Here is a 53,518-nt window from a genome sequence, read left to right on the forward strand (position 1 = left end):
GGACTACAAACCTTCGTCATCCGTTGCAGGAGTGCGCAACTTTTGAATAACCGTCCTTTAAATGTTCCTTGCGGTTCGGTGAGGTGAGTTGGCAGCGTCGAATCCTTTTCCGTTGAGCCGTCCCGGCGCGTTGCTTGGGACTACAAACCTTCGTCATCCGTTGCAGGAGTGCGCAACTTTTGAATAACCGTCTCCGGTTGCTGACTGCGGAAGATAGCGGTTCCTGCGACGAGGACGGTTGCGCCGTGATGAATCGCGAGAGGCGCGATTTCTGTCGTTACACCACCATCAACGGAAATGTCAAGAAGCAACGTCATTTCTTGAACTATTCGATGTAATGTTGCTATTTTTTTGAGTGTATCCCGCTGAAAAGGTTGGCCTCCGAACCCAGGTTCAACACTCATTGGTAGGACCAAGTCAATGTCCGACAGGTAAGGTGTAACCGATGAGACGGGTGTCTTCGGACAAAGTGCTAAACCGGGTTTAAGCCCGTGTGCTTTGATCTCCGAAATTACTTCGTTGGGTTTATCGGCACTTTCGATGTGAAAGGTAACCAGATCTGCACCAGCTGCTGCAAGGGCATCGATATAGCACAGCGGGTGTGTCACCATAAGATGGACATCAAAAGGCACATCGGTGATCTCGCGAACAGCCGCGATAAAGGGTGGACTGATAGCGAAATTTGGCACAAATTCACCGTCCATCACGTCGAAGTGGAGCATATCTGCCCCAGCCGTGACGATCCGCTTGACCTCTTCGCCAAGACGACTGAAATCTGCAGCGAGTAATGAAGGCGCAATTTTAGGCGTAAAAATCTGTAATCTCCTTTAGCGGCGTTCTATCTATAAACCACTTCAGGTAATTTTTCATCATCCTCGTAGACGATCACCCGTGCTTTGCCAAAGACGCGAATCCCCTTCTGTTCCAAATCAATCACTGTCCCGGGGGCGTAGCGTTGATCGACCTCAATGCGCTCACTGTAGGCATCAATTATAACAATCCTGATGTGACGTGAAAGTTTCCCTTCTTCACTCACCGTATACGTGAAGGGTAAGGGTCTGCTAATGTTTGCAGTAGTTCCTTGTACACCACTAATTTCGAGTAGAATGCGGTCTCCAGTTCTCACCATCACGCCACCTACAGGTTCGTGCGTGATAATTGCACCTTGGGGAATTTTAGGGTGTGAACTGTATTCAGTCTCAATCTTGAGTCCTACTGCTTCCAGGGCAGCAACCACATTGGCAGCCAGCTGACCTTGGAAATTCGGAAGTTGGACCACTTGTGGTCTCGGTCCACGACTCACTAAAAGATTCACAGGATTGCCGCGGCGTTGTCCGCCTCCTTCTGGCGGTGTTTGTGCGATAACCGTATCCTGCAGATAATCTTCAGAATGGACGAAGGCAACTCGATTTGGACGAAAACCCGCGCTCGTCAGGGTATCAAAAGCGGCATCTCGCGATTTCCCAATGACGGAGGGAACGGGGACTAACTCCGCTCCTATGCTCACTGTGATTTCAACGGGCTGATATGATTTTATTCTAAAGTTTGCCTCTGGATTTTGTGAGACGATTTCACCTTTCGGTGCATCGCTGCTCGCTTCTTGAATGGTTTTTGCGGGCTGTAACCCCGCCTCACCCAGAATTCGCACGGCTTCATAGTAGCTTTCGCCGGTAATGTTGGGAACAAGGACCTCTTCGGTTCTGATCCAATTCGGAATAATGAAGAAAATGGCTAAGACCCCAATTATACCGAAGACAATCAAGAAATATAGGAGAACCTTGAATGATGCAAATAGGGTGTTGTTTAGACTATTCATTTTTTAATTCTACCTCAATAATTAAAAAACTCGCCTGTTTGCAACTGGTACCCGTTAATAAAATCGTGGGCTTCCATAGATTTTTTGGTTGCAGGTTGAATTTCCAACAATTGGAGCGTGCCTTCTGCCGTGGCAACGAGGAGTTTTTGTCTTTCGGCTATTTCAAGGGTCCCGGGCCGTCGATCAAGTTTCTGTGGCAGGGGTTGACAACGCACAATTTTCAGCCGAAGTTTCTCGCGGAAGAAAGTATAAGCACCGGGCCAGACTGCTGTCCCTCTGACCAAATTGTGAATTGTGATCGCCGGTTGATTCCAATCAATTCGCCCGATTTCCTTCGTCAATCGCGGGGCATGCGTTGCTTCTGCGTCGTTCTGTGGGATTGCCGATGGTGGTTCTCCAACCGGCATATTGGATAAACATCGGACAAGCTGATTTGCCCCGAGTTGCGCCAACTGTCTCGTCAATGTGAAAGCAGTATCTTCGTCTCGGATCGGGACTCGGTCTGCGGAAATAATATCACCTGTATCCTCCCCGGCATCGAGTAACATCAGTGTCACACCTGTCTCGGTTTCACCATTAATGAGTGCCCACTGAATTGGGGCGGCACCGCGATACTTTGGAAGAAGAGAGGGATGCACATTGATGGTGCCACAGGACGGAATATCCAAAATAGTTTGGGGAAGGATTTGCCCAAAGGCAGCAACAACAATCACATCTGGAGTGAGACGTTTAAGCGTCCGCACAAAACCTGGATTTCTCGCCTTCTCAGGTTGATAGACCGGTATCGTATGCGCTGTAGCGACTCCTTTGACAGGTGACGGAGTGAGCCGTTTTCCGCGTCCGCTGGGTCGGTCGGGTTGTGTGACGACACCGATGAGTTCAAATGTGTGGGCGATGAGTTCTTTGAGCGCTGGAACGGCAAACTCACTGGTCCCCATAAACAGAATACGCACTTTTAATTATTCCTTGCGGAGAAACAACCCAAGTTTGGACTTTGACGTGCTCTTCTCAAGAGTCGCCTGCGCCGTTGTTGCAGGCGACGCGTCTGGTAGAAAGTTGCAAAGTGTTCTAAAATCTATAAACGGACTTCGTTTAAACCTACGAGTTAGAAACGAATTTGAATGAGTGGCACCGCAAAACCGACAGCCTGGTCATTTGCCCATCCGTTGAGTCCTTTATTCATCGAGTCCTGTAGCGACTTATTTCTATATCTCGCTACATACGGGTCGGCATCGGACAACCGTGTAAGAGGACCGTCCACGGGATCCTCATCCTCAGGCGGTGGCGGTGTTTTTGGTTCAGGTACACGCGGTGCCGATCGGTCAACGTTACGGGTATGCCACCAATCCCATACCCCAATAAACAGAGAAAATGAAACAGCCCCGATGCCAATTATGCGATAGTCTTGTGTGGATAGCTCAGGTGCGAATTGGTTTTCACGCAACATTTTCACCAATCGCATTACGCCGTAACTGTGAATCGCGGTAAATGGGAGGGAACTCAAAGTAATGATCTCAAAGCGTCGCAAAGCACTTTCGCTATATTCCTCTGAATGCGTATGTCCTGCCTCCGATTCGTGATCGTCGGAATGAAGTTGCGCTTTTGCGTGTGGGATCCCTAAGGAAAGAAAGATTAGGCTAAACAAGAATAATCGAACACTCAATTTACACATGGATTATTTTCCCTGACGATTGGAACAAGCCAGAACCCTGATTATCGGAGATTTCATCATAGTGAATCACATCAATCATAAAAATCCTGGTCAAGTTTCCTGGTGTTGATCGCGGTTTTGAAAAAGGTAAACAATTAACATCCCGGCTCCAATACAGACGGAAACATCCGCAACGTTAAAAGTCGGCCAAAAGAGCCCCTTATCAGCTATACCGAATTGCAGGAAATCGACAACCTCACCCAAATAGAGGCGATCAATGAAATTTCCAACGGCACCGCCGAGCAGAAAACCGAGAGCGACTTGCATCCAACGGCTCTCTCTGAATCGAAGATAATAAGCAAAAATGAAGGCTAAAGCGACAATAGTAATGAGAATCAGTAAGACCCTGTGTCCAGCAAGCACCCCAAAAGCCGCGCCTGTATTTCTATCGTGCCGAAGGTTGAAAAATCCCGGAATAATCGGAATAACCTCTGTAACCTGCGCGATATGGTTCTGCACCAGCCATTTACTGACCCAATCTAGTATCAACACTGGAATCGCCACACCGATTAAGGGTAGAAGCGTCTGCCATGTATTTTTTTTAGGATCCTGCATCGTGGGCATTCTTAAGCGCCTCCCATTCCGCTTTTGCATCATCCGTCTCTATATCGGAAACCTGTAGCGTTTTCTCAATAATCGGTGAGAGTAGGTGCCAATTATTCTGAAAAATGCTCTGTTTATTCGTTATATCCTCTGTAGGAATGAGATGATAGAAATGTTCTGCCAAAAAAGGTGTCAAGGGTGCCAACCGTTGCAGGAGCACAGTCGCGATGTGTACCAAGGTAGCTTGTGCCACGGGTCCAGTTTTAGCGGGACGCGACTCTATGGTGCGGAGATAAAAATGCAGATCGTCTTCGCAGAAATTGGTTAACAGTGTCCACATTTCATGAAAATTCCCGTCTTGGTAAGCCTGCTGGACCTCCTGTAAAAGCTGATAGGTAACGATTATCGCCAACGCATCGATCGGAAGAAGTTTGGAGGGGTGGAAGGATAGAAGGGTGGGGGGACCATTCTTCCAATCTTCCACCCTTTCCTCTGCTTTCCGTTTTTTCAATCTTTCACCTTGAGGACCTTTCCCAAAATGGTAGACGGAATTACTGATATTCTCCAATAGTTCGTGTAATTGCTCGTATTGACCGAGGTAGCTCTCTGCAAGTTTATCCAGGGACTTGGGACTGACGCGCTCTGTTCCGACCTTAGGCGTTATTGCAACCAAGCGTGCCACATCCGCTGGATATTCGTTGAGAAATCCGTCTTGTATCTGTATTTCCTCACCAACTTTTGGCATTGTGTTAAGCTTTAGTTGCTTAAAGGGCTGGCTTTCTTTAATTGGACGGCTTCTACTAAGTGATGCGGAGATAACACTGATTTCAGCCAACCATTTTGTCCATTTTGAATCCGCTGTATCGTTTTGCGGTACAAACATGACACTGGTGTGCCCACCGAGCGGTCTCTTGAAATCAGAGTTGTCAATGATCTGCAGTAGATTGGCGAAATGGCTATCAATGAGCGTCGCTTCTTTGCGAAAATCGCTCGAATTACAGTTTAGACACCGTGTATCAACAGGCAAAAGTTCCTCAACGCTCAAACGGAACCAGAATTCAAACCCGCGTTGTATAGAATTCCGGATTGCGTTGAGGGTATTTTTATCGGTCAGCGGCTCATCACACTGGTCGCAGAGGAGAATTGGCAGGGGCATTCCCCATTGGCGTTGTGCTGAAACCTGCAAATCCTCAAAATCAAGGACGGCTTTTTGGACCTCGCGAATACCTTTATGCTCCGTGTCACCGTAATTATCCCAATATTCTGGGGCGTTGAGGAGCTGGGTAGTGGCGTGGTTTTTGGAGAGAGAGAACACCCATTTTGAACAGGGGCGGGACACAGCCACTTCTTCACAGCGCGGACAATGCGGCTCAGGCATTTCGCTTCTTTGGGTCTCAAGGAGATAACCGCACTTCTCCAATTGTGGCACAATAAATTTCTCAGCATCAAACAGATACAAACCGCACAACTGCCCAGCCTCTTCGGTGAACCTTCCGGTTTCATCAAAAACAGGCATAGTATTCATGTTTAATGCCTGGGCGATGTTGTAACTCGGCAGATGATGTGCTGGGTTTAAGGGCATAACCCCGGATTTTAGGGAAGATATTGATTCATCATCAACGGCATCCGTTGCTAAGGCTTCAGGAATGAGTGTAATTTCCAAGTCTTTTGACGCAAACAGTGGATGCGCCACAGCGCATTGTGCGAGTTCAGAGGCTTTGATTTTTGTAATAGGTTTCGGTTTGGATTGTCCTTTTGGAAGGTGTTTCGTAAAGTGTTTGAGCTGCGGTTCCGCAAAAAGTAGGTATTCGTCTTGCCATTGGGTGAGCCAATAGGTCGTATCCTCGGTAATTCCGAGTTTAACGATTCCCGCTATTTCCCAGAGGTGCGGTATTTGGAGACAGAAGAAGACATCTACGCCAAATTCCTCTAACCCGACAGTGAAAGGAAACTTTACGTAGCCCTTCAAGGTGCGTGTCGGTATTTGGACGAGATTCGTTTGACTGATCGGGACAGTGCAGTTGGGACACCACGGACTTAGCTGCGGCAAGTCGTGCAGATAGTCAGAATCGCGGAGTCGACTAATAAGCGCAATAAGCCTTGCTTCCTGTCGCGATTCGAGGGTTTTCTGTGCAGCATCCCAATCCGCGAAGATACCGAGTTGATGGAATTTCTGTTTTTGGACTTCCAATTCCTGTTTATGTCGTGCGCGACATCGCTTTCGGAGGACAGATAACTTGATTGGCGTTTTGGATTTTGCAGCCTCAGTAACGTCTTCCTCAATCCAAAGGGGATAGGTCTCCCATGCAGGCACGTATGTGACCTGATGTCCTTGCATTAATTCTGCTTTAAGGAAGATGTCTTGACAAACTTTTCTACAAAGGGTGCTAAGAGTGAGTGCATCGACGGAGGTGGGTATCTCGCGAAGGACATAGGTGTCTGTCTGGGAGGAGTGGGGGTGCTGTGTAGCACTTGCCTTGACGGCACTGTGGTCTACAGCCCCAGATTTTTTGCTCGCGAGTGGGTATACATTCGCGGTCTGCCAAATTTCCAGAACGGCGTTTTCCCTTTCGCGGTCTGTCAACTGCGGTGGCTCTTTCGGTTTCGTGGATTTGCCGCGTTTACGCGTCGTGCTTTTTGTGGTGGAATTTCGTTTTCTCATATTTTTCGTATGACACAAACTAAAAGTTTATGCTACAAACGCGCAGTTTGTGTAAGTCCTAATTAACTGTTTGGCATTGCTGCCATCTATCACCAGATCACACCTGCCAGAAACTGTAACAGAAGGATCAGCACAAAAGGTGAAATGTCAATACCAAAATTCCGAGTTACCGGTCCGAGTGCGTTCCGAATGGGATTTAAAACTGGATCTACGAGGCGACTTGTCCACCAATAGAGTTGCCTAACGACTGAGTTCTGAGTGCCAAAAACAAACCAAGAAAGTACGGCATTCGCGAAAACCACTATTGTATAAATTTCAAGCAGTTCACTGATGAACCAAGCGAACATATCCATTATTTCCTAAAATCCCTCGTAAACTGATTACGTACTCCCAAGTTGCTTTGCTCGCTCCGTCGCAGCGAGGATAGCTTCTGTAAGCGTTGCTCGTAAACCGCCGCGTTCTAAGGCGTGTAGTCCGGCAGCGGTTGTTCCACCTGGTGTGGTAACACGGTTCTTGAGCGCAGCGGGGTGTTCCTGCGTCTCAATTAACATAGTCGCTGCCCCTAAGACTGTATGGGTAGCAAGTTTCTGTGCATCCGCACGTGGTAAACCAACATGAACGCCGGCATCCGCTAACGCTTCAATGAAGAGTGCGACATAGGCGGGTCCACTCCCACTTACCCCCGTGACAGCATCAAGATGGCGTTCATCCATCACTAAAGAGGTACCACACGCGTCGAAAATTTTCTGTGCTATTTCGAGATGTTCCTGATTCGCTGCCCTGCCAGCCGTGAGTACGGAGATTGCCGCACCCACGGATGCTGAAATATTCGGCATCACCCGAACGACGGGTGGTGCGTTGTCAAAGTAGGATTCAAGCGTTGTCGTTGTAACACCCGCTGCGATGCTAATGAGCCATTGCGATGCTGACAAGGTGCGTGCAACCTGTGGTAAAACGTGTGGGACTGCTGGAGGCGTAACAGCACAAAGAATAACTTCGGTGTTTTCTACCAAAGCAGCGATATCGCTTGCCCTGTTAGTTCCCTTTTCATCACACAGCTGCTGGACAAGGGTATTATCAAGGTCGGTAACCCAGATTTGTTTCGCGGGAAAGACCGTGTCAGCGATACTTCGGACGATAATGCCGCCCATCTTTCCAACGCCTATTACACCTAACTCCATATTTTAATTATTCCTTGCGGTTCGGTCAGAACTCTCTTTAACTACTGGCTGTTTTCTGAAACCTCAAAAATCGCCCTGCCGATTCTAACGAGGTTCGCGCCTTCTTGAACGGCTACCTCAAAGTCGTTTGTCATCCCCATAGAGAGATACTCCAGGGTAACTCCGGGAAATTTTTGGGCTTCTATTTTTTCAGCAATCGATCTCAGCAAGGCGAATGCGGGACGGTTTGCGTCCGGTGAAGGTGTTAACTGCCCCATTGTCATCAACCCAACAATGTGCGCGGCCGGATATACCTGTGCGTCTTCCATGAACTGAAGGACATCCTCCGCTGCCACCCCGTATTTACTTGCCTCGCGCGTGGTATTTACTTGAATTAAAACATCTGTTCGTTGTGAGCGTTGTTCAGACCGACGTGCTATTTCTGCTAAAAGCCGCAAACTGTCAACTGAATGAATCAGTGAAAACATCTCCACTGCGGTTTTAACCTTATTTCTTTGCAGATGTCCAATCAGGTGCCATCGGCATGCGTTACGAGTGGCATCAGCCCCTGTAGCATCCACAAAGGCATTGACCGGCGTGTACTTCTGTTGCGCTTCCTGCACACGGTTTTCACCTATATCCGTTGCCCCTGCAGCGAGAGCTGTCTGAATTTCTGCCACCGCACGCCCTTTCGTAACAGCAACGAGCGTTATTGAATCGCGTGTGCGTTTACTCCGTTCTGCAGCGTTGGCAATCCGTTCATTGACCCTGGAAAGATTCTCAACAATCGAGTTCAATTTTTCAATTCCACAATTAAAAGGGTTTGTCAACTTTCAAGATTGTCTGTTGATGGCGGATCTGGATTTAAAGGCTTGCTTGTGTGAAAGAGTATACCAATGACAGCGACCAAGACGGCTATACTAACAATCCCAATACCAACGGTTATCTTATGTGTTGCCTCCGTATAAACCTGCGTGACTTGCACGGCACTCACATTTTCGGACAAAACTTCCTGATACTTGGAAGGGTGGTTGCCGCCTTGTATAATAAAAACAAGTCCGATCAAACCTGTAACGATTGATAACGTCGCGAAGAGCACGCGCATCTTCAATTCTTTCCGGCGTATGCCAAATTATTACCTAACAACGAATTTAAGAAATCATTGCCCTAAACAGGTTGGAACATCTAAGAAAAATAACGTTACAAATTGTAGTGAGGTTTCGACTGGGGACGCCGCTGATACTGATATTCATTTATGGCATCTACAATATATATTAATAATGATACTATATTTTTACGAGAAAAGCAAATTTTCCATCTGAGGATGCCCGTCTCTATTCAGTATCAAGTTGGATATATGAGAGCATCCTACCTGTTTGTCCGTTCTCAGCCCGATGTGAATAAAAAAGGTCTGTGCGACAAGCGGTGCAAAGTGGAGATATTGAGATGGAAGTGGAGGGTAAACCTGCTTCAACTAATTGGTTAACATTGGCAGCCTGTAGATTCAAGTGTGTTCCATCGTGGACGCTGCAGCCGAAGCGTTCAGCAAATTGTGTCAGCAATTCTGTGCTGACGGTATAGCAGCATTTCTGGATAGCGGGTCCCAAATGAACCCGGCAGTTTTCAATCACAGTTCCGAAACAGGCTTTCATTTGTGCCAGCGTGTTCACCGCAACTCGTGCGAAGGTGCCACGCCACCCTGCATGCGCGAGACCGATTGCTGGCGTTTCAATATCAAGAATGAAAATAGGGACACAATCCGCTGTAAAAATTCCCAATGCCACATCGCGACACGCGGAGACCAGGGCGTCTGCCTCTGGGGGATTTTCAAGAGAGGCTCCCGTTGTGTCATCAACAGCAATCACACAGTTCCCATGCACTTGACGACAATACCGCCAATTCTTTAAACCCGTTCGCTGAAAAAGGATTTTTCTGTTGGTTGCGACTGCCCTCGGATCGTCGCCGACATGTTCAGCGAGATTCAAGGAGGCGTAAGGTGTGTGGCTAATGCCGCCAGTGCGCAGACTAATGCCAGCAGTGACAATGCCGGTCGTTTGAAGTTCTTGAATCGCGCGATACGTTTTCATGACTTGTAATCTTCTCGTGGTGGACTAAAGATGTCGAGAGCAACAGCGGGCTCTTCAAACGCCTTGGCACTGTGCTTCACATTGGAAGGGATAAGGTAAGCGTCTCCTTTTTTGAGTATCCGAGATTCTCCGTCAATGGAGAGTTCAAATGTTCCTTCGAGGACCATCCCCATCTGTTCATGTGGATGACTGTGCTCTGCAACAACACTATACGGTTGCAGATTGACGAAGGACATCATTATTTTTTCACCGTGAAGTGTCCGAAGACGTGCGCCATCGAAGACCTGCTTTTCGGGTTGCTCATCAATAACGAAAAAGGGCATCGGTTGTGGGTATCTCCTTTCTATGGAAATGGCACATCGGGTGTAGCAGGCTCGACGTAAAGCAGCCTTTTACAACTTGAACAGTAGACTTGTTTCTGATACTTTTGAGCTTCCTTGAGGGTCTGCGGTTGAATAGCGATGCGGCAACTGTCGCAGATACCGCTTTTGCTGAGTGCGACAAAACCGGTTTTCGCTCGCGCTGCGCCGGACCGGTTTGCAAACTGGGCTTTCATCCAGCGGTGATATTCGTCTCTGAGTCCTTTTTCAATTTTAGGAAGAAACGCCTTCCGACGTTTCAACTTTTCATCTCGCTCTGTCTTTAAATTCTGGAGTTCTTGCTGGAGTTGTGCGGTTTCAGTATCAGTTTTCTGCCTTTCTTGGTTTACTTCAACTTCCACTTGTGCCAATTCTTCTTTGAGTTGATCGCTTTTCTCCATAAGAACTAAGATCGTATCCTCCGCTTCTCCGTCCTCTTTATCAAGATATTCAATTTGTCGCTCAAGCGCATTATAAGCCTCGTTTGTCTTAACAACGCGTTGTTCATCTCGATATTTCTCGCGTTGGACAGCATTCATTTCAATTTCGGCGTTTTTGGAGCGTTGTTCTCTCTCTGTCTCTGCGAGCTCTGCCGATTTCGCCGCCATATCTGCTTCAGACTCTATAACGTCCGACTCTAACTGTTTAATACTACGCGGGATCTCTTGAAGTTTTCGCTGGATGGATAACAGTTCTTGGTCGCGCTCCTGTAATTGGTATAACAAAGCAAGTTGTTGCTGTAAAGGCTCGTTAGCCATTATACTTCTGCCTCCTTTTCGACAAGGTATGCGAAGAAAATACCGAGTTGATACAAAACGAAGAGTGGTATTGCCATCAATAACATTGAACCCGGATCGGCAGGTGTCAAGAGAGCCGACATGACACAGATACCCAATAACGCGTAACTTTGCTTCTCACGGAAGCCCTGTGCGTCAATGATGCCGATACGGGACAGAAACGCCATAACTATCGGTAACTCAAAAGCGATACCGAATCCTAAAATTAAGCGCGTTATAAAGTTGATATATTTTTCCAGGTCCCACATGTTGGGTAACTCTGGCAGCAGCTGCGCGGAGAATTGCAGGACGACCGGTGTGACAATAAAGTAGGCGAAAGCCGCACCGAAGATGAAAAATACGACGATAATCAAAAACAGCGGTACTGCGAATTGCCGCTCCTCGCGATTGAGTGCCGGAAAAACGAACGCCCAGACCTGATAAATGATTATCGGCAGTGCCAGCAAAATGCCGGTGGTTATCCCTAATTTCAGGTATGCCATGATACCTTCCAAGGGACCCACCTTCATCAGTATTGCGTTGACACTCGAAGTTCCGGATCGCAAAGCGAGTGCGAAAAATCCGAGTATTGAGCCCTCAGTCCCGCCTACGACATCAATAGCATTCGCGATGAGCGTGTTCATCGAAGTTCCCAATGGAAACTTAATTACCTTTTCAATGGGCTTGCTGAAAGACAAACTTAGGACCGTAAAAACGGCGATCGCGATAGCAGAAATAATAATGCGACGCCGGAGTTCCTCCAGGTGTTCCCAGAAAGTCATTGCAACTTCGTTAGCTTCCGTAGATTCCATAGTGCCTGCCGCTCGCAATCCGAGTCATCAAGAAGGTTTCGGAGGTTTAATGTTCGGATCCGGTTCTTTATCAATCTCATCTGCTGCTTTTGTCAGTTCATCTTGGAGATCACTACCCGCGCTCTTAAATTCTCGGATCGCTTTACCGAGGGAACGCCCCATTTCGGGCAACTTTTTCGGTCCAAAAATGACGAGTGCGACGACCAGGATTATAAAGATCTCCATTCCGCCTATTCCACCCATATCTGCATTCCTCCTCGAATGAAATGTGGTAGTTTGCTGCTATTTATAGTGTAGCACACAATCAATCTATTCTCAATTATTTTTTCGATGTATTCAGTTTAGGACTTACGCAAATTGAGCAAATATCAGACATTTGGACGCAAAAAGTGGGTATTTCGGTGCTTTATAGTAAGCACGCGATGCATTGCCCGATGATCCGGACGCCCATTTGGTCAACAGAAGTATGGAGTTTTGGATTTTTGTTGCGATGGAAAGGTAACTTTATGTTCAGATTTGCGTCAGAAAAATAGGGCAATTCACGGAGGCTTCACGGAGGATTTTCCGGTGGTAGGCGGTCCCTGAGTTCCCAGCGTTGCAAATAGACACTCTCCGTGAAAGTGGATTTTAGGATTGACAGGATAATAGCAGACGATGGTCGGAAATTGGGATTTGGGGATCCTTCTTGTAATAAGAATATCACTCAGTATTCAAACGAGCTGATATTTCCAGAAATTCCTGTTCGCTGAATACCAACTGGAAGATGCCTTGCCGTCTGGGACTGTCGTAGACGACCATTCTACCGGCGGTGTTGAATGCGCCTTCAAGTGTTTCCAATACCTTTCGCTTATATTCGGTGTCAAGATTGCCTTCGAGGTGCTCACCCTTTGTGTCAAAAATCAAGACGCGCGTTACGCCCGCGATGTCATTCGTCATGGCGACAAAGTCAGGGTAAATGCGTCCGCGTTTCCAGCCTTGCAAGTAGTACTCACCCCGTTGACGCGCCGCGACTCGATGCCACCATTGCAGTGCTCTTTCTTCATCAAGGTAATACGCGAATTTCTTTTCCAATTCGCTATCGAATTGCCGCTCAAAAACGGATTCAAAGAGGCTTAACTGCAGAGGCTCATAATCTCTTCTTAAGAGAGGTCTGTCCTCTCGAACCTGTATGTTGTAACTATCCACCATCCGATAGTTCGGTTCTCGTGTCTCCAAGTCAAAGCGGATCTCATCTTGGTCCAATTTCCTGCGGAAGACCTGTTCTGCTTGCCTCTCGACTTCGCTTTTTACATGTTCCCGCAGCATATATGCGAGGTAAGAACGCCGGTCATAGATGTCTGCTTCGGTGTTCCCTTCTGCGCTAAGGCGTTCGTGCAGCTGCTGTGCGATACGAGCCGCTTGCCAGAGATTTGGCATAAGGTCGGACAGACGGCGTGCGAAATCGGAAATGTTGACAGTTTTATCAATATAGGGTTCTTGCTCGGGACGGAAAACAGGAGCGACCTCACCCATATCAACTGTTGCGGATTGCCGTTGGACACGCTGCGGGGCAGATGATCGTGGATCGGGAGGTTCGATTGCTGACCAATCTATATGCGGTAGGATGTGTGCTTGGTAATTAAGCTGAATCCATCTATTACCATCTCTATGGCGGACAACGGGCAGGTAAATCTCCGAATTTTGGAACGGGCTCCGACGTTGGACTGTCTGCTGTTGGACCTCTTGCGGTGCGCTCTCTTGTCGTGAATCCGACGCGCCCATCACTTCATCGCCTAAACCTGTCAATCCCTCCGATTCCAAGCCATTCTTCACCTGCGTGACGACGGCACCGACATCGACATTATTGCAATAGACGTAGCACTGATCCAGTGATTCTCTACCGGTGAGTTGGGCATGCGGTTGCCGCATCACGCGCCCGACGAGTTGTGTAATTGCCCGTTGTGCTTGGGTATTGTCGAGCATCACCAAGAGATAAGCGAAAGGACAATCCCAACCTTCCATCAGTGCGGATTTTGTGATGATCCAACGCACCTGCGAAAATTCGGAGAGTAGATTTTCCCTGCCGAGTTCATCGTTCTCAGCGGATTTGACGCGGACTGCATCCGAAGGCACACTAAGGTTCTGTGTGAGATACTCCCGGACATCCTCAGCGTGGATGCGCTCATTGTCTCGTTGATCCCTGCCAGTTCGCTCCACCCGGACAACAGCGATCGGGCGGACATACCGTCCCGTGCTGTTCTCATACGATTTCGCCTCGGTATCAAGGCGTTCCAGTTCGTCAGCGGCTTGGCTGAGGGTTAATTGCCACTCAGCATTCGGAAACGATGTCACTTGCACCGGTAGCTTAATCATCTCCTCTTTTTTCAGGTCGGGTCCCTCAATATCGACAAGTAGATTGCTGATGCCGCGGTTGGGGGTGGCAGAGAGTTCAATTACTATGCGTGGATCGAGGCGGTTGATGGATTTGGCGAATTCTTCGTTCGCTTGCCGATTTCTCGCGCCGTAAGCCTTGTGTGCCTCGTCCAGAACAACAATGGGACGGAGCATCTTGAAGACGTTAAATAGGCTCTGTTTGACGAGTCCACCTTCCGTGTGGCACTCCAGATCGGGGTATTCATTTAGCAGACGGGTGTTGCCGAAGATATCGTCGCTGTCGGGGTAAAAACTGGGGTAGCGTCCGCTATCCCGGAACATACGGAGGAACTCCCTGCCTTTCTGTCGGTTGGTTGCTGGGAGCATGAGCAGCATGACACAGAGATAATTGGCGATGTCGTCTCTGTTGAAGGTATCCTCCTTTTCCAGCATCTTGACACGACCTGCGCTCGCCCGATTCAACATCTTACGGTAGGGGTGTCGTTTGTCCCATAAGGCGACTTTGGTTTGATTATAGATCGCCTTGCTTGGCACAACCCAGAGGACCAGACCTCGTTGCCACGGGAGGCGTTCCAGTGCTGCAGCGGCGAGCAAGGTTTTACCGCCACCTGTTGGCACTTTAAAACAGATATGTGGGACAGGACGGTTTGCCTCGTCGGTGCGGTCAACGTATTCGCCTGCGGTTGCTGCGACACCGCCGTTGCCTTTTAATTTTTGCCATGCAGCTTTCGGGTAATTGCGCAGTTCATCGGGGATCGGAATGTCGGTCGGTGCCTGTCTGAACATTTCGATCATCATTTCTAACTCACGTTGTGTATCTTCAAGTGCTTCTAACCAACGAGCCAAAGCGTCAAGTGCACCGCGTTGATATTCCTTTAATTCCAGCATTGTATTATTTTGTCAGGGGGAACCTACAATCTTCTGTTGTTTGAGAGTTTCGATTTCCTGCCTGAGTTCTTCGATTTTTCGCTCTTGGTCGCGATCCTTTTTTCCGAGCCAAGTGGGGATACCAATAGCGGCGACAATAAGGGCGATGAGTCCATACGTTAGATTTGTAGCATGTGCGACCTGTTTTTCAACACCGTCCATCCGTCCATCTAACCGTGCGACCCCTTCCTTTAGTGTGCCAATATCCGACTTTAGCGTGTCAATATTCGTTTCTATGGAACCGATCTCGGCTTTTATGGGTTTGAGTTCCTCTTTAATTTCTTCCTTGACGATCAAGCGGATCTTATTGAGGTCTGCCTCGGTCAACGCTGCGCCTGCTGGCATTGCGGTTGCAGAAAGAAGTATCAAGAGGACAAGAATGGTTTTCATCGTGGTGTCTCCTTTTGGAGATAGTAAAACATATTTAGGCGTGGGTGTCAACGAAAAAAATGTAATGCTCGATTCCAGGGCTTTTTATCTTTCGTGCAGAGCATCGGGGAGTTGGCAGAATATAATGCCCATCTGTGTGAGTTCACGCTGACCGATGTAATTGCCAGCGGCATACACGATTGCTTTTCTACCGGTATCGCGGCTGGCATCGCGAATACGTTCTGCGCGTTCCAAGTTGAGGATAGCGGCGTTGCTGCGTAACCATTCAAGGTCGGGTTTGTAGAGGAGATAGTAGTCGTTTTCATCGTCGCTGTGGAAAAGTCCGTCCTCATTTTTTGCCCCCACTGTGTCCGCGCCTATGGAAGCACCAGAAGTCGTATACAATAGGTTGGCGGCGAGTGCTGCGTATGAGGGCAACGCCTCTCCGGTGAGCATTGTTTCAATCTCAATCGGTTTCCCTAAGGTGCAATAGGTAAAGGAGCCGCCTAAGCCTTCGCGGAGGGCATTATCACGGGCATCGGGAACCCCGTTGATAACACGGCGGACCCGCTCGGCGGTGATGGTGTCGGCGTAGTCTTCACACTCAATGAGGATAAACTTCCGATTGCCGCCATCTTCTCTATTGAGGTCAAGAACGGCATGGGCAGTGGTGCCGCTACCAGCGAATGAGTCAAGAACAATAGTGTCATTTTTTCTTGATACACCTTCGGCAATCCCTATTAAGTTTGCGATCAATCTTGTAGGTTTAGGATTGTTGAACTCAAGGGCTGCGCTTTGGAAGACAGTCTGTAACTGCTTTGTTCCTTCATCTGTAGTCCCAGCAATATCTGCTAACATTAAATCGATTGGGACGATCCCTTTTTCTTCAGATTCACTTAGAAAATTTTTAAGGCGGGGATAGCGCAAATTTCCGTCAAGTCCCCACCAAAGCCTATCTTTCGTAACATGTTTCTCATGGGTGCTTTGGCTGTACTTCCAAGCATGCGTAGGATGATTTACAGACTCTCCTGTATAGGGATTTGTTAACGGATAAACTAAATTTGGACGTTGTTCTTTTGTCGCAGGATTGACATACGAAGCAGACACCCAACTACCACGTGGGTCATTATCAGGATTAGAATATGTTTCATTAAGTTCTTCATTCCGCTTAACCCGAATGTGAGAAACAGCATCGGATTTTCTATACGCAATAACATGTTCACGTTGGTTTGAGAATAATTTGGCATTATTACTTCTACCATAGCGATGTTGCCAAATAATATCTGCAAGAAAGTTTTCATCTCCCAAAATTTCATCCATTAGCATCCGTAAATGATGGACTTCATTGTCGTCAATGGAGATGAAGATTATCCCATCGTCTGAAAGCAATTCTTTGAGCAGGTGCAACCTCGGCCACATCATGCAGAGCCATTTGTCGTGTCGTTCCAGGTCTTCGTTATCAACGGGTGCGTTCTCCGTGAGCCATTGCTGCATCACTGGACTGTTTACATTATCATTATAGACCCAGCCCTCGTTGCCAGTATTGTAGGGTGGGTCGATGTAGATGCACTTGATACGGTTGGCATAGCGCGGGAGCAAGGCTTTGAGGGCGTGCAGGTTGTCGCCGTGGATGATGAGGTTGTCGTCTGTGTCAGTCGGGTTGCAGGAGCGGGTTTTGTCGGGTTCGAGGGGGCGGTAAGGGACGGTGAGGTGGTGGGCGTAGATGTGTTGTTTTCCTTTGAATTCGAGTGTGGGCATAGAGAGATCTCTTTCTACGTAGGGTCGAGAATTTAGGTAGTGTAGCGATCAATAAAATCCTTATTGTCAATATCTGGTTGACCTTGTCGGGCATAATACGAGGAAAAGCGTGATACAATATCCTTTACAAAAGACGGAGATATCTGAATTGTAGGTTTTCCGAATTTTCCGTCAAAAACGTCTTGGTCAAGAGTCGTTAGTCTTCTGAAATTGAGGATCCCACCCTGAAAAAAATCAGTCGGCGGGAGCCAATGATAGTAAGTGCGTCTATTAGCAGAAAGTTCGCTGACTCTGTTTTTACTTTTGCTACCGCCCAATATCTTCTCTACGCTTTCGATCTCAACTAAAAGGATGTGATCTGTGTTGAGCACACCGTTTTCTCCTCTGGGAACGAGATCACAGGCTGGGCTCAGGACAACGAACCATTGGTCATCTGCTGTTACTATACTCCCGGTTGTAATTCTATCTAACACTGAAGGATACAAGTAAAATTCTTCAGGAAAGCAAAGTTTCTCGTCTTCCTCAAGAAATTGAATGAGGTGATTTAGAGCGTATCGGAGGAGTGCTTTCTCGGTTCGTTCTGAATCTGTTTCTGCATAGGATATCCAAGTGTTTATCTGCGGTAGAAGGTTTTTGAGGAAAACGTCATTAAGTCGTTGTTCTATTAGACCTCTGCCTCCCATGATACGGGTGAGGCCCGTGTCATAAATTTTCTGGAACAATAGCAAATCGGATGTATAGATTCCATCCGACCGACGACGCGTATGGATAATGGATGGGTGATCGACCACGTCCTCCGGGAAAGCTGTAACGAAGATAATAGGTATTCTGGTAAATGAATCACCGAGTTGGCGAACGATTTTATTTCCGCCATCTGCATCGTTGCCCAATACCAGATCGATAATTACACCGTCGTAAGATCCATCAATTTTGTTTGATGCTTCTGAGAGATTTGCTGCGGTATCGGGTTCAACACCTTGATTGTTTTCGTCGTCATTGAAAACTTCTACCGCCTCCTTAAAGGCCTCTCGTTGATCTTCTTCGTCTTCAATGAGTAGAATTTTCATTGCACTCATTTTCCTCCTCTACTTTCGGTTGGAGCCTGAAATATGCCCCTTTATCAGATTCAAAGGCTACTAACTCAAGATCGTTGCGATCTGCGGCTTCTCCAGCTATGGCTAGTCCTAGTCCACTCTTGCTTCCGGGTTTAGTGGAAAAGTCAGGTTCAAAAATTACCTCGCTGTCAATATGTGCTGCCTTAATCCCTGGTCCAGTATCGCGATAGTCGATATGAACAAGACAACTCCCTTCGGTCTTGATGTCGATCATGATTTTCCGTACTGGACTTTCTTTCGCATCAATCCAATAGAGACTATTGTCCACAAGATTTGTGAAAATTTCATAGATATCCTGATACCAAGCGGAAAATTTGAAGTGATCAGGACCGATGACATTTGCAGACACATTGTGCAATTTCATCTCATGTTCAAAGACCAGAAGAGTGTCCTCTATCGTTTTCTTCAGTTCTAATAACTCCTTTGGCCCGCGTTTTCCTACTGCAAGCGGATTCAGTCTGCCAAAGAGTTTGTCGAAAACCTTGGCATTTCGGTGTATACCGTCAGCAATCCTCTCAATTTTCTCAAGCTTCACCGGATCCTTGGTTTTCTGAAATGATTTGCACCAATGCTTGAGAGTATGGGTCTGGTTGTTGAAGTAGGCAATAGGCTTGCTAGCTTCGTGAAGAATTACACGGACGATTTTCCCTAGGACAGCTTGGGCTTGGTAGATAGCGACAGCCTCTCGAATTTCGTCAACCACCTTGTTTTTTGCTTCAGTATCTTGATTAATAAGTTTAATGATTTCGTCAGTAGTTGTTTGGTCAACTGTCCTTTTGGTAAGTTGTGTTTGGACATTCTGTTTCAAGACATCAGACGAAAAAAGACTTTGCAGACTCTGTTCTACCCTAATGGCAGGTCGACTCAAACCCTCTTTTCTTCTGTAAATATAGCGCCGGACTTCAAGTTCTGTTAATACCTTCTCTGTGACTTTCTTTAATTGTTCAAACGCTCGATTTTCCCTGAGTCCGTCCCGGGCACTTTTTTCAATCAAACCGGACTGATCCTGGGACTGAATTTGGACGTATCCAATTGCTTGATTACTGCCGATACAGCGAGTCGGGTTTTGAATACGACGCTCATTAAGTTTGAGCCAATCAAATTCGGCATCGCCTAGAGGTCGGATCCGGAAGCCATTTCGGTAAACAGCGATACCGTTATTTGCGTTTAGGAGCTGCCGTGCCTCTCTTTTTCTCACGTAGTTGCCTGATTCATCCGTAAGTCCGCGTTTAATCAGGGAGGTAATGGCTTCCGCGTCGCGATCATAGACTCGGATATCAATGTCAAGTTCACCACAGCTCGTAGCCCCTTCAAAATCGAATAGAATCTGCTCATCTAGAATATTACGGGCTTTCTGCGATGTATAGGTCAGAACTCCTTTACCGTTGCTGCCAATGGCCCCTGAAATTTTATAGTCAAATAGATCTAGCAGAGGATATGGTTCAATGGTTTCCTTAATGTCCGCCATTCCAGGAAAACCTTCGACTGTCAAATGTATCTGGAACACATCGCTACTATCTTCATGACTAAATGTGCTAATTGTAGGTGATGTTAGTTTCTTTAATTCAAACCGGAGTTTGTCGAACCGATCTTCATTCCAATCAACAAGAAGCTTGCTATCCCCATTTATAGTCAAGCACGTTCCTTGTGATTCAGAAACTTGTGTTGTTTTAACCAATACTTCTACATCATCTAGGTATTGACCCTTCTCAAAGTCTGACCATTCAATATGTACTGTAGTTTTCTCACCTTCGTCGGTAACCGTTTTAAGTGATAGATTCGTACCGAGAATCGATGCAGCATAGCGTCCTACCCCTTTACTTCCTTGTAGTGTTCGCCCAGAACGACTATGCTGCTTTTCTACCTTGTCCTGGGTTGATGGCACCAGCCACTTTTTGATGACATCATCTCTGGACATACCGTGCCCATGATCAGAGATGACGATGGAATATTCGCTAAGGTTTGGAATCTTCTTAAATTCTACGTCCACCTGAGGTGAGTCGGCATCATAAGCGTTTTTTACTAGTTCAATAACAGCGGCATAATTATCCTGAATGAGATCACGACCTATGGTGAGAATGTGTCGTCCCGCAGGTCTAATCTTATAGTTTGTGTTAGTGTTCATGATTCCCAATTTCCTTGAATCTTTCAGAAATCCTACATGCCCTTCCAAAAAGATCGAGATGATTAGGTTTACTGCTTATAACAAGATACTCCAATCATTCTTGCTATAATGAACCCCCTGCATATTACAATTCGACGTTTAAATAAAAAGATGCTAAATTTATTTATAGTCTATTATACCTTAGAACCAAAATGGTATCAAACAGTTTCAAGAATACAACCGAACATGCCTGATTTTGGTTTTCTGACAGAAAAGAAGTGGAGAGACTAAGATTGTTTGCCCTATTAGCGCGTGGTTTAGGTCTTATTGCTCCCGTTCATCCGAATCAAAGGGCGAATCGAACTTTATGGATATTTTCCCTTCTTTGATTGACTGATTCAGTACTTCAATGTCTTCTTCCGTGAGATGGGGTGGTTTTTCCATCGCTTTAATGAGACGTTGTGCAGCGGCATTTTTTCCCTTTTCTGTAATTCCTTTTACTCGTTTATCTCTTTGAAGTTTGGCATCCGCTTTTATCTGTTCGTGCGGAATCCCTCTAAGTTGAGAGGCAAGAAAACTAACACACTTACACATTTGCCCATTAGCATTGCTGAATTCAACCTCGTATGCTTCGCCATTTGAAAGGATTTCAACGACTGTGCCGATGTCTCCACGCTTGAGATTATGCTCAGGGACATCTTGTGTGAGCGCGACGACATCCAGAAGTTTGATTTTGCCTTTTTCTGTAGGTTCGTGGTTGCGTTCAGGCACGCTATCTGTATTCAAGGTATTATCGGAAAATTTGTTTTTCATCGTCCACTCGAAGGTTTCGTCCTACATGTTCAAAGCGAGCAGCTTTTGAGAAAGACAGTGGCAACCTACCAATAGGTGCTAATGTTCCAAAATGTTACGTTTTTATAACATTTTTAAATTGGCATTTCTGTGCGTGTTTCGGTTGAGAACCCACTGGTGGTGTGGGTTCCTTGGGGGTCTCTCCTGTCGCGATTTTTTTTGAAAAAAATAATTTGGTGAAAAGTGTAACATTTTTCATTTTTTCGCCGGACTTCCAATATCCACCTGATCCACTATCCTTCGCTTTGCAGGATAAGGGCAGTATAGGATTGTAACATTGTTTTTCGCCGTTGAGATTTTAAAATAAGTATAGCATTAAGTTAGGAAGGTTTCAAGTTTAAATATCAAGAAAGTGGACGGGGACAGCAAGAGGTGCGTGAATAAAGGCGAGGTTAGGAAATCTCGCCTGCTGGGCAGAGATCCGATGTTCAGCGAAAACGTTTGAATTCACACGCGTAATATGCTATGATGTTAGCTGCGCGGGAAAAACGTATCAATTCCGGCTTCAACGTCTTCAATCGGATGTCCGTGTTGCTGCTGATAATTTTCGTGGGTGTCGCGCTCTGCTGCTGTTAGGTCTGTCAGAGGGAAAACAATCGCTTCTCTGCTCCGATTCCCGGATTCTTTCATGGCGATGTTCATCTCTTGGTCCTGCCGCGCGAGTGCTGCGCCGTATTCAGGTTCCGTATCGTTAAGCACAGCCGTGGCGATACTGAGGAGCTCATCTGCGACTGCCATCTGTCTCTCAGGAATGGGATAGTCTTTGAGCGGGTTTTCCCATGTCACGGTTTGTTCAGGCAATTGCAACTCGATCTTCTCAATGACTTCAACGCCATCTACGTCAATTGTGGTTCGCTCGGGACGGTAAGCGATCCCTTGTGCGCCAGATTGTAGATCGTCTGCGGGTGTTACGTAGATATCCTCACCGACGATGGCACCTTTGCTACCATCGATCTGCGAAATACCGGTTTGTCCGCGTCCCAAGGATCGGGCGTGGATAACGTTGGAATACACCATGAGAGCAGTCGCGTTGTTGTCGAATTCAATGAAGCCGAGACTCCAGTTTTCGCTTGTATGCTGCCGCTTCATTCGGTCGATAATCGGAATGACAGGGCTTGTTTGTGTGATACCGAGCATAGATTTTGGAGGAGCCCCCGCACGGAGGCGGAGCATGCTCATCCCATGATGCCCTCCTTCATGGAAAATTCGGTAGATTCGAGCGACTTCGCCGATAACGTCTGCTTCAATTACCTTTGATAAAAACCGCTCACGTGGCACACGATAATAGTTTTCAGCGATCTCAAGTTTGACATTATTCGCTTTAGCACGCTCAATTATCAGGTCTGCTGTGGGGAGTGTAACAGTAATAGGTGTTTCACAAAGGATGTGAACACCGGCATCCGCCATAAAACATGCAATCGCGTGATGTGCGGGAGCCGGGGCAGTAATATCAACGACATCCAGTTGTTCATGGGCAACGAGGTCTCGGACATTGGTGTACGGGGTCGCCCCATATTGTTTGGCGTAGTGCGTTGCCACTTCCTCGTCTATATCGCAAATTGCAACGAGATTGTAAATATGTTTGAGTTTCGAAATAACAGGTAGATGCGCAGCGCTGCCTCGCCTGCCTGCACCCACTAAAGCGATATTAAGTTTGGACATGGGAGGTCTCCTTATTTCGTTTGTAATGAAGATAGCAGTTATGTGGAAATGTGTCAACGAAAACCTTGGGCATTTATGGGAAAATAATCTAAGTTGTTTCCTGTATCGCATCATCGATTAGATTGCGGTTACGCCTGCGCAAACTAAAAGTTTACGCTACAAAACACCGTAGATAATGAAATCTCGTCAGCAAAGAGAGCCACATAAGCCCTGAAGATATATGTTAGCCATCATCCTCAAAGAGCTCCATTGCTATTGTAATTCTACCAAATATCGGCGCATCCAGTTTTTGATTATATGTGTCCTTGCGCTGCTTTTGTTCGTGGCAACGGTTGAATTCTATGCCGACAGTCGCACGGGAAAACCTATAGATGTCGGGAAACAGACGTATACGCTTTTTATCATCGCTCTTTTGATTGTGCAATTTTGGGTGCCACGGCATGCGGTTGAGGCGTGGTGTATGGAAAGAACTCACACGTCTTATCCAGCACGTCTACGGGAATATGGGCAGAACGGCGCATTTCTCGCGCTAACGCCATTGACGAATTGGAAAATCCTTGGAGGTAAGCTCAGTGCAATTGTAGTGTGGACGCTGTGGAGTATTTGGCTATCCATTCCACTGTTGGCACTCTCAACCTACATAGGCGGTTTGACAGTGGCGCAATTGGTGAGATGTGGGGCAGTCTTATTGGTAAGTTGTATTTTTTATGCCCTTATCGGCGTGAGCTTTGCGTTATGGAATTCTTCCATTCGGGCAAAGCACGTAAGTTACGGTGTGGTTCTGCTCACAACTTTTCTTCCACTGGTTCCAGTCCCGCCATTCAACACAATCCCGTTGTTTGCGGCGATGAGTCCACTGTGTGCGATGTTATCAATTCTTGACGCGGATCCAACGCACTTGTGGATGTGGAACATCGGATTGTTTTGTGTGCTATCCGTGTTACTTTTCCCTATTCTGTTGAGACAGATGCGTTTCTGAAAATATATATTATTGAAAGCATGACAAATACATCAAAACATCCCTCAACCCATCAAGAGACACCGCGACCTGCACACCCCGGTGTAACCTTCCGTGCGATCTTAATCGGCATTGTCCTCATACCGCCCAACACCTATTTTATCATGGCGAACCATCTCCGTTACTGGAGCACCTTACCCACAACGATGTCGCTGATTTACAACGTGGTGGTCACATTGGTGGTGGTGACGTGCCTCAATTTCTTGCTCAAATTGCTATTGCCCCGTTTCGCGCTCCGACAGGGAGAACTGCTCACTATCTACGTCATCCTCTCTATCTCATCGGCGATTGCGGGGCATGATATGATGCAGACGGTCGTGCCTGTGATCCCGAACGGTTTTTGGTTTGCGACTCCCGAAAATGAATGGCAACAACTCTTCTGGCGGCACCTCCCGAATTGGATGACCCTCAGTGAGTTGTCCGTCTTGCAAGATTTCTACGATGGCGATACAACCTTTTATACACAAAGGTATCTGTCAGCATGGTGGGAACCGATTTTATGGTGGACTATTTTTTTGTCTGTTCTGATTTGGGTGATGATTTGCATCGATCTGCTCCTCCGGAAACAGTGGATTGAACGGGAGCGGCTCAGTTACCCAATTGTCCGCCTACCGATAGAGATGACCTACTCAGATGGCAGACTCTTTAAAAACAGAATGTTGTGGGCAGGGTTCGCGATTGCGGGGGGTATCGACCTGATTAACGGCATCCATGCGTTCTTTCCAACGTTTCCAGAGATACCGGTTCGTAAGGCAGACCTCGGCATCTATTTCACCGAGAAACCGTGGGATGCAATGGGCTGGACCCCTGTCTATATTCTCTCATTCGGTGTAGGGCTTGCTTTTTTAATGCCGTTGGAGATGTCGTTTTCGCTCTGGTTTTTCTACCTGTTTTGGAAAGGGGAACGCATTTTGGGACGGGCGATGGGACTTCAAGTTTTGCCCGGTTTTCCCTATGATGGACCACAAGGGGTAGGTGCGTATCTGGCTATCGCCTGTTTCGGACTCTACGGTGGACGCAAACACTTCTATGCCATATTCAGAAACCTTATCGGGAAAAAAGATACAAATCTTCCACCGGAGATGCAAGATTCAACGGACTATCGATGGCCACTGGCAGGATTGATCGGCGGTGTTCTTTTTCTCTTCATCTTTTCACACCGTGGCGGGATGGCGATCTGGATGATAGCTTTGTATTTCGCCATCTATTATCTGCTTGCGTTGGGAATCACACGCGTCCGTGCCGAGGTCGGACCCCCGACCCATGAGATGTTCGTCGCTAACCCCCGACAATTTATCATAGATTCACTCGGTTCTCGCATGATTCCGCCACCGAGTTTAACGATGATGTCGCTCTATTTCGCGTTTAATCGTGGGTACCGCGCCCATCCGATGCCTCATACGTTAGAAGGTTTTAAACTCGTGGAAGTGGCGAATATGCGTGCAGGACGGATGGTCGTGGCACTGATGTGCGGTGTCTTTTTTGGGATTCTCGCTTCGTTTTGGGCATACTTGGTGGTTTCTTACAAGATAGGTGCGAACCCTGGATTGGGAAGCGGGGGTTACAATATGCTCCGCTCGTGGCTCTACTATCCGACAGAAACGGACATCCCCGCCGTGACGTTTATGGGAGTCGGTTTTCTATTTACGGGGTTGCTGTGGTGGATGCGTACCCGTTTTCCGATGTTCCCGTTTCATCCTACCGGTTATGCGGTGGCGAGTAGCATGTGGACCTTCGGTTGGCTTTGGTTCTCCGTGCTGATTAGCTGGGGTATCAAGAATCTCATTTTGCGGTTCGGTGGGATTCGGCTCTATCACCGCGTGTTACCCCTGTTTTTGGGACTCATCCTCGGGCAATTTATTGTCGGCGGCACATGGGTCCTGATTCGGCTTATCTGGGGTGTGTCCGTTTATTCATTTTATCGTTAGGTTGTCAAGATTGACAATTACCACTACAAATGCGCAGCGAATTCATCTCGGACGCGCACTTTGTCTGTGTCATCCCCGAAACCGAGGCTAAACCACCCCTCATAGCCGCGCCCATTCAACTGCGCAAATAGATCCGCAAAATCAATCGTCCCTTCTCCCGGGATGAGATGGATTTCATACTCACCGGTATTGTCATTAAGTCGGACCTGACCGATGTTCTCTACACCGAAAGCCTCCAAAAACCCTTGCCATCCTTCAGGAACGAGATGCCCGTGTGCGACATTAAACGCCCACTTGAGATACGGAGAACGAAGTGCATCGAAAAACCAGTGTGTCTCTTCAACATTATGGGGGATATAATGGATTTCGGCGTGTTCGGGTTCTCGGTTGTGGTTCTCAAAGAAGATGACTATCTCTGCCTGTTCTGCCCGCGCGACCAATCGCTGGATGCGTTCAATCGCAGCATCACGGCGTTGCGCGACATCTCCGAAATGATAACCACCATGCCCAATGAGCCACCCACACCCAAGGCGTTGGGCAAGTTCTAAATTGGCAAAAAGGTAGTTATCGACTGCTTCAGACATAATCGGCACGTACTCGGCATTGTTGATCGCCGACGAAGGATGAATACCCATAGCAACTTCGTGTGTTTCACAGAGATCTCGAACTTTGCGGACGCGCTTTGCGTCAAATGAGGCTATGTCATTTGGTGGAACATCGGCTTGGAAGTCGATATATCCAAACCCATTTTCCGCTGCCCATTGGATCGAGGCTTCGATCGGTTTATTTTTTGGGGCATCAAACCCGAATCGGTGTTTCATATTGTTCCTCGTTAAGTTAGTAGGTGATTTTCCCACCATGCGACGTAATCCGCATCGCTTATATCGTGTGAGAGTCCGCGTTGTTCCATGTCTTGCTTGAACCTTTCCGCCATATTCTCGTCCCAATACGTGGTGACCTCTGAGGATTCGGGAATATCTCCCATATCGCCTGTTTCTACCATCCATGTGTCGAGCTGCGTTGCGAGTTCGTTTCGGAGAGTGTCATAATCTGGATCCGCGGCGAGGTTATTAATTTCAGAGGGATCCGCTTCCAGATCGTATAATTCTTCAGGCGGACGCGTCTGTTTCATGAAATGCTGCTGGGCGTCGGATAACTTACCCTTTGCTGATAACAACGGCATCAATGCCCAGAGTGGATACTGCTGCTTCTTGTAGCCGTTGAATTGCATATAGGGACGCTCAGGGTGATAATTGCGAATGAGTTTATAGCGGTGTGTCCGTATGCACCGGATTCTGTCATCCGTTCCATCACATCGATCTCTCGCTGCGAAGATTGCGTCGCGGGATGTTGCATCGGTTCCGAGGAAAACTTGCCCTTGCATGAAGTCAGGAATGTCAATCCCAACGAGGGATAGTGCTGTCGGCGCGAAATCAACGCCGCTGATGAGTTTATCATCAACAGTCCCAGGTTCAACGCCCCCAGGCAATCGAACAATGAGTGGGATATGGATACCGCCATCATAGAGGAACTGCTTACAACGGATATGCGCCCGCCCGTGATCACTCATGAAGAAGACGATCGTGTTGTCCGAGAGTCCTTCATCATCCAGCCGTTTGAGGATTTGTCCGACCTTCTTATCTAAAATTTGAATGCTCTCAAGGTAGAGTGCCCAATCCTTTCGGACAAGCGGATGGTCGGGATAGTAAGGGGGCAATTCGACAGCCTCCGGGGAGATAGGACGCTCTCGGTCAGGCTTGAAGACGCGGTGTGTATCAGGGATGTTAATCTGTGCGTAAAAGGGTTGCCCTTCAGGACGTTCGCGCCAGTCGATGCCATCAAAGGGGTGTTCGCGCTGAAAGTTGAAATCGGTTTTTCCGGGGCGGTCATAAGGGGGCCCTGGACTGTTGCAAGTAAAATAGCCTGCTTCCCGGAAGCAATCGGTGATTAGTTTCATATCCGCCTGCAAGGGTTTATCACGATTGCTGCGATGGTTGTGTGCGTCAAAGTGTGTCTGATAGGTTCCTGTCATCAGGGCGGAACGGCTTGGGGAACAGACTGGACATGTGACGAAAGCGTTCGTATAACGAACACCCTCGGACGCGAGCCGATCAACATTTGGTGTTGCCACGGCGGGGGTGCCGTAACAGCCGAGGTCCGGCGAGAGGTCTTCACCATAAATCCAGAGGACGTTCGGTTGTTCTGTAGACATAATGACTCCGTTGGTTTTCCTTTGCGTTGCTATGGCGTGCCGTTGGGATTGTCGACGACATACCGGTCCCGGAACAGGGTTCTCCGCAGCGGGGGCATTTCAGCGAGGAGTTTTGGAGGTGGCTTGTATACCTTCGCGAAACCGCTGTCAACAGGACTATACAGGTTAAAAACGGCGATCCTATCGTTTTCAGTATTCGTCCACTCCGTGGCACTGTGGGTGAGTGCTTCTGTGAAAAAGAGGAGTGAACCGCCCGGGCAGCCGTAAGTCGCCCAAATATCGGAATTAGGATTTTGGATATCAGCGGGTGCGGTGTAAACCGATTTGTGGCTACCGGTTACTAAAAGCGTGCCGCCCTGTCCTTTCTTTACTTCGTTCAATTCCCATACAATACGGGTGTGCGGGCTGTAGCCTTTGCCGGGGAAGGCGTTGTAGTAGTGAACATCACCGGGAAAACGGAGTAAACCGTTGCCGTTGTGGGGTCCAAAGTGCCCCATGCCGGGCGCGCGATAAAAAAGGCTCGCACTTTCAACAGCAAAACCGTAGCACTCTGGACTGGTTACAGCCGGATGCGCCGTGAATTCGTTGAGGAGTGAAACAACAAGCGGATGGTCGATGAGTTTCTGCAAGGGACCCCCGACGGGACTCCGCTCATGCTCTGGAATAGATTCCGGGTCGTGGTGTAGTCGGCAGCCGAAATCACGCATCTCCTTGAGTTCTGATCCGGTAAATACCTCTGGGACCAGAAACCAACCGTGCGTATCAAACGCATAACGTTGTTCAGGAGTCAACTCAGGAATCGCGAAACCGTCGGCGTTTCGGGTCGGAAATTCGCAGGTATCCGGTGGCAACAATGCACCGAGCCAAGGTTGCTGATTTTTGTCTGTCTGTTTTTCCATTTTTTAATTTTTCCTTGCGGTTCGGTTAGGGCGGTATAGGTATTAACGTTCCTTTAAACGTCGGGGGGATAAGCAGATGTCCGCTGATTAAAATCTCCATTCACGACGTTGCCGCCTGCATACGCCTCTCGGAAGAGTGTCTGTCGTTTGACGGGCATCGCTTCAATGAGCTGCGGATGCGGTAACCAATTCGACCAACGACTCGCCACCGTATTATACAAATTCGAGAGAGTGACCCGCTCAGCAGCACTGACGTGAACCTGCGTCTGCGTCATAGATTCCGTGAAAAGAAAGAGAGAACCGGGCGGGCATTCATACGTCTCCCACAACGGGGAATCTGGATTCTGCGAGGCTTCTGGTATCGGATATGCGGCTTTATGGCTCCCCGTAATAAACCGAATGCTGTTCGTGTGGGCAGTGACTTCGGTGAGTTCCCATACAGCACGTGTCAACCCACTCCAGCCGCGTCCCGGCACGCACCGATAGAGATGAGAATCCCCTGGTAAGCGAAACAATCCATTTCCTTTGTGAAGTCCTGACTGGATATCAGGAGGCGTTGCGATATTCCCTACGGATGCCGCTGTTTCTTCCAGTCGAAACCCGTAGCAATCCTCACTCGCTGCGGGTGGATATGCCAAGAATTCATTCAGAAACCCAACGACAACCGGATGATCAGCGAGTTTTTGAAGTGGACCCCCGAGGGCACACCGTTCCGGTTCTGGAATGCGTTCGGGTGCCTCGGACAGACGTTGGCAGAATTCACGCATTTCCACGATGTCGGTATCCGACAAAACACTCGGAACTAAGAGCCAGCCATTGCGGTCAAAATCGTATTTTTGCTTCTGGGTTGGAACAACGACGGGTACACCATCGGCGGTGGTTTGTGTTAGATCTTCGGGTTCGACCTCAACGGCACTGCCTAAGTTCTTGTTAACAATAAAAGGTTTTCTCGTTGCGAGTTCTTTGTAAGCCATCACGGTATTTCCTTTTAACATGCATCTGGAAGTGCATTTCACAGTCTCAAGATGCAGTTGTTAGGTTTTCTTATCTTGATTTGGATTTACTAACGGTTCTGTGTTTCCAACACGCGAAACATGTGGTGAGCATAACTCACCGTTGAGATAAATACAAACACTAACGCCAGACAAAGTCCGTAAAATTCAATATTCCTCGGTAAATATGGAATTATCGGACGGAGCAGATACAGCAGTATAACAACTGACAAAAAGAAACTGGTACATTTTCCCCACAGGTTAGAACGGGTGATCATCTTCGCCTTATATGCCAAGACTGCATTGCCGAGTACGATTAAGGTATCACGGACAACAATCACCAGAAATGCCCATACGGGAAACCTGGAATGGAATATAGCGAGGGCAAAGATTCCTGCGGAGAGCGCGAGCTTATCTGCCACCGGATCTAAGATATAACCGAGTTCAGTGTGCTGCTTCAAACGCCGGGCAAAGAACCCATCTAACAGATCCGTAATAACGGCGACTGCACCACAGGCAATAGCGACGACCCACTGGGCACGGTAAATAAAGTAAAAGATAAAAGGCACCGTGAGGAGCCGAGCAACCGATAAGAGATTGCTAACATAGAAGAAATCCCGGGATGTAATCTGGATCGACCGGGTTTCAGTAAATTGATGGATGGGAGTCTTTAGTGCCATTGTATTATAGCGTTGCAGATAGGATTGTGTGCCGTAGGAGCGAGCGTCTCAATACGGGAAGTCTGCTAACTTCGTCCAACGTGATTGTGTCCTTCTCAATTGTTTTGCGCCGCCAGTTGAAAAGAGATCCGCCGATTCTGATCGGTCAGAATTTCGATTTCGCGTGTGAGGAGCTGCTCTAACGGAATTGTCTCCAATAAGGTTTGCTTTTCTTCAAGGGAAATCCGTAACCGTATGCCGACTTGGTAAGCGAGTTCCCGCGGATCATCCGGTTGTTCTTCAGGTGGACTCCAAGCAAAAATTAATCGACTGGATAACTTTTCGTATGCCGTATACAATTCTTCAGCTTGTGTCGTGAGTAATTCAGATACCGATTCAATTTCTGTATCCAAGTCATCTAACATCTGGACCCGACCTGTAAGATAGGAGAGATGCTCCTGAACTTCCAGAATCTGAAAGCGGTATTCACCAGCTGTGATAATATTCATGCGGTCGTCGTCTAAATGTTCAACTTGAAGGATACGGGCAGCTGTCCCAATTTCATAGGGTGTTGCGGCTTCACCGACCTCCTCTCCTTCTTTGATAAGCACAACTCCAAACTCGGACTGATGTTCTAAACAGAATTTAACCATCGTCCGGTAACGGGGTTCAAAGATGTGCAGCGGTAAAAATCCGCCGGGGAACAAGACCGTCTGTAACGGAAAAAGCGGAATTTGTCGTTCATAAGGCGTTTGACTTTTCGATGAAACCGGGGCACTCCGCATGTGAAAACTCCTCTGTGCACGATGTTCACTGTACAAGATGGATTTTATTTTCGGTGTCGTAGAACACTGTAAAGGATAACCTGCCAAGAACCAACCTTTGTCTATAGCGTTTCTAACGAATATCTGTTTTCAGGTACAACCTTATTTATATTTTCGCACAAAATATCTGATTCGTCAATAGTTTTTTACGCGGTAGAGAGGTCTTGACATTTAGGAGATTTTCCGCTATAATGCATCTTAGCAATCTTATTATTCCTTAAACGATAAATTAGCAGATTTAATTCACATAGATATTTGTGCGTGCCCTGTGTAGGGAACGGATATCAAAACGATTGGAGAAAGTCGTGAATTCAGAAAAATTGGGAAATGCTTTATCAAAATCCAAAGACATCGCCTTCACGCTTTTAGGGAATATGCTGTATCGGACGCGCGTTGAACCCATCCGTGATGCAGACGGGATAAGGGGTATGAAAGCGAGTTGGATAGGCGACCCCGGAGAAGACGTGATCGAGATCAATACCCCTTCAGGAAGCACGGATCTTACAATAGACGGCAACACAGCACCGATGATTGAGTACGTCCAAGATGGTGAGAAACGGACAATCGCTGTCAGACATATTAAAAACCTCTCCTGCGAACTTGACCGAGAGACGATGGATCAGATCGCCACACCGAGAGGCGCGGGCATTGCGATGTGTATTGGCGCGGGTGTCGGGTTACTCGGTTGGTTCCTGATTTCGGTGATGCGTGTGTTCCCTACCCCACGAACAGAACAAGACGATGCTGCTATTCCTCCGATTGACACTACAGAAGATCGTGGGGAATAGAGAATGAAAATCACCGCCGTCGATCCCTTTTATCTGCGGATGCCAGATATCACAACTGCGGCAGATGGCACACAAGACACACTTTTAGTCCGTATTCAAACGGATACAGGACTTGAGGGTTGGGGTGAATGTGATGCGTCGCCGTTAGTCAGTCTGGCGGTTTATTGTTGCCCGATGTCTCACGGAAATATCATCAATATTCGCAGTTCACTCATTGGCGAAACGCTTGACGGACCCGATGATATACTCCGACTGAGTGAAAAGACACTCCGAAATGGATTGGATATTCAACAGATACAGCACGCTTACAGTGGTGCTGAAATAGCGTTGTGGGACGTTGTTGGGCAACAGTTAAATAAACCTATCTACCGTCTCCTCGCCGAGATGTCAGGAACATCCAGCACAGCACACCCTAAACTACCGTATGCCTCTGTCCTTTTTGGAGATACCCCCGAAGCGACCTATCGCATAGCGGCACGGCTACGCGAACAAGGATACCGTGCTGCGAAGTTCGGTTGGGGACCGATGGGAAAATTCGGCGAGGCACACGACATCGCACTCGTGCGTGCAGCGCGTGAAGGGATGGGAACAGAAGCCCAGATTATGATTGACGCTGGCGTTGTCTGGGAGAGCGATCACGAAACGGCTTACCAGCGTGCTGAGGCATTCTCACAATTTTCCCCAACGTGGCTGGAGGAACCCCTTGCTCCCGATGCAGTCGAGGCCTATGGTGCGCTAACGCGTCGGAACCCATCTGTTCGTATCGCAGCAGGTGAAGGATCGAACACCTACCGGATGGCAGAAGATATTATCGTCCACGGCGGGATCGAGTTCGTGCAGATTGACGCGGGACGTATCGGAGGGATTCTGCCTTCTTTCCAGGTCCGTCAGCTCGCGGAAGAGCATGGTATCCAGTACGTCAACCACACGTTTAAGAGCCACCTGAGTCTTGCCGCCGCATTTCACGTTTTCGCGACGAACCCTGATTTTAACTTATTAGAATATCCAGCGGCGGGATCGGAATTGTCGCAGCGGTTGGTAGCGGAACCGTTCGAGGTTGAATCCGATGGAATGGTTCGGATAAAGGATTTACCTGGACTCGGTGTCGGTGTAGATACGGAAGCCATCCGTCCGTATTTAGCACCGGTTAGAATTGAGGTAGGAACGGATGCAGTCTTTGAACAGGAAAGTTTATAGACAGGTTCAAAATTAATAGTTTTTACTAAAAGCGGGTGTGTTTGTAGTAGAACGATTCATCTCACGTTCTAAATATATATTGACGGGCAATGAATTGCCCTACTACAAACCAAGGTCAACTTACGATGGAGACTACTCAGAGCCAGAGAAATAGAAAAAATTATTTCAGGATAACCATTTTGCGCATGAGTGAAGTTTCGTCTGTCTGTAATCTATAAAAATAAACACCGCTACAGCATTATGAAGGCGTTTAGAGAAATACCGACCTCGAACGCCTTCAATTTTGCTAACAGCGGTGTGGCATGCACAAACGCTTCTTCAGCAATAGTGGTTGTTCTCTGACCGTCTCGGTATTCTACCGAAATGTCATCTTGAATATGAAGGTCGCTAAGTCTCCAAATAGAGGATGCTACTCCGGGACTGTCCGCGTAAGGGTTGTTCGTTTCTTGTGGGATAGATTCAAAAGTTTGGAGCAATCTGTAGGCATGCCCTGTACTCCATTCAGGTCCCAAATGTACAGAATACTTCCGCATCAACGCTAAAGAAGCACTATGTGAGGCAATTTCTATCGGTTCATCCAGCAGCGTCACTTGCACAGGTTCAACCACGGTAGCACTTTCGCTGCCTTCCGGGGTTTCATCTATTTCCCAGTGGTAGGTGAAAGGGGCACCTTGGATGTCGGGATTACAAATCCCTCCTACAAGAAAGATAGCTAAGATTATGGTGAATTTGGCGGTTTTCATCATTTTTTCAAAAGCAGGATGAATTTGTGTAAGCGACGACTGCCTTCAATAACAGATTGTATCAGTGGTTCTTCTTGAATGAGGTGTTGGACTTAAGATATCACATTGCCTGAAAAGAATCAACATTAACATTCACGACACCCTAAGCCCCGTGTCGTAAACATGGTTTTGGACTAACCATACCGAAACTGCCTGAACGAGAATCTGATTTGCTCGTTCGATAATTGGGTTTAGCGATGGGATATGCGCAAACATATTTTGTGCTCGGTGTTTCAGGTTTGCAATGGGCGGCAACTCAAGGATTTTCATCTCTTTGAGGAACGCTTCTACCTCCGATTGGCTGATGCGAGCGCGTTTACGGAGTTCTTCTAACTTTGGCGTATGTGCCCACGCTTGCAAAACCGTTTTACCGATGTGTTCAATCGAAACACTCGCAGCGAGTTGGTGTGCAGCATTTTCGATGGTTGTTAGAGAGAGTCTACGCTTACCTGCAACGACATGTGCCGGTGGCAGACGTAGGTCCCAAACGATTTTAAAGAAGGACAAGGTTTTCAGAATATAGTACGTGACATCAATTTGCCACCAACGAAATCCTTGCGGTGCAGCACTCGGAAAGTGGTGATGATTGTTATGCCAGCCTTCCCCCAACGTAATAATAGCGAGGAATAGGTTGTTGCGTGAATGGTCCCCCGTGACATACGGCTGTTTACCTATCACATGTGCGAGAGAATTAATCGTAAATGTCCCGTGATAAAGGATCACCGTGCTCACGAGGAATCCTACGACGAGTCCTGACCAACCCGCAATCGCCCAAACGAGAACACCTAAGAGGAACGGGGGCAATATGTCCCATTTATTCAGCCAAACCAGTTCTGGGTATTTCTGGAAATCCTTAATTATACTGTAATCTGCGGTCCGACCGCGTTTAGAGAAAATCCACAGCACGTGAGAATACCAGAATCCGTGTTGTATTGGGGAATGTATATCTTGCTCTGTATCGGAGTACTTATGATGTTCGCGATGCTTCGCCGCCCACCAGAGCACGCCTTGTTGCGCTGAGCTCTGACCGAGAAATGCCAGAAAAAATTGGAATCCGCGGCTTGTTTTGAAGGAGCGGTGGGAAAAATAACGATGGTATCCAGCAGTAATGCCAAACATACGGATAACATACAATGCACCACATATAATCCAGTCGATGGGTTGAACGTCCACCCAGAAAATCGCAAGGCATGCAAGGTGAACCATTACGAAAGGCAGGACGCGTGGGTGAATAATGTCCTCCGCATGGGAAGGACTTGTAGGACATGGTTTTGTTGACAATATCATTCTCCTTATCGCTGTAGTAGACAAAATAGGGCGAAGCACAGAGACTTCACCCTATAATCGGATAGGTCGGTTTTATTGCTTTTCACGCAGACGTGTTTCTAACGCCGCCAATTCATCGGATAACGCTTCGGGCAGTGTTTCCTCAAAGCGCGCGTAATGTTCTCGAATGGATTCAATTTCGTTGAGCCATTCTTCGACATTTACGTCCAGCAGTTCTGCCATCTGATCGTCTGTTACGTCTAATCCACTGGTATCAATGGCACCAGATTTGGGTAAGTAACCGATCGGTGTTTCAACTGCTTCGCCTGTGCCAGAGACACGTTCCACGATCCATTTCAGCACACGACTGTTTTCTCCGAAGCCGGGCCAGAGCCATCCACCGTCAGCGTCTTTACGGAACCAATTGACGTAGAAAATCTTCGGCAGTTTGCTGGCATCGGTGTTTTTCCCCATCTCTAACCAGTGTGCGAAGTAATCGCCCATGTTGTAGCCACAGAACGGGAGCATCGCCATCGGATCGCGTCGGAGTTCACCGACCGTGCCTGCTGCGGCGGCTGTGCGTTCGGAGGAAGCGATGGAGCCAATGAAGGTGCCGTGCTGCCAATCAAACGCTTCAAATACGAGAGGGACAGTCGTAGCACGGCGTCCACCGAAAAGGATCGCCGAAATTGGAACGCCCTTCGGGTTTTCCCAGTTCGGATCGATGATCGGGCATTGCGCTGCGGGGGTGGTATAGCGTGAATTTGGGTGTGCCGCTGTTTTTTCATCACCCGGATGCCACGCTTCACCGAGCCAACTGGTGAGGGTTTCGGGGAGATCTTCGCTCATCTCTTCCCACCAGACATCACCATCTTCTGTGAGGGCGGCATTCGTGAAGATTGAGTTTGAGGCGAGCGTATGCATTGCATTCGGATTGGTGTCCATTGATGTTCCGGGTGCTACACCGAAGAAGCCTGCTTCAGGGTTAATCGCGTAGAGCCTTCCGTCTTCACCGAATTTCATCCATGCAATGTCGTCACCGATGGTCTCTGCTTTCCAACCGGGGATGGTTGGCGTCAGCATCGCGAGGTTCGTCTTACCACAGGCACTTGGGAACGCTGCAGCGATATAAGTTTTCTCGCCTTCCGGACTCGTGAGTCCCAAAATGAGCATGTGTTCTGCCATCCATCCATCGTTTTTCGCCATAATAGAGGCGATACGGAGGGCATAGCATTTTTTGCCGAGCAGGGCGTTTCCACCGTAGCCGCTACCGTAGGACCAGATGGAACGTTCTTCGGGAAAATGGACGATGTATTTGTTCTCCGAATCACAGGGCCAGACGACATCGGCTTGTCCGGGTTCCAATGGCATTCCGACAGAGTGTAGACACGGCACAAAGTCACCGTCTTCGCCTAAGACATCTAAGACGGCACTGCCCATGCGTGTCATAATCCGCATGTTCACAACAACGTAGGGGGAATCGCTAATTTCAACGCCGATGTGTGAAATGGGGGAACCGAGCGGTCCCATGCTGAACGGCACAACATACATCGTCCTGCCTTTCATGCAACCCTTGAAAAGCCCTTTGAGGGTCTCTTTCATCTCATCGGGATCGTGCCAATTGTTTGTCGGTCCTGCTTCGAGTGGCGTTTTCGCGCAGATAAACGTTCGGTCTTCAACGCGTGCGACATCGGCAGGGTTAGAACGCGCTAGGTAACTCCCTGGACGTTTTTCGGGGTCTAAGCGAATAAAGGTCCCTTTTTGAACTAATTCTTCACAGAGTCGATCGTTTTCTTCTTGAGAACCATCACACCAGTAGATAGAATCGGGTTCGCAAAGCGCGGCGGCTTCTTCGACCCAACTCTGTAATTTCTTGTTTTTGGTCATCTAAACCTCCAGTAATTGAATATTCTGGTTATTACTTCCATATATAATTTTATAACATATTTCCGCACTTGGCAAATTAAAAGGTAGACGCTAAAACGCCGCGCCGAGATTAACGTGGATTTTTCCTCGCAAGAGGGAGTCTCCCGCGGCGAGTCCGTAATTGATGCGTAGGATGCCACCTCTGGATTCAAGCCGTGCCCCAAATCCATAACCGACACGAAGTGTATCGAAGACCGAGGGGGTTTCAATCAAGGTGACAGCCCCTAAATCCGTGAACACAAAAATTTGGGAATCCGGTCCGACGAGGAATCGGTATTCGAGGTTGGCATACACACGGCGCGGTCCAGAGAACCAGTCTTCATCGTATCCTCGTAAAGTGGTCGCACCCCCGAGATAGAAAAGTTCGGTTGGCGGGATAGCTATATTAGATTCGCTTGCAAGCTGCGTCGTAAAACCCCATGCGGCGGCACCGTGGAGTTCAACGGCAACTGTCTGTTTTCGCCATGTTGGAAAATATTGTTGTAGAGAAAGCCATGCTTTTCGGAGACGAAAATCGCTCCGTGACACTTCAAAAGCGATACTATCCCGCCGTCCGCGTGTCGGGTTGAGAAAATAGTCACGGGTATCTCGTGTTAAACGGAGTGTGACACTGTATTTCGTGCCGATGTAGGGCGTAGGTTCGGTGGGCGAAATAGTACTTGGATCGGGAAGGATAGGCGTTTGGAAATCGAGCGTAGAGGGTATCACTGAAGGGGTACCTACATTTGGCACGTTAATCCGTTTATAGCCCAACGTCATAATTCCTTCAAAGACGCGTCCGAAGTTCGTTGTTGCACTTATACTCCCCGACTGTTCTTCGGAAACGGTTTCTGAGGCATTATCAGCAAAACCTTGGAGCTGTCCGCTATTGGGATTACGTTGTTCGAGTTGCCCGTATTCTATTCCGATGGTTAGGGGGTTGCCAAATATCCACGGTTCTGCATAGCCGACCCGTAAGATCTTCAGCAGCCCAGATTTCCAATACAAGTTAACCTGTCTGCCCGTTCCTAAGAGGTTGGTTTCGCGGGCTTCAAGCACACCCGTGAGTTGTGGGGCAGCGTCAACGTCTGACTCCGGTGGCGCATATCCGACAACCCCGCTCAATTGTCCTGTGCGTGCTTCGGTGACTCGGGCGTGGAAATTGATGCTATCTTCTGTTCCACCCGCTTCCAACACGTTTGGATCAACTTGATAGAAATATCCCAAATTTCGTAAGCGACGATAACTTGTGTCGATATCACGCTGCTTGAAGTTGTCATTCGGTTTCACGTGCATTTCCCGAAGGACCACCTTCGTTTTGGTTTTCTTGAGTCCGCTTACCTTGACTTCACCGATCCGAATCTGTGCCCCTTCTCGGATATTCAACTCGAAATTGATGGTGCCTGTTTCTGGCAAAAGTTGGATGTTCTGAGGCGCGATCTCGATTTTCGGGTATCCATGTTCACTGTAAAACGCTTGGAGGCGTTCGATTCCCTGTTCCAATGCCACCTGTGTAAAGGATCTTCCCTCTTTTATCCCGAATTGGTCTCGAATTTCCGATTCCGAAAAGCGTTGATTTCCCGAAAATGTTAACGTCCCAGTGCGGAGCGGTTTGCCTTCAACAATTTCTACGCTGATAGATATAGACGTTTCGCCGTTGCCGTGTTCATCTTCAGAAATCTTTGTGATGGTGGGAGATGTTTCTGCGAATATATAGCCTGCATCCCGATAACCTGTTACGATGCGTTCAAACCCCGCTATAATTTCTTCACGAGAATAGGATTTTTCTTCCTGCCATCCAAACAGTGTTATCAGTTTTTTCTCATTTAAATGGGTATTCCCATTAAAACGGAGGTGGCGAATACGGTAATAGGCTTGTGCCGTTCCTTCTGTATCTTCGTTTGGTGATATGATTGATTCTTCCGCGGGAGTGCGCTGTTCAAGATCCTCTGCGCCATACAACAGTGTTTGCGGATGACTTGCCAGACAAAAGAGAACGCCACTGAAAAATAGTATGAATTGTGGAAGTTGGGATCTATACATCTATCCTCTCCATTGGATCAGCACCTATGCGTCGAAAGTAATTTTAACATGCACAGGATGCTACAGGCAACCAATGCTTCAATAGAGACTGTTCCGTGATCACGATCTTGTGGGAGATCAATTGTCAGTTAATGCAATACCTTGTGAAGAAAAAATTTGATAAAAATTTGAAATTGTGGTATCATAATTGATAGGAGTCATTAAATTTATAAAATATTCAAAAAATTTTGGCAATATGGGCATGGAAGTTCGCCCGCAAGGAGATGGATATATATTATGCCAAATGCCTTATTTGTTTATCCAAAATTCCCGCCATCCTATTGGGGTTTTAAGTACGCCTTAGAATTTCTTGGTAAACAATCATCGATGCCCCCGCTTGGATTGTTGACGATCGCCGGAATGTTCCCCAAGAATTATAACCTAAAAGTCGTTGATATGAACATTGAACCGCTGACGGATGCGCATCTCGAATGGGCGGATGTCGCGCTGACATCGACGATGATCGTTCAAAAAGACTCGCTTTATGAAGTTGCCGAACGCTGTAATCGCGCCTCAGTCCCTATCATCGCTGGGGGACCACACCCGACCTCCTACTATGATAATATCAAAGAGGAAACCGATGCTGAGATTGACCATTTTCTCTTTGGTGAAGTTGAGGAGGTATTTGAAGACTTCTTAACCGATTTTGAGAGTGGGAGTGCGCAAGATATCTATCGCGAGAAGCGGAAACCGGATATCACGAAGACGCCACCCCCCCGTTACGACCTTATTAACATCAACGCTTACGGATCAATGGCACTCCAGTTTTCGCGGGGATGTCCTTTTAATTGTGAGTTTTGCGATATTACGAAGTTGTTTGGACGCGTGCCACGCACGAAAAGCAATGAACAGATGCTCGGTGAGTTTGAGATGCTCTATAAACTCGGTTGGGATGGTGCGATGTTCGTTGTGGATGATAATTTTATCGGTAACAAACGCGATGCGATGCGTTTATTGCCGGCTGTGCAACAATGGCAGGAGGAACGCCAATTCCCGTTTTCGCTCTATACCGAAGCCAGTGTAAACCTCGTGGAAATCCCAGATATGCTCGACGCAATGAGCGGGGCAGGTTTTAACATGGTATTCCTCGGCATTGAGAGTCCCAATGATGAAGCACTCCTCAGCACTTCCAAAGGACAGAACACCAGCAAGGAGGAGGAAGCCGGGAGTTACCTCTTGCGGGCAATCAGGAAGATACAGAGCAAGGGGATGGAGGTTACAGGCGGATTTATTATCGGGCTTGATGGGGACACCGAGTTTGATTCTCACATCAATTTTATTCAGGAAGCCGGTATACCGATGGCGATGGCAGGACTGCTGACGGCTTTAAAAGAGACCGACCTGTGGCACCGACTGAAACAGGAAGATCGGTTGCTTGGGGAGTCCAGCGGAAATCAGACCGACATGACCCTTAATTTTGTACCGGAAATACCGCGCGAGGAACTTATGGCGGAATATCGACGGGTTGTTTCGACGCTCTATGATCCGACCCTAAAGAACTATTTCGCACGGTGTTTGACGCTGCTTGAGCACATGCCGCATACATCACACAATGTGAGATCGATTCGGATGGAAGAATTACGTGCCTTTATGAGATCCGTCCAGCAACAACTTTTCTCCAGACAAGGCTGGGAGTACACACGCTATTTGTTCAAGACACTCAAAAACCATCGTAAGATGTTCCCGGAAGCCGTGCGACTGGCGGTCATGGGTTACCACCTGGAGAAAACGACGCGTCATACGATCGCTGTTGAAGATTTCAGAAAGTTCCTAGATCACGAAATGGATACGTTTAAGGAGGAGATCTCACAGTTTTCACACGCACCGGACAACCGGATGGGTGAGATTCAGAACTATTCGCGGCAACTCTTTGATCGTGTTAAGAAGGAGTACGATTCGATTCACGAGGATTTCCGATACGCAGCGCACGGTGCACTTGCCGGGTTTCAGAAGTCGGTGTTCAAGGAGTACTTGGACGCGGAGTTCAATGCTTTTAAAGCGGCTGTCGGCACTTTCGCTAAGGCACAGACTGAAAGACTCGGTGAGCTCCAGATGTATGTCCACAATCTCTTTACCCGGGTTCGTGCGCAACACGAGCAACTCCACGACGATTTCAAGCAGAACGTCCAAGAATCTTTTGACGCTTTCCGAGACTCTGTCCAACGGCATTTAGAGCAACTCTTCGGTTCTGTCCCTGTCCAGATTGAAGGACTCAGTTAGTTAGACCATGGCGTCTATTGAGATAGAAAATCTCGGTTTTACCTATCCGAGTCGTGAGACCCCGACGCTGCACAGTATTACGACACGCATTCCTTCGGGAGCGTTTGTGCTACTGACGGGCCCAACCGGATGCGGCAAATCTACTTTACTGCGGACACTGAACGGTTTGATTCCGCATGCTTCGGCAGGAACGCTTACCGGAACGGTGCGTCTTAACGGTCAAGACCTCGCTACGCAGCCCCTGGCGACAACGTGTCAACAGACCGCTCTCCTCTTCCAAAACCCCAACGATCAACTCTTTTGCACGCGAGTCGAAGACGAAATCGCCTTTGGACTCGAGAATCTCGGTTTTCCTCCCTCCAAAATTAAGGAACGGATTGCTATTGCCTTGAAACAGGTGGGACTTCCCGACTTTGCATCGCGGGAGATCGCATCGCTTTCTGGCGGTCAAAAACAGCGCGTTGCGCTTGCGGCTGTCTGTGCTATGCAACCGCGCGTCCTGCTGTTAGATGAACCAACGAGCCATCTTGATCCGCATGGAACACGCGATATCCTCACTATCGTCACAAAGTTGAATAAGGAGTTAGGCATAACAATCGTTTTGGCAACCCATCGAACCAAAGAGGTCGCTCCGTTGTGTGATCGTGTATGGCTGATGGACGCAGGGCGACTCTATCTGGACCTGCCCGAAGCGGAGGCGTTTCAAGATCTCACGCCATATCAGCGTTTGGGTGTGCAGGTTCCGAAAACCGAGGAAGCCTCGCGCGGGGTCCCCTCAACTGTATCCCGAAAGGGTGCTGGTGAGATAACATCTCAAAATCCTCTCCTTAGCATCCGAGAACTCCAATTCAGTTATCCGAACACCGGTGAAGATGCGGTGCGTTCAATCTCTTGCGCGGTGCCGCGTGGGGAAGTCCTCGCTATCATGGGGGCAAACGGTTCTGGGAAGACGACCTTGATCCATCTCATCGCGGGGTTGTTGCGTCCGGCGGCAGGGGAAATTGTCCTTGCTGGAAAGGTGTCCGATCGTCCGAAACTTCATCAGTTGGCAGGTAAAGTTGGTATCGTTTTTCAGGATCCAGACCTATTACTACAAGCGGAGACGGTTCGAGATGAAGTCGCATTCGGACCCAAAAACCTCAAATTCCCCGCACAGATTCTCGAAAATAGAATTGATGAAACGCTTGCGCGGTTTGATTTACGAAATCTTGACTCGGAGGCACCCTATTCGCTCTCTCGAGGACAACGCCAACGGGTTGCTGTCGCAGCAACCTTTTCCCTATACCCTGATCTTTTTCTGCTTGATGAACCCACCACGGGTCAAGATGCACACCATCTCCACCAGTTGATGGACGAACTCTGCGACGAGATCCGTCGCGAAAATAAAACCCTCATTTTTGCAACACACGACACGGAACTCACCTTAAGATACGCTGATCGTGTCCTCTTATTACGCGAGGGGACAGTAATTTTTGACGGCGCGCCAAATGCCGCTTTCGCAAATCCTGATCTCCTACAGCAGGCATCGCTATCATAATTTCTCTCTACCGGGAGTCTTGACAAACCCTTATCGAGTATGTTATACTCTGATTAAAAGGAGGTTTCACATGGTTACCCGGGAAGATATTCAAGCGACATGTGATGATATCGTTCGGAGATTCGCACCGCTCCAAGTAATCCTTTTTGGCTCCTATGCCTACGGCACGCCGACAGAGGACTCGGATGTAGATCTGCTTGTTGTGATGGACATTCCGAAGTCAGAGTTTACTCGTAAGGCACTTGAAATTCATCAACAGATTCCGCGTCGTTTCAGTATGGACCTCTGGGTACGCTCTCCAGAAGAAATTGCGTATCGCGTTTCATATAACGACTGGTTTCTCCGCGATATCACCGAAAAAGGAGAAGTGCTTCACGGTTCTGATGCAGCCTGCAACGTCAAAAACCTACGATTCATGCATTACGGAACAAACCTTGCCGAAAAGGAGAAGAACGGCATGAACCCATTGACGTTGGAGTGGATAGAAAAGGCTGAAAACGATTATGCGGCTGTCCAGCAGCTTCTGCAAGCACCAAATCCATTGCATGATATTATCTGTTTTCATGTCCAACAGTGTATTGAAAAGTATTTAAAGGCGTGGCTGCAGGAGGCAAACATCCATACTCCAAGGACACATAACCTTCAAGAATTACTGGACCTGATTGTCCAAACACTTCCGACGTGGGCCCGTTGGCAGCCTGACTTTAAGAGAATAACAACGTATGCAGTGGACCCTCGATATCCGGGGGATTCAAGAACCTCCGAGGATACCCAGCATGCTATGCACGTATGCACTGAGGTGCGCCAAGCCGTTCGCACGCAGCTAAAACTCCCAAAGAATCCCGTTGAGGCATTGTAAAGAGTAAAGTGTTTAAAAGCTTTCATATTTCCCTAATATTTTTGTTCTTACTCTTGTGCGTTGGTGTGCTCCATGCAGCACCATTAAAGACACTCTCTTTGGACTTTACGCGCGAATTAACCGAAAACGACAAAACCGAGCACATTGCAGGGACCCTTCACTACAATGTAAAAGAGGCGCGAGTTGTCATTGAGGTCGTCGAGCCTCTTAGACAAATAATGATTATAGAGGACAACGCCCTTGAAATTTATTATCCCATAGAGAAACAGGCGTTTCGATTTATTTCTCAAGGGCGGATTCCACTTCCGTTTGTTGAGTCCATTATCCAGTCCACACAAGCCGAGCACGGATTGACAGCGATCGGGTATTCTTTGGAAAAGCACGATATCGTAAACGGAGTGCTCTATAGCTACTGGAGTCCGCCTAAGAAAGCGAAAGATACGCTCGGTCCTGTTATCCTCGGTATGCAAGACGACAGACTTATTTCTGCCGAAGTTAAGAATCCGAAAGGTTATATCATCGCCAGATCGCACTATCAGAACCACAGCAAAGTCGGCATGAACTATGTTCCGCTGATGGTTACTTCCAGCACCTACCGTGAGAAATCTGAAGTGCTCCAACGCGAACAGGTTATCTATAGCAATCCACAGGTAAACGTAGAACCACGAAATTCAATACTCGATTTCACAATTCCTGAATCGATAGAGGTCAAAGAGATCAAATGGTAAACCGTTTTGTCCTTTTCAGTGTGTCCTGTGTGTTCGTTGTTTTTTGGGGTTTACCTGCGTTTGCGGGTGAAGCCGCGGACCTAACATTCATTCGTAAAGTCAACCCAATTACAATGCCGAGAGCACAGGAAACTGTCCGTTTTAATCCACAGGCACCTTCCGAACTAAAACTCGTTGCGATGGGATTGATTCGACTCTATCAGAAGTTTGTCTCCAGCCAAGACGGTCCGTCATGCAACTTCCACCCGACATGTTCCCACTTCGGTATGGCGTGTATACAGGAATATGGTCTCGGACGAGGGATCCTGTTGACCGCGGATAGACTCCTTCGGTGCAATGGGTCTCAGACGCAGCATTACCATAAAGATGAGATAACAGGAAAATACATTGACCCCGTTTCAAACTATGCAACTTTTAAATAATTCTGTCCCCTATAACATCCGGTAGGTGCGGTTTTATGAAGTTTAAGTATTTAATTCAGTAATATTTATTTTCCCAGGCCCGGTAGGTGCGGTTTCTAACCGCACCGGATCTAAAAATAAATGTTGTAAAGTGGCAAGTCCCCTCATTCAACCTGACGGAAATACATAGAAATACTCAAGCAAAAACACCTGTGAGTTATATGAACACCACCCAATTACCCAAATTCCTGTTCCTAATTTTCTTCACTCTTACGCTCCTATCCTGCGTAGCCGCCGAAGAATCTATTGAATACTATGCCCCCGAAAACGTCCGTAAATTCGCCGATTTTCTGTATGAGCAAGGTGATTACCTCCGCGCAGCCGGTGAATACGAACGTTATCTCTTTTATCAGCCACAAGAAAGCGAGCAGATTCGCTATAGAATTGCCCTTTGTTATCGTTTTGCGGGTCAAACCGAACAAGCGCTCCAGAATTTTCAGATGCTTTTACGGATGCACCCTGAAGGTCGGTTTATGAGCCGTGTTTACTATCAGATGGGTGCGACCTATTTTCTGACAGATCAGTTTGAACAGACTGCCCTGTTTCTACATGAAACGCTGCCGGATATAACAGATACACGGCAACACGCCGAAGCCGAGCAGTTAATTGGGCTGTCTTATCTGATGCAAAAACAGTGGTCCGAAGCGGGTGAAGTTTTCAAGACGTTGCGGGGATCGGAAGTGGATTCGGTCAGCCAAAAAGCGATAGTGTATCACGATTATGCAGAGATGGGCACTCGGTTGCCGACGCGTAGTCCGGTTTTGGCTGGGATTCTCTCCACGATCATTCCTGGGGCTGGACGGCTCTATACAGAAAGGCTCAGCGATGCGTTCGCCTCTTTGTTCATGGTTAGTTTAACGGGTTGGCAGGCTTACGACGGTTTCCAGAGAGATGGGCTTTCGTCGGTGAAAGGGTGGACGCTCGGCACAATCAGCGGTATTTTCTATGTCGGCAACATCTACGGCTCAGTCATTGCAGCCCGTGTATACAATCGCCGCGTAGCAGATGAGTTTTTGTCGACGTTATCTATTGAATTGCCGTATTAATTGAGGGATTTGCGACATTGAGCTCAACGTCTTGCGACAAGTTCGGGGTGTGCGACTTGCATACGGATCGGCGGTAATCCTACCGAGATGGCTTCAACGTCATCTGTAACCATTCTGCCGATATCGAAAAGGGCGTGATCAGCAGTTCCTCCAGCCCCATCGGCTGTATCCCCTGCTGTTGTAGGTGTGTATCGGGAAGCCACGGATCGTAGGCGTGTAGTTTACAATGAAACGGAGCCAACAACTGTCGCAGTTCCCGCGCGAGGTTTCCATAGCCGATGATACCTACCGTAAGTGTGATTTAGCATTTTAGCATGGATCGATCCAACCTACAATTTAAATTAAAAATAGGCTGCTGCATTAACAGAATTGTTCTTGCGTTATTTTTTTTCAGCGATATACTGAAACCATGTCAAACACAAAACAACGAAATAGGGACTTTATATGCAGTACACATCACAGCAAAATGATTGGTTGATTCACCCTTTTCCGCAGCCTGCTTCGGTAAAAGAAGCAGACAATCGGCTTATTCTCGGTAATGGGCTCATTGAGCGGACATTCGTCACTTCACCTAATTTCGCAACGGTCGATTATACCAATCAAATTACGGGTAGCAGTCTCCTCCGTGGCATTAAACCGGAGGCAGTGCTTACGATTAACGGACACCCGTTTGAGGTCGGTGGACTGAAAGGACAGCCCGATTACGCCTATCTTGATTCGGATTGGATTTCGGACTTGACCAGTGATCCGAACGCATTTCAATTTTGCGAATATAGAGTCGGTGAACCTGATACCCCTTACCCGTGGGTCCGCAGGCGTTCTACGACACCATCAGTGTATCCGTCAGAGGGTGTGACACTGACGGTTGTGTTCTCACCGCCACCATCTGTTGACTCCCTTCGGGTTTGTGTCCATTATGAACTCTACCAAGGCATTCCGGTGTCGTCTAAGTGGATCACGATTCACAATGACGGACAAAAATCGATTCAACTGGATGCGTTAAGCTGTGAAATCCTTGCCGTCAACGAACAGGAAAAGCATCGGCTGTATGTCGAAAGTGATTATGCTTTTAGTGGAATGGAAACGACACAGTGGGGTCCAGATGCGGATTACAAGACACAGGTCGATTATCGCTATCAGATGCCGCTGTTAATGACAAGTCGTTATCCGCTCGGTCCTGGGATACTGCTTCAACCCGAAGAGACTTTCAAGAGTTTTCGTACCTTCGAGATTCTGCAGGATAGTGATGATCGTGAACGAAAAGGACTCGCACGCCGCAAGATGTATCGCACGGTCGCACCACAGGTCACAGAGAATCCAATCCTCATGCACGTTCGAAGTGCCGACCCTGAAGCGGTTCGTTTGGCAATTGATCAGTGTGCAGAAGTCGGATTTGAAATGGTGATTATGACCTTTGGGAGTGGATTCAATATTGAGAGCGAAGACTCGGAATACATCGCTACACTGAAGGGAGTCACCGATTACGCACATAGCAAAGGGATTCAACTCGGAGGTTATACACTGATGTGTGCTTCGCGGGATGTGGGCGCGGACTTCAACTGTATTGATCCAGACACTGGGAAACCCGGAAGTCGATTTGGACAAAGTGCTTGCCTCGCCAGTAGATGGGCAGATGGCTATTTCCAGCGGGTGCTGAATTTCATGGATGCAACCGGAATGGATGTCATAGAGACGGATGGTCCGTATCATGGGGATGTCTGTGCGGCAACGACGCACGAACATCATAACGGTTTAGCGGATTCGCAGTTGCGCCAGTGGGAAGCGTGTGTTCGTTTTTACCACGAATGCCGAAAACGCGGTATCTATATCAATTCGCCAGATCAGTATTACCTCAACGGTTCCAACAAATGCGGTATGGGGTATCGCGAAACGAATTTCAGTTTGCCCCGCGAGCGACAAATTCTAATTGCCCGGCAGAATATCTACGATGGGACGTATGAAAAGACACCCAGTATGGGGTGGATGTTCGTTCCGTTGGTAGAGTATCACGGCGGTGGAGCAGCCGCAACGTTTGAACCGCTTTGTGAACATCTTGATGACTATGAATCACATCTATCACAGAATTTCGGCAGTGGCGTGATTGCATGCTATCGCGGTCCCCGGCTCTTTGATACTGAAGAGACGAAAGCGGTGGTTAAGAAATGGGTTGACTTCTACAAAAAGTATCGTCCAATACTGGAATCTGACCTGATTCACGTGCGGCGCCCAGATGGTCGCTCTATTGATTGTATGCTTCACGTCAACGCGCAAATCACGCCCTGTGGACTCGCAATGCTCTATAATCCGACGCGGAGGGTGCAGCGGACCACTTTGAAATTACCACTCTATTATACTGGAGTGTCTGAGATTGCGAAGATTCGTGAAGCGGACGGGGCGTTCCAACACTATAAAATCGACCGGAATTACAACGTTGAGATTCCAATTAAGATGGAGGCGAAGAGTGTGAGTTATCTCGTTATTGAACCTAATTGAATTCAAGAGTCCGTGCCAAAAGACAGTGTAATCCGTGATGGAATTACGCTCGATTAACCCCTACATTTACAAATGGAGTTAAAAATGAGAGTCTTCCAATTAAAAAAAGCAATTTTGGTATATGCAACCCTAATCTGCATCAGTTTCATGATTCCGAATCTAAGTGCTGCCAAGCTCGATGCGAACGCACTTTTGGGGATATGGTTCTTTGATGAAGGGAAAGGCGGTGAGGCAAAAGATGCTTCCGAGAATGGCAATGATGGAAAGATTGTTGATGCCCAATGGGTCGATGGCAAGTTTGAAGGCGCGTTAAAGTTTGAAGGTGGTGCGCATGTTGCTGTCGGTGATTTTTCTGACTATGAAGACGAAGTATCGATCGTTGCTTTTATTAAAACACCTGCCGCCCCCGCATGGTCTGACATCATCGTAGGTCCCTGCGGCGACGTTATCCTGACATTAAGGGACCACAAATTAAATTTTGCTGGACAGTGTGCCCAACCGATTCCCCATAATACGTGGTCGAAATCCTTGTTGAACGATGATAAGTGGCATCAGATTGCGGGGACTTATGACGGTAAAGAAGTGAAGGTCTATGTTGATGGCGAAGAAGAAGCATCTAATGCCGCCGCAGGTCCATTTAAAGCAGGTCCAAAGTATATTGGCTCCAGAGACGACAAGCAGGAGGCTTTCACCGGTCTCATTGATGAGATCGCATTTTTCAATGTCGCACTCTCGGATGCTGATGTGAAAGCGATTGCGGACAGTGGATTATCTGTGGCACTCGGTTTTGCCGCGGTGTCTCCGCAAGCAAAACTGGCAACGGTTTGGGCGAAATTGAAAACTGAACATTAGCTTCTTAAGAGTATCAACTTCGTTATTATCTGTGCGCGTTTGGTAGGGGCATCGGGGTTGAACGAACGTCAAAAATCGGAGGGTTTCGTAGAGAGACGCCAATATTGACTGCACGCCAGCGGCCAATCGGTACAGATAGCGTCGATTTTGATGGCGCGGGCTTTGTCCCAGATGTCGGGTTGCTTCTCACCGATATGCAAGGCGAGCCAGACTTGCTTACTGAGTTTATGTGCCTGTTCCACCGCTTCTGCATTTGGCATGAAATGCACCCACAAGCAGTCTGCGAGTGGATCGTGCAGTGCTGCAGTAAACTGATCGGCTTCACTGTTATTTAGATATACCGTGGTCTGTAACTTTGGATTGGCTTCTTTAAAGCGACGACTCGAATCACTGGGCTGACCGAAGGCGCAGAGTTGATTAAACAGTCCGTATTTTTCGACGAGTTGCACGATGTTCTTCTCAATCCCCGACGAGATAACTTTCATATTCAGTGCGATGGTCACCTGAGTTCGCTGACGCTCGCGAATGAGTTTGAAAACCTCTTCTAATGTCGGTACCTTCTCGCCATTGAAACGCTGGTCGAACCAACTTCCGGCATCCAGTTCGCGGATTGCCGCCAAGGTCATTTCGGTTACTTCACCCGTGCCGTTGGTCGTGCGGTCCACAGTTTTATCGTGAATGACCACCAGGTGCTCGTCGCGTGTCTGGTAGACATCCAACTCTATTGATAAGCCTAACTCGATGGCTGCGGCAAAAGCGGGTAGCGTGTTCTCAGGCGCGTGCTCCACCAAACCGCGGTGAGCGAGCAAGATTGGATCGGCGACCGACGGATTCACCGTTGGTTCTGGCAGCGCGGCGATCGCACACGTAAACATCAACATATTGAATGGCATAATTTATCTCCTGATAGCAAATAAAACCTTATCTGAATCATAACACATTTAGCAAAGACGGGAAATATAAAAGGTAGGTATTTTTTTTGAACAAATTCAGCCCTTGTTTGCCTAATCTAAGTAAAGAACGTGTGCTTCCCATAGAGATTCCCAATGCTTAGAGAGGAAACAGATGAAACGGAAACATATTATCATAACCCTTTTCCTGTGTGTTCTGGTATTTTCAATGGCAGTTGTCCTAAACACTTGGACACAAGATAAGCTCTTACAGGTAGAGAAGCGATTTGATTTTGACCGAGACGTTGAGCTCAGTGAATCCGAAAAGGAGTTCATGGTAAGGGTGATGCGGCTGGAAGATGCCAAAGGCACCCAATTCAGTGAGAGTCAGATTCGCGAGATGCGCACCGGGCAGCGAGATAGATCTCGCCGTAGAGGTGGAGGCGGTTGGGGACGCGGTTCAAGAGAGCCTACAGGACCACGCTTGGATCCAGATCAGGTCGCATTCAAGGACGGCACAGCCACGATTCCTGACAGAGAGACCTTTGAAAAATTGTCGTATCAAGGCACAGAAGTCCGCATTGATACCCAACTTATCGGGATTGAATTTGTAAAGTTTCAGATTGAAAGAACACATACTCAGAACCCAGAACTTTACTTCATGAATACAGAGACGCATCGTTCACATGGTGCCTTCATGCGCGTTGCGGGTTTGCGACGAGGGCAAGGGCAGATGCGCGGGGTGTTGAGTTATCGTCCACTTTTCACGTCTCCAAATGGCGAACCCGGGGTCTATACCTTTGAGTTTAATCCAAATGACGCATTCCCGTTTGAAGAGATCAAACTTGCCCATGATCTGCTCGTGGCGAAGATGCCGATACTGGAAAACAGACTCGGTTATTGCCCATTGTGGGGAGCAGTCGGGATTTATGAACGCGAGAAAGCACGCTATGACGCTGCGGAATTCCCTGTTTACTTTGAGGATGATCTTTACGCGAACATCGGTTACCTTCCATTGAATCAGACCTCGTCATTTGGGCGGCTACGTCTATTGGAGATAGGTGAACGTCCTGCGGTTCGGGACATTGTTATCTGTAAGACATTACCAAACGAGATGCCAAGGGTTGCTGGGGTAATTACAGGGGTTCGACAAACGCCGCTTTCGCACGTCAACCTCCGGGCTATTCAAGACAAAGTCCCCAATGCCTTCATCACCAAGGCGTGGGAGAACAATTCTATTGCACCGCTCATCGGTAAGTATGTCTACTATGCGGTGAACGCAGACGGCTTTGAAATTAGGGAGGCGACGCTTAAAGAGGTGGAAACCCACTTCGTTGATTTACGTCCTTCAAAGGTGCAAAGACCTGAACGCGACCTTTCTGTGAAGCAGATTCTACCGCTGGACGACATCGGGTTTACGGACGCGGCGCGCTTCGGTGTGAAAACCGCGAACCTCGCAACACTGCGGACGTTTGGGTTTCCCGAAGGGACTGTTCCGAATGGGTTCGGGATACCGTTCTATTTCTACGACGAATTCATGAAGCACAACGACTTCTATGAGTACCTTGAAGCGTTGCTTAAAGATGCAGAGTTTCTAAGTGATCACGACACGAAGGAAGCTGCGCTGAAAAAGTTTCGAGCAGAAATTAAAAAGGGTGAGATGCCGACATGGATGATGGACGCACTTTCGAAATTACACAACGCGTTTCCAGAAGGGACATCTCTCCGGTGCCGTTCCAGTACCAACAACGAGGATCTCCCCGGTTTCAGCGGCGCAGGTTTATACGACTCCTATACACATCACCCGAACGAAGGGCATTTGTCCAAATCGATTAAGCAGGTGTTTGCGAGTCTCTGGAATTTCCGGGCGTTTGAGGCACGTGATTTCTATCGTATTGACCCTTTCGTTACGGCTATGGGAGTGCTGATCCATCCCAATTTTGAAAGCGAATTAGCAAATGGTGTGGCTGTAAGTGATGATGTCGTCTATCAGACGCAGGGGAATTATTACCTCAACACCCAAGTCGGGGAAGACCTCGTGACGAATCCTGAAGAACAATCTGTGCCTGAGGAGATTTTGTTGGATTGGTGGGATAGTAATAATTATAGGGTCGTAACGACATCCAATCGAACGGCGAATGGCGAACGGATTCTAAAGGATGAATACTTACACCAACTTAGTTTCTATCTTGGGATGGTACATAATAAATTCAGGAATCTCTACACACCGACTTCCCCGACGAACGAATTCGCCATGGAAATTGAGTTCAAGATTACGGGCGACGGCAAACTCGCAGTCAAGCAGGCGAGACCGTGGGGATATTAACCGCAAGGGCGCGGTCTTTCAACCGCGCCTATTCTGTCCACAATTCGATAATCTGGATATTGCGTTTCGGAACCTCGTCATTGATGCTAAATGTGCAGAGTAATACTAATTGGTTTTCTTAATTTTACCCCAGATGGTAAGAAATCTATCCAGTACTGCTACGCTCAGACCGCTCGGAGCGAATTGCTCAACAGTTGGAAGAATCGCGGGCCCTAACCCTTCTGCAACACCCCCAACAGCATAGATTTTATTCGCAATAGTGCCAACCCCTAAGAACACTCTCGCCGTTGGCATTTCGGGGGCTTCTGTCCATGTGTCCTTGTCGGGATCGTATATTTCAACGGTTGTTAGCCCAGGACCTTGCACATTGGAGGTCCCCCCAACGGCGTAAATTTTTCCAGCCACAACGCCTACTGCCAAAGCCGTTCGAGGTGTCGGCATATCTGCTTTTTGGGTCCATGTATCAGT

General features: G+C 47.9%; 48 protein-coding genes and 1 pseudogene. 14 read left to right on the forward strand and 35 right to left on the reverse strand.

Annotated elements, in window-relative coordinates; genetic code table 11:
* Positions 1-140: 140 nt before the first annotated feature.
* From rpe to F4X88_00970, 22 genes are all read right to left on the reverse strand, one after another.
* A complete protein-coding gene (gene rpe / locus F4X88_00865) occupies positions 141-815 on the reverse strand; it encodes a ribulose-phosphate 3-epimerase (protein ID MYA54821.1) in 675 nt (224 codons plus the stop codon).
* Between the two features lie 23 nt (positions 816-838).
* Positions 839-1,816: a PASTA domain-containing protein gene (locus F4X88_00870; protein MYA54822.1), complete on the reverse strand. Its 978-nt coding sequence runs from the start codon at positions 1,814-1,816 to the stop codon at positions 839-841.
* A 14-nt stretch (positions 1,817-1,830) separates the two neighbouring features.
* The gene (locus F4X88_00875; protein MYA54823.1) at positions 1,831-2,769 is read right to left on the reverse strand and encodes a methionyl-tRNA formyltransferase; all 939 of its coding nucleotides are present in this window, start codon (positions 2,767-2,769) and stop codon (positions 1,831-1,833) included.
* Positions 2,770-2,921: 152 nt separating this feature from the next.
* Positions 2,922-3,488 carry a hypothetical protein gene (locus F4X88_00880; protein ID MYA54824.1) on the reverse strand — a complete coding sequence of 189 codons (567 nt, stop codon included), beginning with the start codon at positions 3,486-3,488 and terminating at the stop codon, positions 2,922-2,924.
* Positions 3,489-3,578: 90 nt separating this feature from the next.
* Positions 3,579-4,124 carry a signal peptidase II gene (gene lspA, locus F4X88_00885; GenBank protein ID MYA54825.1) on the reverse strand — a complete coding sequence of 182 codons (546 nt, stop codon included), beginning with the start codon at positions 4,122-4,124 and terminating at the stop codon, positions 3,579-3,581.
* On the reverse strand, positions 4,069-6,732 hold the full coding sequence (locus tag F4X88_00890; protein ID MYA54826.1) for a class I tRNA ligase family protein: 2,664 nt from the start codon (positions 6,730-6,732) through the stop codon (positions 4,069-4,071). The genes lspA and F4X88_00890 overlap by 56 nt, the downstream gene beginning before the upstream one ends.
* A gap of 89 nt (positions 6,733-6,821) precedes the next feature.
* Positions 6,822-7,085, reverse strand: coding sequence for a YggT family protein (locus tag F4X88_00895; protein ID MYA54827.1), 264 nt, complete (start codon positions 7,083-7,085; stop codon positions 6,822-6,824).
* Between the two features lie 27 nt (positions 7,086-7,112).
* Entirely contained in the window at positions 7,113-7,913 is an 801-nt protein-coding gene (gene proC / locus F4X88_00900) for a pyrroline-5-carboxylate reductase (protein MYA54828.1), read from the reverse strand.
* A gap of 41 nt (positions 7,914-7,954) precedes the next feature.
* Positions 7,955-8,689 (reverse strand): YggS family pyridoxal phosphate-dependent enzyme, encoded by a 735-nt coding sequence (locus tag F4X88_00905; protein ID MYA54829.1) that lies wholly within the window; start codon positions 8,687-8,689, stop codon positions 7,955-7,957.
* A 29-nt stretch (positions 8,690-8,718) separates the two neighbouring features.
* A complete protein-coding gene (locus tag F4X88_00910; protein MYA54830.1) occupies positions 8,719-8,997 on the reverse strand; it encodes a hypothetical protein in 279 nt (92 codons plus the stop codon).
* Positions 8,998-9,226: 229 nt separating this feature from the next.
* On the reverse strand, positions 9,227-9,979 hold the full coding sequence (gene pgeF, locus F4X88_00915; protein MYA54831.1) for a peptidoglycan editing factor PgeF: 753 nt from the start codon (positions 9,977-9,979) through the stop codon (positions 9,227-9,229).
* Positions 9,976-10,302 carry a cupin domain-containing protein gene (locus tag F4X88_00920; GenBank protein MYA54832.1) on the reverse strand — a complete coding sequence of 109 codons (327 nt, stop codon included), beginning with the start codon at positions 10,300-10,302 and terminating at the stop codon, positions 9,976-9,978. Before F4X88_00920 ends, pgeF begins: the two co-directional genes overlap by 4 nt.
* Before the next feature lie 20 nt (positions 10,303-10,322).
* Positions 10,323-11,096 (reverse strand): hypothetical protein, encoded by a 774-nt coding sequence (locus F4X88_00925; protein ID MYA54833.1) that lies wholly within the window; start codon positions 11,094-11,096, stop codon positions 10,323-10,325.
* Entirely contained in the window at positions 11,096-11,926 is an 831-nt protein-coding gene (gene tatC / locus F4X88_00930; GenBank protein MYA54834.1) for a twin-arginine translocase subunit TatC, read from the reverse strand. Before tatC ends, F4X88_00925 begins: the two co-directional genes overlap by 1 nt.
* Positions 11,927-11,953: 27 nt before the next feature.
* A complete protein-coding gene (locus tag F4X88_00935; protein ID MYA54835.1) occupies positions 11,954-12,169 on the reverse strand; it encodes a TatA/E family twin arginine-targeting protein translocase in 216 nt (71 codons plus the stop codon).
* 456 nt (positions 12,170-12,625) lie between these two features.
* Positions 12,626-15,187, reverse strand: a complete 2,562-nt coding sequence (locus F4X88_00940; GenBank protein MYA54836.1) for a restriction endonuclease subunit R — start codon at positions 15,185-15,187, stop codon at positions 12,626-12,628.
* Positions 15,188-15,199: 12 nt separating this feature from the next.
* Positions 15,200-15,616 (reverse strand): hypothetical protein, encoded by a 417-nt coding sequence (locus tag F4X88_00945; protein ID MYA54837.1) that lies wholly within the window; start codon positions 15,614-15,616, stop codon positions 15,200-15,202.
* A gap of 84 nt (positions 15,617-15,700) precedes the next feature.
* Positions 15,701-17,353, reverse strand: a complete 1,653-nt coding sequence (locus F4X88_00950) for a site-specific DNA-methyltransferase (GenBank protein MYA54838.1) — start codon at positions 17,351-17,353, stop codon at positions 15,701-15,703.
* A 32-nt stretch (positions 17,354-17,385) separates the two neighbouring features.
* On the reverse strand, positions 17,386-18,429 hold the full coding sequence (locus F4X88_00955; protein ID MYA54839.1) for a response regulator: 1,044 nt from the start codon (positions 18,427-18,429) through the stop codon (positions 17,386-17,388).
* Positions 18,401-20,593 carry a sensor histidine kinase gene (locus tag F4X88_00960; protein ID MYA54840.1) on the reverse strand — a complete coding sequence of 731 codons (2,193 nt, stop codon included), beginning with the start codon at positions 20,591-20,593 and terminating at the stop codon, positions 18,401-18,403. Before F4X88_00960 ends, F4X88_00955 begins: the two co-directional genes overlap by 29 nt.
* Before the next feature lie 303 nt (positions 20,594-20,896).
* Complete coding sequence (locus F4X88_00965) at positions 20,897-21,385, reverse strand: DUF4926 domain-containing protein (GenBank protein ID MYA54841.1); 489 nt, start codon at positions 21,383-21,385, stop codon at positions 20,897-20,899.
* 510 nt (positions 21,386-21,895) lie between these two features.
* On the reverse strand, positions 21,896-23,200 hold the full coding sequence (locus F4X88_00970) for a Gfo/Idh/MocA family oxidoreductase (GenBank protein ID MYA54842.1): 1,305 nt from the start codon (positions 23,198-23,200) through the stop codon (positions 21,896-21,898).
* Between the two features lie 106 nt (positions 23,201-23,306).
* Between F4X88_00970 and F4X88_00975 the strand changes: the two genes are divergently transcribed.
* On the forward strand, positions 23,307-24,065 hold the full coding sequence (locus tag F4X88_00975; GenBank protein ID MYA54843.1) for a hypothetical protein: 759 nt from the start codon (positions 23,307-23,309) through the stop codon (positions 24,063-24,065).
* 20 nt (positions 24,066-24,085) lie between these two features.
* On the forward strand, positions 24,086-26,032 hold the full coding sequence (locus F4X88_00980) for a hypothetical protein (GenBank protein ID MYA54844.1): 1,947 nt from the start codon (positions 24,086-24,088) through the stop codon (positions 26,030-26,032).
* Positions 26,033-26,055: 23 nt separating this feature from the next.
* On the opposite strand, the gene F4X88_00985 is transcribed toward F4X88_00980, so the two are convergent.
* The 6 genes from F4X88_00985 to F4X88_01010 form a co-directional block, all read right to left on the reverse strand.
* A complete protein-coding gene (locus F4X88_00985) occupies positions 26,056-27,039 on the reverse strand; it encodes a sugar phosphate isomerase/epimerase (GenBank protein MYA54845.1) in 984 nt (327 codons plus the stop codon).
* Complete coding sequence (locus F4X88_00990; GenBank protein MYA54846.1) at positions 26,865-28,244, reverse strand: sulfatase; 1,380 nt, start codon at positions 28,242-28,244, stop codon at positions 26,865-26,867. Before F4X88_00990 ends, F4X88_00985 begins: the two co-directional genes overlap by 175 nt.
* Before the next feature lie 29 nt (positions 28,245-28,273).
* The gene (locus F4X88_00995) at positions 28,274-29,143 is read right to left on the reverse strand and encodes a hypothetical protein (protein ID MYA54847.1); all 870 of its coding nucleotides are present in this window, start codon (positions 29,141-29,143) and stop codon (positions 28,274-28,276) included.
* 53 nt (positions 29,144-29,196) lie between these two features.
* Positions 29,197-30,138 carry a phytanoyl-CoA dioxygenase family protein gene (locus F4X88_01000; GenBank protein MYA54848.1) on the reverse strand — a complete coding sequence of 314 codons (942 nt, stop codon included), beginning with the start codon at positions 30,136-30,138 and terminating at the stop codon, positions 29,197-29,199.
* Positions 30,139-30,206: 68 nt separating this feature from the next.
* Positions 30,207-30,815 carry a CDP-alcohol phosphatidyltransferase family protein gene (locus F4X88_01005; protein MYA54849.1) on the reverse strand — a complete coding sequence of 203 codons (609 nt, stop codon included), beginning with the start codon at positions 30,813-30,815 and terminating at the stop codon, positions 30,207-30,209.
* Positions 30,816-30,910: 95 nt separating this feature from the next.
* On the reverse strand, positions 30,911-31,579 hold the full coding sequence (locus F4X88_01010) for an ATP-dependent protease (protein MYA54850.1): 669 nt from the start codon (positions 31,577-31,579) through the stop codon (positions 30,911-30,913).
* Between the two features lie 344 nt (positions 31,580-31,923).
* Between F4X88_01010 and F4X88_01015 the strand changes: the two genes are divergently transcribed.
* Both F4X88_01015 and F4X88_01020 read left to right on the forward strand, forming a co-directional pair.
* Positions 31,924-32,406 carry a hypothetical protein gene (locus F4X88_01015; protein MYA54851.1) on the forward strand — a complete coding sequence of 161 codons (483 nt, stop codon included), beginning with the start codon at positions 31,924-31,926 and terminating at the stop codon, positions 32,404-32,406.
* Between the two features lie 3 nt (positions 32,407-32,409).
* Positions 32,410-33,603 (forward strand): mandelate racemase/muconate lactonizing enzyme family protein, encoded by a 1,194-nt coding sequence (locus F4X88_01020; protein ID MYA54852.1) that lies wholly within the window; start codon positions 32,410-32,412, stop codon positions 33,601-33,603.
* 230 nt (positions 33,604-33,833) lie between these two features.
* Here the strand turns inward: F4X88_01020 and F4X88_01025 are convergent, their stop codons facing one another.
* The 4 genes from F4X88_01025 to F4X88_01040 all read right to left on the reverse strand — a co-directional run bounded on the left by F4X88_01025 (position 33,834) and on the right by F4X88_01040 (position 39,599).
* The gene (locus F4X88_01025) at positions 33,834-34,346 is read right to left on the reverse strand and encodes a hypothetical protein (protein MYA54853.1); all 513 of its coding nucleotides are present in this window, start codon (positions 34,344-34,346) and stop codon (positions 33,834-33,836) included.
* Between the two features lie 132 nt (positions 34,347-34,478).
* Entirely contained in the window at positions 34,479-35,672 is a 1,194-nt protein-coding gene (locus F4X88_01030) for an acyl-CoA desaturase (GenBank protein ID MYA54854.1), read from the reverse strand.
* A 72-nt stretch (positions 35,673-35,744) separates the two neighbouring features.
* Positions 35,745-37,538, reverse strand: a complete 1,794-nt coding sequence (locus F4X88_01035; GenBank protein ID MYA54855.1) for a phosphoenolpyruvate carboxykinase (GTP) — start codon at positions 37,536-37,538, stop codon at positions 35,745-35,747.
* 90 nt (positions 37,539-37,628) lie between these two features.
* Positions 37,629-39,599: a BamA/TamA family outer membrane protein gene (locus tag F4X88_01040; GenBank protein ID MYA54856.1), complete on the reverse strand. Its 1,971-nt coding sequence runs from the start codon at positions 39,597-39,599 to the stop codon at positions 37,629-37,631.
* A gap of 276 nt (positions 39,600-39,875) precedes the next feature.
* Between F4X88_01040 and F4X88_01045 the strand changes: the two genes are divergently transcribed.
* From F4X88_01045 to F4X88_01075, 7 genes and pseudogenes are all read left to right on the forward strand, one after another.
* A complete protein-coding gene (locus F4X88_01045; GenBank protein ID MYA54857.1) occupies positions 39,876-41,858 on the forward strand; it encodes a DUF4070 domain-containing protein in 1,983 nt (660 codons plus the stop codon).
* A gap of 7 nt (positions 41,859-41,865) precedes the next feature.
* The gene (locus F4X88_01050) at positions 41,866-43,395 is read left to right on the forward strand and encodes an energy-coupling factor ABC transporter ATP-binding protein (protein MYA54858.1); all 1,530 of its coding nucleotides are present in this window, start codon (positions 41,866-41,868) and stop codon (positions 43,393-43,395) included.
* A 70-nt stretch (positions 43,396-43,465) separates the two neighbouring features.
* Positions 43,466-43,780 (forward strand): annotated as a pseudogene (locus tag F4X88_01055) (nucleotidyltransferase domain-containing protein).
* A gap of 72 nt (positions 43,781-43,852) precedes the next feature.
* The gene (locus F4X88_01060; GenBank protein MYA54859.1) at positions 43,853-44,254 is read left to right on the forward strand and encodes a HEPN domain-containing protein; all 402 of its coding nucleotides are present in this window, start codon (positions 43,853-43,855) and stop codon (positions 44,252-44,254) included.
* Between the two features lie 98 nt (positions 44,255-44,352).
* Positions 44,353-44,982 carry a hypothetical protein gene (locus F4X88_01065; protein MYA54860.1) on the forward strand — a complete coding sequence of 210 codons (630 nt, stop codon included), beginning with the start codon at positions 44,353-44,355 and terminating at the stop codon, positions 44,980-44,982.
* Positions 44,976-45,404, forward strand: coding sequence for a membrane protein insertion efficiency factor YidD (yidD, locus tag F4X88_01070; protein ID MYA54861.1), 429 nt, complete (start codon positions 44,976-44,978; stop codon positions 45,402-45,404). Before F4X88_01065 ends, yidD begins: the two co-directional genes overlap by 7 nt.
* 200 nt (positions 45,405-45,604) lie before the next feature.
* Positions 45,605-46,489 carry a tetratricopeptide repeat protein gene (locus F4X88_01075; GenBank protein MYA54862.1) on the forward strand — a complete coding sequence of 295 codons (885 nt, stop codon included), beginning with the start codon at positions 45,605-45,607 and terminating at the stop codon, positions 46,487-46,489.
* Positions 46,490-46,568: 79 nt separating this feature from the next.
* Here F4X88_01075 and F4X88_01080 read toward each other — a convergent pair whose 3' ends face one another.
* Complete coding sequence (locus tag F4X88_01080) at positions 46,569-46,790, reverse strand: hypothetical protein (protein ID MYA54863.1); 222 nt, start codon at positions 46,788-46,790, stop codon at positions 46,569-46,571.
* Between the two features lie 143 nt (positions 46,791-46,933).
* On the opposite strand from F4X88_01080, the gene F4X88_01085 reads away from it, so the two are divergent.
* Positions 46,934-48,982 carry an alpha-galactosidase gene (locus F4X88_01085; protein ID MYA54864.1) on the forward strand — a complete coding sequence of 683 codons (2,049 nt, stop codon included), beginning with the start codon at positions 46,934-46,936 and terminating at the stop codon, positions 48,980-48,982.
* A gap of 72 nt (positions 48,983-49,054) precedes the next feature.
* Positions 49,055-49,834, forward strand: coding sequence for a LamG domain-containing protein (locus F4X88_01090; GenBank protein MYA54865.1), 780 nt, complete (start codon positions 49,055-49,057; stop codon positions 49,832-49,834).
* Between the two features lie 68 nt (positions 49,835-49,902).
* Here the strand turns inward: F4X88_01090 and F4X88_01095 are convergent, their stop codons facing one another.
* The gene (locus F4X88_01095) at positions 49,903-50,727 is read right to left on the reverse strand and encodes a hypothetical protein (protein ID MYA54866.1); all 825 of its coding nucleotides are present in this window, start codon (positions 50,725-50,727) and stop codon (positions 49,903-49,905) included.
* Between the two features lie 172 nt (positions 50,728-50,899).
* Between F4X88_01095 and F4X88_01100 the strand changes: the two genes are divergently transcribed.
* Positions 50,900-53,050 (forward strand): hypothetical protein, encoded by a 2,151-nt coding sequence (locus tag F4X88_01100; GenBank protein ID MYA54867.1) that lies wholly within the window; start codon positions 50,900-50,902, stop codon positions 53,048-53,050.
* 105 nt (positions 53,051-53,155) lie between these two features.
* On the opposite strand, the gene F4X88_01105 is transcribed toward F4X88_01100, so the two are convergent.
* Complete coding sequence (locus tag F4X88_01105; protein MYA54868.1) at positions 53,156-53,491, reverse strand: hypothetical protein; 336 nt, start codon at positions 53,489-53,491, stop codon at positions 53,156-53,158.
* Between the last annotated feature and the right edge of the window lie 27 nt (positions 53,492-53,518).

The sequence above is a fragment of the Candidatus Poribacteria bacterium genome, assembly GCA_009839745.1.
GTDB lineage: Bacteria > Poribacteria > WGA-4E > WGA-4E > WGA-3G > WGA-3G.

Bases quoted from the DNA above. Each gene is read 5' to 3' on its own strand.
- F4X88_00870 (MYA54822.1), bottom strand. From the start codon at position 1,816: ATGAATAGTCTAAACAACACCCTATTTGCATCATTCAAGGTTCTCCTA.
- F4X88_00880 (MYA54824.1), bottom strand. From the start codon at position 3,488: ATGTGTAAATTGAGTGTTCGATTATTCTTGTTTAGCCTAATCTTTCTT.
- lspA (MYA54825.1), bottom strand. From the start codon at position 4,124: ATGATGCAAAAGCGGAATGGGAGGCGCTTAAGAATGCCCACGATGCAG.
- F4X88_00890 (MYA54826.1), bottom strand. From the start codon at position 6,732: ATGAGAAAACGAAATTCCACCACAAAAAGCACGACGCGTAAACGCGGC.
- F4X88_00895 (MYA54827.1), bottom strand. From the start codon at position 7,085: ATGGATATGTTCGCTTGGTTCATCAGTGAACTGCTTGAAATTTATACA.
- proC (MYA54828.1), bottom strand. From the start codon at position 7,913: ATGGAGTTAGGTGTAATAGGCGTTGGAAAGATGGGCGGCATTATCGTC.
- F4X88_00910 (MYA54830.1), bottom strand. From the start codon at position 8,997: ATGCGCGTGCTCTTCGCGACGTTATCAATCGTTACAGGTTTGATCGGA.
- pgeF (MYA54831.1), bottom strand. From the start codon at position 9,979: ATGAAAACGTATCGCGCGATTCAAGAACTTCAAACGACCGGCATTGTC.
- F4X88_00920 (MYA54832.1), bottom strand. From the start codon at position 10,302: ATGCCCTTTTTCGTTATTGATGAGCAACCCGAAAAGCAGGTCTTCGAT.
- F4X88_00925 (MYA54833.1), bottom strand. From the start codon at position 11,096: ATGGCTAACGAGCCTTTACAGCAACAACTTGCTTTGTTATACCAATTA.
- tatC (MYA54834.1), bottom strand. From the start codon at position 11,926: ATGGAATCTACGGAAGCTAACGAAGTTGCAATGACTTTCTGGGAACAC.
- F4X88_00935 (MYA54835.1), bottom strand. From the start codon at position 12,169: ATGGGTGGAATAGGCGGAATGGAGATCTTTATAATCCTGGTCGTCGCA.
- F4X88_00940 (MYA54836.1), bottom strand. From the start codon at position 15,187: ATGCTGGAATTAAAGGAATATCAACGCGGTGCACTTGACGCTTTGGCT.
- F4X88_00945 (MYA54837.1), bottom strand. From the start codon at position 15,616: ATGAAAACCATTCTTGTCCTCTTGATACTTCTTTCTGCAACCGCAATG.
- F4X88_00950 (MYA54838.1), bottom strand. From the start codon at position 17,353: ATGCCCACACTCGAATTCAAAGGAAAACAACACATCTACGCCCACCAC.
- F4X88_00955 (MYA54839.1), bottom strand. From the start codon at position 18,429: ATGAGTGCAATGAAAATTCTACTCATTGAAGACGAAGAAGATCAACGA.
- F4X88_00960 (MYA54840.1), bottom strand. From the start codon at position 20,593: ATGAACACTAACACAAACTATAAGATTAGACCTGCGGGACGACACATT.
- F4X88_00965 (MYA54841.1), bottom strand. From the start codon at position 21,385: ATGAAAAACAAATTTTCCGATAATACCTTGAATACAGATAGCGTGCCT.
- F4X88_00970 (MYA54842.1), bottom strand. From the start codon at position 23,200: ATGATGCGATACAGGAAACAACTTAGATTATTTTCCCATAAATGCCCA.
- F4X88_00975 (MYA54843.1), top strand. From the start codon at position 23,307: ATGTTAGCCATCATCCTCAAAGAGCTCCATTGCTATTGTAATTCTACC.
- F4X88_00980 (MYA54844.1), top strand. From the start codon at position 24,086: ATGACAAATACATCAAAACATCCCTCAACCCATCAAGAGACACCGCGA.
- F4X88_00985 (MYA54845.1), bottom strand. From the start codon at position 27,039: ATGGATGGTAGAAACAGGCGATATGGGAGATATTCCCGAATCCTCAGA.
- F4X88_00990 (MYA54846.1), bottom strand. From the start codon at position 28,244: ATGTCTACAGAACAACCGAACGTCCTCTGGATTTATGGTGAAGACCTC.
- F4X88_00995 (MYA54847.1), bottom strand. From the start codon at position 29,143: ATGGAAAAACAGACAGACAAAAATCAGCAACCTTGGCTCGGTGCATTG.
- F4X88_01000 (MYA54848.1), bottom strand. From the start codon at position 30,138: ATGTTAAAAGGAAATACCGTGATGGCTTACAAAGAACTCGCAACGAGA.
- F4X88_01005 (MYA54849.1), bottom strand. From the start codon at position 30,815: ATGGCACTAAAGACTCCCATCCATCAATTTACTGAAACCCGGTCGATC.
- F4X88_01010 (MYA54850.1), bottom strand. From the start codon at position 31,579: ATGCGGAGTGCCCCGGTTTCATCGAAAAGTCAAACGCCTTATGAACGA.
- F4X88_01020 (MYA54852.1), top strand. From the start codon at position 32,410: ATGAAAATCACCGCCGTCGATCCCTTTTATCTGCGGATGCCAGATATC.
- F4X88_01025 (MYA54853.1), bottom strand. From the start codon at position 34,346: ATGAAAACCGCCAAATTCACCATAATCTTAGCTATCTTTCTTGTAGGA.
- F4X88_01030 (MYA54854.1), bottom strand. From the start codon at position 35,672: ATGATATTGTCAACAAAACCATGTCCTACAAGTCCTTCCCATGCGGAG.
- F4X88_01035 (MYA54855.1), bottom strand. From the start codon at position 37,538: ATGACCAAAAACAAGAAATTACAGAGTTGGGTCGAAGAAGCCGCCGCG.
- F4X88_01040 (MYA54856.1), bottom strand. From the start codon at position 39,599: ATGTATAGATCCCAACTTCCACAATTCATACTATTTTTCAGTGGCGTT.
- F4X88_01045 (MYA54857.1), top strand. From the start codon at position 39,876: ATGCCAAATGCCTTATTTGTTTATCCAAAATTCCCGCCATCCTATTGG.
- F4X88_01050 (MYA54858.1), top strand. From the start codon at position 41,866: ATGGCGTCTATTGAGATAGAAAATCTCGGTTTTACCTATCCGAGTCGT.
- F4X88_01060 (MYA54859.1), top strand. From the start codon at position 43,853: ATGAACCCATTGACGTTGGAGTGGATAGAAAAGGCTGAAAACGATTAT.
- yidD (MYA54861.1), top strand. From the start codon at position 44,976: ATGGTAAACCGTTTTGTCCTTTTCAGTGTGTCCTGTGTGTTCGTTGTT.
- F4X88_01075 (MYA54862.1), top strand. From the start codon at position 45,605: ATGAACACCACCCAATTACCCAAATTCCTGTTCCTAATTTTCTTCACT.
- F4X88_01085 (MYA54864.1), top strand. From the start codon at position 46,934: ATGCAGTACACATCACAGCAAAATGATTGGTTGATTCACCCTTTTCCG.
- F4X88_01090 (MYA54865.1), top strand. From the start codon at position 49,055: ATGGAGTTAAAAATGAGAGTCTTCCAATTAAAAAAAGCAATTTTGGTA.
- F4X88_01095 (MYA54866.1), bottom strand. From the start codon at position 50,727: ATGCCATTCAATATGTTGATGTTTACGTGTGCGATCGCCGCGCTGCCA.
- F4X88_01100 (MYA54867.1), top strand. From the start codon at position 50,900: ATGAAACGGAAACATATTATCATAACCCTTTTCCTGTGTGTTCTGGTA.
- F4X88_01105 (MYA54868.1), bottom strand. From the start codon at position 53,491: ATGCCGACACCTCGAACGGCTTTGGCAGTAGGCGTTGTGGCTGGAAAA.